Source organism: Salegentibacter chungangensis, assembly GCF_042678405.1.
Lineage (GTDB): Bacteria > Bacteroidota > Bacteroidia > Flavobacteriales > Flavobacteriaceae > Salegentibacter_A > Salegentibacter_A chungangensis.
This window is the reverse complement of record NZ_JBHTLI010000003.1, coordinates 169,662-227,332: the sequence shown is the minus strand read 5'-3', so window position 1 is coordinate 227,332 and position 57,671 is coordinate 169,662. Positions and strand designations below refer to the sequence as shown.

Genomic DNA, 57,671 nt, shown 5'->3' with positions numbered 1-57,671 from the left:
AGGCTATGTGGAGAACCTTCATAAAATGATGTTCGAGAAGCCGGGTAAGAAATATGATGTAGATCCTGCTGTGATTGAAGCGCTGGATAAACTATTGATCTTACACGCCGATCACGAACAAAACTGTTCTACTTCTACTGTAAGAATGGTTGGATCTTCTCACGCCGGTCTGTTTGCTTCACTTTCAGCAGGTGTTTCAGCCCTCTGGGGACCACTTCACGGTGGTGCTAACCAGGCGGTTATAGAAATGCTTGAAGGGATCAAGGAAGATGGTGGAGATACCAAGAAGTTTATGGAAAAAGCCAAGGATAAGGATGATCCTTTCCGTCTTATGGGCTTTGGACACAGAGTATATAAGAATTTCGACCCTCGTGCTAAGATCATCAAGAAATCTGCCGATGAGGTTCTTGGCCAGTTAGGTGTGGAAGACCCTGTTCTGGAGATCGCTAAAGGCCTTGAAAAAGAAGCTCTTGAAGACGATTACTTCGTAAAGCGTAAACTATATCCTAACGTAGATTTCTATTCAGGAATTATCTACAGAGCTTTAGGAATACCGGTGGAGATGTTCACTGTGATGTTCGCCTTAGGACGTCTTCCCGGATGGATCGCTCAATGGAGAGAGATGCGAATGAAGAAAGAGCCAATTGGTCGTCCGCGTCAGATTTATGTTGGTGAAAACCACAGGGAGTTCACAGATCTTGAAAAGAGATAAGAACAACCTTTATAATTGATAATTCTTAAAAAGCTTCATCACAGATGGAGCTTTTTTTATATTTGACAAAAATTTGCATAATGAAATTGCATATTGATAATGAAACTTCCCGGCTTAAGGCCGTGGTCCTGGGAACGGCTGAAAGCGTTGGAAAAGAGCCAAGGCTTGAGGATGCTTACGATCCTAAGTCTAAGGAACATATAAAAGCGGGGACCTATCCTAAGGAAGAGGATATGGTGAAAGAAATGGAGGCTGTGGCTGCCGTTTTGGAAAAATACAATGTGAAAGTATTTCGCCCAAAGCAGCTAAAGGATGTGAACCAGATATTTACCAGGGATATCGCTTTTGTGATCGAGGATAAATTCATCAAATCTAATATCCTTCCCGACAGGGAGCTTGAGATAGAAGCGATTAATCACGTGATAGAGCAAATTCCTGAAGAGAATGTGCTCAGGCTTCCGGAAGAAGCCCATATAGAAGGAGGAGATGTGATGCCTCACGGCGAATATATCCTGGTAGGAACCTACAGGGGTGATGATTATAAGGATTACATCACTGCCAGGACCAACATGCAGGCCGTGGAAGCCTTGCAGAAACTGTTTCCGAATAAAAAGGTTGTTTCCTTTAACCTGAGAAAGTCCAATACCGAGCCAAGGGACAATGCCCTTCACCTGGATTGCTGCTTTCAGCCGGTGGGGAAGGATAAAGCCATTATTTACAAAGGAGGATTCCTTGAAGAGAAGGAATACGAATGGCTGGTGAATCTCTTCGGAAAAGACAATGTCTTTGAAATTACCAGGGAAGAGATGTACAATATGAATTCCAACATCTTTTCTATTGCTGAAGATGTGGTGATTTCAGAAAAGAATTTTACACGTTTAAATAAATGGTTGAGAGAACAGGGTATTACCGTAGAAGAAGTGCCTTATGCTGAGATTGCCAAGCAGGAAGGCCTGTTGCGTTGTTCAACTTTACCATTAATAAGAGAATAAGATTATGGAACAGATCACAAATACAATATTGATGGTTAGACCGGTTGCATTCAGGATGAATGAGCAAACCGCTGTAAATAACTATTTCCAGGAAGACCTCAAGGATGAAGATGTGAATGAGAGAGCTCAGAAGGAATTTGACGACTTTGTGAGCAAACTAAGGAAAGTTGGTGTAAATGTAATTGTGGTTGATGATAAACCGGAAGACGATACACCAGATTCTATTTTCCCTAATAACTGGGTCTCTTTCCATCAAAACGGGAATATCGGGCTCTACCCGATGTTCGCTGTGAACAGAAGAAAAGAGCGCAGAATGGAATATTTTGCCCGATTGGAAGAAGAAGGCTTTAAGATCAAGAATGTAATTGATTATACCGGGGCAGAGGAGGACGATGTCTTTCTTGAAGGGACCGGTAGTTTGCTGTTGGATCGTGTGAACCGAAAAGCTTACTGTGCGCTTTCTCCACGGGCAGACGAAGATCTTTTAATTGAATTCTGTGAAGACTTTGAGTTCACTCCGGTAATTTTCAATGCGAACCAGGATGTAGACGGGAAAAGAAAAGCAATTTATCACACCAATGTGATGATGTGTCTTGCCGAAGATTTTGCAGTGATCTGTCTTGAAAGTATAGACAATGGTAAGGAACGCAAGAATGTCCTGAAGCATCTTAAAGAAGACGGGAAAGAGGTGATCAAGATCACCGAAGCACAGATGCACGAATTTGCCGGAAATATGCTTCAGGTGAAAGGAGCTTTCGATAAGAAATATCTTGTGATGAGCTCCAGGGCACATAAAAGTCTAACCGATGAGCAGGTAAAGAACATAGAAAAGCATTGCGAGATCTTAAGCAGCGATCTTGATGTGATAGAAACCTGTGGTGGTGGAAGTGCCCGCTGTATGATGGCAGAGGTGTTTCTTCCAAAAGCCTAATATTTCCTAAGCAACTGCATTAAAAAGATGATCATTATTCCGGCTGTGAAGAAAGCGAACGGAAGTGAGCCTATAATCAGGAACTTCTGCATTGCCTGCAGTACATCGCTGTCAGGTTTGATGTTCCCAAGGATTATTATGGCTTCCGAAAACACCAGGATCACCACAGCCCAAATCAGCCGGAATTTCCTTTTTGGGTTTTCATTCCCCCGGTCACTGAACATACTAAGTACATAGATAGCTGAATCTACCGAGGTCACCAGGAAACTCATCAACAGCATCATTGTAACAATATTGGTGATATTCGAAAGTGGAAGTTGCTCGAAAAAGACGAATATCGAGGTGAAAACATTCGAAAATTCACCATTGTAGGTACTCTGGCTTTCTACCATTTCAAAAGACATCGTTCCAAATACGCTGAACCAGAAAAAAGTACCGAGGGAAGGAATGAGCAGAACGCCTAAGATCATTTCCCTAATGGTTCTTCCCTTTGAGATCCTGGCAATAAAGACTCCGGTAAAAGGAGCCCAGGCCAGCCAGAAGGCCCAGTAATAGTAAGTCCAGTCGGTAAGAAATTCTTTTCCGGGGTTAAATTTTCCCAATGCAAGGCTTAGCGGGATAAAATCGATAATATAATGATAGGTGGCGTTGAAGAATCCCGAGAAAACTTCGGTAAGATCGGCCTGAAAGATCACAAATGCCAAAAGAAACAGGGTAGCGTAAATATTCCAGTTCGATATTCTTCTGATTCCTTTTTCCACTCCTGCCCAGGCCGATATAAAAGCGAACAGGCATATGATAAAAACCAGGAAGAGGGTCACGCTCACACTGCCGGCTTTTTCAGATAAAATATGACTCAAGCCACCTTCAATTTGGGTTGTTCCCAGCCCGATCGCGGCCACCAGTCCGAAGACCGTGGTAAGAATGGTCAGGAGATCGACTCCTTTTGGCAGAAGTCTTATCGCTTTTAACTGAGGTAAACTGGAACCTAAAAGGATATTGGTTTTCCTTACAAAGATGGAATAGGCTATAATGAGGGCGAATATTCCATAAAAGGCCCAGGCCGTAAAGCCCCATTGATAAAAAGTGTATTCCAGCGCGATTAAATCGGCGCTGTTTCCGGTTTCCAGGGGTGGATTGAGAAACATAAAAACCGGTTCCTGCACAGCACGAAGCAGAATTCCAGCTCCCATTCCCGCACTGTAGAGCATCGCGATCCAGGACATCCGGTCAAATTTTGGCGGCGCAGTCCCCAGTCTAATCCTTCCGTATTTTGAGACGGCGATCCCTATCAAAAATAAAACGCAAATCAGGCCGAGCCATAAATAAAAGGCTCCGAACCTTTCTCTTACCCATACGGAACCCTCTTCAATTAAACGATAAAAGACTTCGGTATAAGTGAAAATAAAAAGTGAAAAGAGTAAAAGGATCCCGGCTGCAAGATAGAAAAGCAGATTTCCGTATATGTGTGTACCCAGTTTCTTCAAACAGGAGTGTGGAGTTTGGTTCTTTTTTCGGTTGCTATCTTATTGAGCATTCCTTCAAATATAAAATAATGAAACGGATACATCGAATACCAGTAAAGTCTGCCCCAGATCCCTTTTGGTCTGAAGGTAGCTGTTTGGTGCAGGATGTTGTTTTCATCAATCTTAAATTCAAGCCAGGCTTCGCCGGGTACTTTCATCTCGGCAAAAAGAAGAAGGCGTTTTTGCTCTTTATCGGCCAGGAGCACCCGCCAGAAATCCAGGGCATCTCCGGGAGCGATTTTGGTGGGGTGGGTGCGGCCGCGCCTTAAGCCAACACCACCGAATAGTTTATCGATATATCCCCTTATTTTCCAGAGCCAGTTCCCGTAATACCATCCGTTAAGACCTCCAATAGCCCAAATCTTATCGAGTACGGCTTCTGGATCTTCCACCTTTACAGATTGTTCGTCTTTAAGGCAGCCATAGGTGGGCACCTGTATATACTTGTTCAGCTCTTTTCTAAACCGACCGCTGCTTAGGGAATCTTTCCAGGAAGAGATCACCTGGTTTTGCTCGATCTTATAAAAGGCCAGTTTTATGGCTTCGGAATAACTGATAGGTTTAATGCCCAGTATCTTCTCGAGGCGTCTGTCTTTCGTGGTTACCTCAATTTTCATACTATCTACCAGGTTTTGGGCCAGTTTGTAAGATGTGGAAGTGACAAAATAAAGCCAGTAGGATGACAGTTTGGGAGACATAACCGGAACGCTGATGATCCATAGCTTCAGCCCTCTGATCTTCGCATAGATCTCCATCATTTCCTGGTAGGTAAGGATATCGGGGCCGCCTACATCAAAAGATTTATTATAGCATTCCTCCTTGCCAATCACTCCCGTTAGAAACTGTATGATATCACGTATGGCAATAGGCTGGCACTTGGTGCGAACCCATTGCGGGGTGATCATTACCGGCAGCTTTTCACAAAGATCCCTGATGATCTCGAAGGAAGAACTCCCCGAGCCTACTATAATGGCAGCCCTGAGAACCGTTAAGTTGAAGCTTCCTTCGTAAAGGATCTCTTCGACTCGTTTTCTTGATTTCAGATGCTTCGAAAGCTCTTTCTGATTTATAATTCCGCTGAGGTAGATCACCTGTTTTACCGAGGTGCCTCCCATTATCAGGTTGAAATTTCTTGCAGCCTGTTCTTCCTGGGTGTCAAAGTCTTTGGTAGAGGCAGACATCGAGTGAATAAGGTAATACGCGACATCTATGTCTTTTATGGCTTCAGGTGTCTCATCCTCTTTCAGGAAATCCAGCTCTACGATGCTCACCTTGTCCAGCAATTCCTTGTTGGAACTGAACCTGTTTTTATTTCTTACGGCGCATACTACCTCGTGTCCCGATTCCACCAATTGTGGCAGTAATCTCATCCCTATATAGCCATTTGCGCCGGTAAGAAGTATTTTCATCTGATAAGATTTTGCTTTAAATTAGCCATTAAATTACTACCTTCCCTACAGATTAGTAAAACTTTATAAAATGAATAATACCCTGAAAGTTGTTCTCCTTATCCTTGGCCTTGGATTAATAGGTTACGGACTTTATACGCTCGTTACCCCTGAATTTGCTCTTGATGCCGGTCCGCTCCAGATCGAAGCCCAGGGGGATAATACTCAATCTTACGCAATGATCGCCTTCGGTCTTTTGGCTCTTATAGGAGGGCTTGCCTTTAGGAAGAGATAGTTATCTGAAAGCTACTCCCAGTACCGTCATTAACGAATGGCTTGCTTATTAGAGATCTTCGATCTTTGTTGGGGCATTATCGGTCTTGTAGTCCAGTACCTTTTTGAAATATTTATGGATGGCAGGGGTGTTGGCTTTTACCTTGATGTTGTAATGGTCTTTGTGAACCGAATATTCTTCAGCTTTTCCTTTGTACAGGTGAAGCTTGTAATAGGGGATAACCAGGGCATAAGTTTCCAAAAGAGACCTGAACATCACGATAATTCCCTTGGGCCTCATTTCAACATTACAGGTATTGGCATTGTTGTCCAGCACTAAAAGGTTGTGGATGTCTATACTGCAGGAGTTAATATGGAGTTTTGGAGAGCCCGAGCCGTTGATTTTCATCCGTTGAAGCAGGGTGAAAGGGGCGCCTACCTCTTTGTTGATTTTCTCTTTTATTGCCGGCCTGTTGTAGGAAATATTCAGTAGCATCTCTTTTTATTTTAAAGATAAGGATTTGCCCGTAAAGCCTTTAATTAAAAGGCTATTTTCTCTTATCTTTGCGGCTCCTTATTCAATTTTAAACTAAAAATTACAGGATATAATGAGCATTCAGGCAATCCTTTCCCAACACGCGAAAGAAGCAGTTAAAAAACTTTACGATACTGAGATCGAAACCATAGAGTTTCAGCCTACCCGTAAGGATTTTGAAGGTGATATTACCCTTGTGACTTTCCCGATGCTGAGGCAGGTGAAGACTAACCCGGTGAAATTAGGTGAAGATATCGGGAATTATCTCGTGGAAAATGTTGCTGAGGTTAGCCGTTTTAACGTGGTGAAAGGTTTTCTGAATATCGTGCTCAGCGATTCTTATTACCTTGATTTTTTCAATGGAATGAAGGACAGGGAAGATTTCGGGATAGTTCCTCCGGCATCTGATGCCAAGGGAATAATTGTCGAATATTCTTCGCCTAATACCAATAAGCCCCTGCATTTGGGACATATCAGGAACAATCTTTTGGGCTATTCGGTTGCCGAGATCCTGAAAGCTGCAGGGAATAAGGTGTACAAAACCCAGATCATCAACGATCGCGGGATCCATATCTGTAAATCTATGCTTGCCTGGAAACGTTTCGGGAATGGGGAGACTCCTCAGTCTGCTGGCGTAAAGGGCGATAAGCTTGTTGGGAATTATTACGTAAAATTCGATAAAGAATATAAGAAAGAGATCTCAGAGCTAATGGCTCAGGGAAAGACCGAAGAAGAAGCCAAGGCCCAGGCTCCTATCCTGGTGGAGGCGAAGGAGATGCTTAGAAAGTGGGAAGCCGGTGATCCGGAAGTGGTGGAGCTTTGGGAAATGATGAACCAGTGGGTTTATGATGGTTTTGAAAAGACCTATGATGCTCTGGGAGTGGATTTCGATAAGAATTATTATGAAAGCCAAACCTATCTTCTTGGGAAGGATGTGGTGACCCAGGGGCTGGAGAAAGGAATTTTCTATCGCAAGGAAGATGGAAGTGTTTGGATAGACCTTACCGACGAAGGCCTTGATGAGAAGATCGTTTTGAGAAGCGATGGGACTGCGGTATATATGACCCAGGATATTGGTACCGCCATTCAAAGAGTAAAGGATTTTGATATTAATGGAATGGTCTATACCGTGGGGAATGAGCAGGACTATCACTTCAAGGTGCTTTTCCTTATCCTGAAAAAACTTGGTTACGATTGGGCAGACTACCTGTATCATTTAAGCTACGGAATGGTAGACCTGCCGAGCGGGAAGATGAAAAGCCGTGAAGGGACCGTGGTAGATGCTGATGATCTAATTGTAGAAATGACCGAGACGGCACGTGCTATCTCTGAGGAACTAGGGAAGCTTGACGGATATTCAGATGAAGAAAAGGAGGAGCTTTACAGGATCATAGGTCTTGGAGCGCTGAAGTATTATATCCTTAAGGTAGATCCGAAAAAACGAATTCTGTTCAACCCCGAAGAGTCGGTAGACTTCCAGGGGAATACAGGTCCGTTCATCCAGTATACCTATGCCAGGATTCAGTCCATCATAAGAAAAGCCGATTTTGATTACAGCAAAGCTGTGGGAGAAGACTATGAATTTCACGAAAAGGAGAAGGAGTTGCTGAAGCAGCTGGAACTATTCCCGGAGACCGTTCAGCTGGCGGCAGAGAACCATAGCCCGGCACTTATTGCCAATTACGTTTACGATCTTGTAAAGGAGTTCAATTCTTTTTATCAGAACGTGACCATTCTGGGAGCAGATACCGAGACTGAAAAGATCTTCAGGGTGCAACTTTCCAAGGCAGTGGCCAGTGTGATAAAATCAGGTTTTGCCTTACTGGGAATTCAGGTTCCTGAGAGAATGTAACAGAAGATAGGATCCTGAAGGGGAGGTTAGGAAAGGTAAAACTTCCGCAGAAATAAAACTTTTCACTTCAGGCTCAAATCATTAAATTTGCAATTCCGCGGCAGGTTCCGCAGAAAAATTAAATCCAGAGGAAGAGATTATGTTTGATAATTTAAGCGATAAGTTAGATAATGCCTTACACGTCCTGAAGGGACACGGGCAGATTACAGAGGTGAACGTTGCCGAAACCTTAAAAGAAGTTCGCCGTGCGTTGGTAGATGCCGATGTTAACTATAAAATTGCCAAGGAATTCACCAATACCGTTAAGGAAAAGGCGCTGGGTCAGGACGTATTAACTGCGTTGAAACCCGGTCAGTTAATGGTGAAGCTGGTAAAAGATGAGCTGACGCAGTTAATGGGAGGAGAAGCTGAAGGGATCGATCTTTCAGGAAATCCTTCTGTGATCCTGATGTCAGGTCTTCAGGGTAGTGGTAAAACCACTTTCTCCGGTAAACTCGCTAATTATCTAAAAACTAAAAAGACCAAGAAGCCGCTTTTGGTTGCCTGTGATGTTTACAGGCCTGCGGCTATCAACCAGCTTCACGTAGTTGGAGAACAGGTTGGGGTTGAGGTATACAGTGACGAAGGAAACCAGGACCCCGTTGCTATTTCAAAAGCTGCTATTGCTCACGCCAAAGAGAATGGCCATAATGTGGTGATCATAGATACCGCGGGTCGTTTGGCGGTAGATGAAGCGATGATGACCGAGATCTCGAACATTCACCAGGCTATTGAGCCCCAGGAGACCTTGTTCGTGGTAGATTCGATGACTGGTCAGGATGCTGTGAATACCGCGAAGACCTTTAACGAAAGACTGGATTTTGACGGGGTGATCCTTACCAAACTGGATGGTGATACCCGTGGTGGTGCCGCTATTTCGATTAAATCGGTTGTAAACAAGCCCATTAAATTTATCGGTACAGGTGAGAAGATGGACGCGATGGACGTGTTCTATCCTTCCCGTATGGCCGACAGGATCCTCGGGATGGGGGACGTTGTGTCTCTTGTGGAACGTGCCCAGGAACAATATGATGAAGAAGAGGCGAGAAAACTTCAGAAGAAGATCGCTAAGAATAAATTCGGATTTGATGACTTTTTAAGTCAGCTTCAGCAGATCAAGAAAATGGGATCTATGAAAGATCTTATGGGAATGATCCCGGGAGCCGGAAAGATGATGAAGGATGTGGATATTGACGATGATGCCTTTAAACATATAGAAGCTATTATTCACTCTATGACTCCTGAGGAGCGAAGCAATCCGAAGCTGATCAATTCCAGCAGGAAGAAACGGATCGGGAAAGGTTCGGGAACTTCGGTGCAGGAAGTGAACCAGCTGCTCAAGCAATTCAATCAGATGGGAAAAATGATGAAGATGATGCAGGGCGGCGGTGGCCGAAAGATGATGCAGATGATGAAAGGAATGAAATAAGACATAAAATGACCACGGGGGGCGAGCTGCAAAGTTTTGCCCCTTTTATTTTAAACATACATAATGACAATTCTAGACGGGAAAAAAATAAGCAACGACATTAAGAACGAGATTGCTCAGGAAGTTGCTAAAATGAGAGAACGGGGAGAAAAAGTTCCTCACCTGGCAGCGATCATTGTTGGGAAAGACGGCGCCAGTATGACCTATGTGAACAGTAAGGTTAAGGCCTGTGAGCGTGTAGGTTTTGAATCTTCACTTTACAGGTTGCCAAATACCATTAGTGAACTGGAACTTCTTGATAAGATCGAAGAGCTTAACCAGAATGATGACATTGATGGTTTTATAGTGCAATTGCCGTTGCCTCCGCAAATTGATACCCAAAAAGTATTGAATGCCGTAGATCCCGATAAGGATGTAGATGGTTTTCATCCTACCAATTTCGGTAAGATGGCACTGGATATGACCACTTTTATTCCCGCGACACCATTTGGGATCTTAGAATTGTTGGAGCGTTATGATATTCCTACCAAAGGAAAGCATACGGTGGTGATAGGACGTAGTTATATAGTTGGAAGACCAATGAGTATCCTGATGGGAAGAAGTGGTTTCCCGGGGAATTCTACGGTTACCTTAACCCACGAATTCACTAAGAATATCACCCAGATCACCTCTCAGGCTGATATCATTATTATCGCTGTTGGAATTCCTGATTTTCTTAAGAAAGAAATGATCAAGGATGATGCGGTGATCATAGATGTTGGAATTACCCGTGTTCCGGATGAAGACAGCCCTAAAGGTTATGTTATAAAAGGAGATGTGGATTTTGATAATGTAAAGGACAGAGCCTCTTTTTTAACTCCTGTTCCCGGTGGGGTTGGCCCTATGACGGTATCTATGCTGCTAAAGAACACTTTGCTGGCAAGAGAACGCCATAGGATGGCCAATAAATAAATCACTCATTTTCTGCTTCTTCCAGCTTCCAGTCCAGGTAGCTGTGAAGATCAGATTCTATGAATCTTAAAGCGAAGGTGAGGATCGCAAAGTCATCTATATAACCTATTCCCGGAATAAAATCAGGCATTAGATCCAGCGGATTCAGAACATACAGCAATGAAAATCCTATGGAAGCTATGGTGAACCAAGGTACATTGGTATAGACTCCCCTGCGGTAATCTTTCAGCATACCGAACATAATTTTTCCTAATTCGGCATATTTTCTTAAGGTTCCGGAATTCAGGATCTTGTCGGTGATTTCCTCCTGGTTCTTGGCGGCGAGGTCAAGGTCTTCGTCCTTCACTTTTGCGACGCCGGACTTTAAATATTCCTCGTCAATTTCTTTTTTCTTTTTACTGAACATATAATTAGAATTTTAATTGTATTTATAATCTTTCTTCAGAATTCCCGTATTCCTTTTTGTAAATTTTCAGGATCAGTAGGAACAGGGATATTAATAAAGGGCCAAAAATCAGGCCAATAAAGCCAAATAAGGGCACTCCCACTATCACCCCAAATAATGTTATTAATGGATGCACGCTGGCCAGTTTTTCCAGGATATACAGGCGTATGAGGTTGTCTGTGACTCCTACCACGGTGAACCCATAGATAAGAATGGCCACACCTTCCCAGTTGTTGCCCTGTGCAAAGAGTAAGATGGCGACGGGGATAATTCCTATTGCAGTGCCAATAAAAGGAATCATAGAGCCTATTGCCGTGATCACGAACCAAAAGAACGGATCCGGAACACCCAATATTAAATAACCGATCAGGGCCACCACTCCCTGAAATAATGCCACAAGGGGAATTCCCAGGGCATTGGACTTTACCAACTCATCGCTTTCATCCCCAATGATCTCAAGGTTTTCCTTACCCAGTGGGATATAAGAGATAAGGGAGTTCTTCATTCCGTCCCGGCTAATAAGCATATAGTAAAGCATAAAATACATAATACCAATAGCGATAATGGCATTAAAGGTGCCACCTGCCAAATACTGTAAATTATTTGAGGTCCAGCTGGTGATAGCTGAGGTATTGATATATCCGCTCAGTTCGAAACCAAGATATTCTTCCGTGATATTTAGCTGTTCTTTTATGGCGCGAATAACCCTTTCAGAATTCGCTACGGCTCTTCCTATCTTGGAGCTTAGCATAAACACGATAAGGCTTACGGGGACCAGGATGCCAACAAAGGACCCCGACATTAACAGGCTTGCCGCTACGCTGGGATTCCAGCCTCTGTCGGTTAAAGATTTCATCCACCGCCTTAGCAGAACGTATAAAGTGATGGCGCCCAATACCCCTGAAAGGTATGGGATAATCTCTTTGAAAATTAAAACCGCTAAGAATAACAAGAGCAATAGCACAAAAATCTGTCGTACTAAAGCCGGTCTTAATCTGTTCATATAAGGGGTGTTGGTTGGTTTATTTTATTGTGCAAAAAGCTGGTCCATATTCCTGAAGGCCTTAAATTCCAGCGCATTTCCGCTGGGGTCCTTAAAGAACATAGTAGCCTGCTCTCCGGGCTGGCCTTCAAACCTTATATAAGGTTCTATAGTGAACTCCACTCCTTTAGATTTTAGCAGTTTTGAGAATTCCTGGAATACATCCCATTCCAGGACAACTCCAAAATGCGGAACGGGCACCTCTTTTCCGTCTACAGGATTGCTGTGTGATTTTTCGGTTTCTTCAGCGGGTTTATAATGGATCACCAGCTGGTGTCCAAAAAAATTGAAATCTACCCAATGGTCACTGCTTCTGCCTTCACCACATCCAAGAACTTCTCTGTAAAATTTTCTTGCATCCTCCAGATCGGAGACCGGAATGGCCAAATGGAATGGTTGTATTTTCATAAATTGATTAGCCTTTTTAATTTAATTAATAGCCGCGATCTTTAACTTTCAAACATTTACAGAGTACCTGTAAAGGCTTTGTGCTAAGTGAATTCAGCTATTTTCTAAAATTAAAAAGATATCCTAACATGTGCGGCAAGCAGAAGCCTAATAAACTGTTAAGATTTTTTGCGGCCTGAACGCCGCTTGGCAAAGCCCTTACTGCGTCCGGAGGGCTTCCTGGTGGTTGTTCTGTTAGAAATTCGCGAAGCTTCTTCAGTCTTGCTGGATTCATCGACCAATTTATTGATGGTCTTTAGTTCTTCTTCGGTAAGATCGCGCCACTGGCCTACGGGCATATCCAGCTGCACGTTCATTATCCGGATTCGCTTCAAAGCGGTCACTTCATAACCAAGGTATTCACACATTCGCCTAATCTGACGATTGAGCCCCTGTGTAAGCACTATCCTGAATTCAAATTTCCCCAGCTGTTCGATCTCGCATTTCCGGGTGACAGTATTCAGAATAGGCACGCCGTTTCCCATTCTTTTTATAAAATCGGGCGTGATAGGCCTGTTGACTGAAACTATGTATTCCTTTTCGTGATTATTTCGGGCCCTCAGGATCTTGTTGACAATATCTCCGTCATTGGTCAGAAAAATAAGCCCTTCGCTGGGTTTGTCAAGGCGGCCAATAGGGAATATCCTTTTCGGATAATTGATATAATCTATAATATTGTTCTTTTCCACCCTGGTATCTGTGGTGCAAACGATCCCCACAGGTTTGTTGAAAGCGAGGTAAACGTTTGGTTCTTTTCTCTCCTTGCCTGAAATCTCTTTCCCGTCAACCCTTACCTCATCTCCCGGAGCGATCTTGGTCCCCATTTCGGGTACCTCTCCGTTTATGGTTACCCTGCCCTGGTCGATTAGTTTATCGGCTTCCCGACGCGAGCAATAACCTGCTTCACTTAGAAATTTATTGATCCTGGTAAGTTTCGGTTCTGACATAAAAAGTAATTCTGCGGCAAAGATACAAGTTTTAAAACCGATGAAGAATAAAGTAAAATTTCAAAAAAATAATTTTCTCAGGCAACCTTTCGTAACTTTCAGTCGTCTATGTTAATAGAAGGCCTTTTTAAACAGGAATCAGGTGAAGGTAATTCAACTCTTTAAAAACGAAGCTAATCTCATAAAACGTGCGGGAGGGAATAATCGCGAAGCCCAGCGGCAGCTCTATGAGAAGCATTCTCCTAAAATGCTGAGCGTGTGCAGGCAGTACATCAAAGATCTGCAGCAGGCTGAAGAGGTGATGCTTAGCGGATTTTTAAAGGTTTTTAATCACCTGGATGACTTCAGAAATGACGGTAGTTTTGAAGGTTGGATAAGAAGAATAATGGTTAGAGAGTGTATCTCTTTCTTGCGAACCCGGAAAAATGTTGAATTCGGGGAAGAGGATATGACGGTTTACGGGGAGACTGTAGATAGCATTAATGAGGAGTTGAATGCAGAGCATATTCAGAAGCTCATAGACAGTTTGCCTGAAGGTTACAAAATGGTGTTTGTGTTATATGCCGTTGAGGGTTACAAGCATCAGGAAATAGCAAAAATGCTGAAGATCACTGAGGGAACTTCCAAATCTCAGTTATTTAAAGCGAGAAAGATGTTGCAGGAAAAACTGCGATTAGAAAATGTAACAGGTTATGGCACCAATTAGATTTGAAGAACAGATAAAAGAGCAGCTGGATAAAAGGCGTCTTGAGCCTTCTGCCGGAAGCTGGGATAAGCTGAGCTCAGAACTCGATAAGGCTGAAAGTAAGTCCTTTAATGGGCGCTGGTGGGCCGGGCTGGCCGCGGCCGTCACGGTTCTTCTGGTTATTGGGACTTTTGTTTTTAGACAAGCTGAAGTTTCATCTCCCGAAGTGGCTGATCAGCCGGCTGCAGAAGAGAAGTTTGAGAAGCCTGCTGAAAAAGCACAATTTCAGCCTGCAGAAGAACTGGCCTCTGAAGAAGCTGGCGCCGGTTCAGCAGGGAAGTTTGAAGAAACGCGGATTTCTGAAGAAAGCTTTGCCGAAACTAAAGCGAAAGAACCTGAAACTCGGCCGGTTAAAAAGACGGGAAAAAGCTCGCCTGTAGTTTTGGAAAGTATAGCAATGAGTCCTCCGGAAGAAGTTCAGGAGGAAGCAACTGCTTCAGAAAATACTTCAGAAGTTATAGCAGATGCTTCAGAAGAAAAAACAGTGAAGGTTACCGATGCCGAGGTAGATGCGTTACTTGCTTTGGCCTCAGAAAGGATAGAACCTGAGAATTTGTCTTCCGGAGAAAGAATTACTGCCGAAGCATTGCTTTCTGAAGTTGAAGCTGCTGGTGAAGAATCTACCAAAACCAAGGTTTTCCAGCTTCTTAAAGAAGGTTATCTTAAAGCAAAAACAAGCATTGTTCAGCGAAACGATTAATCATAAGAATTTTTAATCCATCATTTGCGATGGGGTCATTTATCAATCAAACTCCGGGAGCATAACCGGAACAAATCATCATTATGAAAGCAATTATTTTTTACATCAGTTTAGTCTTATTGAGTTTTAGTGCCGACCTGGCGCAGGCACAGGATAGTTTGAAAGTTTCTAAGGAAGATTACTATGAAAAGCAGAAAGAGAAGATCGTTAAAGATGAGCGGGAAGAGCTTAAAGTGGCTTTGGAGGAAATCAACCGGAAGCTGGAGAACGATCAGCTCTCTCCTTATGAAGCAGACAAGATGCGGGAGGAAGTGGCAGAAAAGCACGCCTTAAATATCAATAACAGGATCGCCATCCTCGAGAATGAACTGGAGCTGGAGAGAAGAAACAGGGAAAGGAACAATTATAAAGCTCTTGGAGGTAAAGGGAAGGTTCTGGATGTACATATTGAAAAAGAAGAGGAGAAATATGACAGGCGAACCTACAGCGATATTGTGCTCGCCGCAGGTTTCAACAATGCGCTAGCGGAAGGCCAGTCCCTTAATGATTCAGATTTTAAGATTGGGGGAAGCCGTTTCTTTGAGATAGGCTGGGCCTGGAAGACAAGAGTGTTTGAGAACTCCAACTGGTTACGGGTCAAGTATGGTTTTTCTTTTCAGTTTAACGGGCTGAAACCAACCAATAACAGGTATTTTGTAGAGGACGGGGATCAGACATTTCTGGAAGAATTCCCTCTCGATCTTAAAAAATCTAAATTCAGAACCGATAACCTGATATTTCCTGTGCATTTTGAATTAGGTCCATCTGTGAAAAATGAATCGGAGACGAGTATCAGGTATTCCACTTCGGGGAAATTCAAGATAGGTCTGGGAGGATATGCCGGGTTCAATATTGGAGAACGCCAGAAGCTTAAATACAGGGAAGACGGGGAAAAGGTGAAGGAAAAACTTAAAGGCGACTATAATACCAGTGATTTTGTTTACGGTCTTAGCGGTTACCTGGGCTGGGGCGGAGCAACCCTCTATGCGAAATATGACCTGAATCCGGTTTTTCAGGATAACCCTGTAGAGCTCCATAACATCTCCCTGGGACTGAGGTTTGATGTAGATTAAAGCTTATTGCGTTATTTACTTCATTTTGTTTTCATCAAGGCTTCAATTTGAAGCCTTTTTTCTTAATTTGAGCCGGGAAATAATTTCTTATTTTTACACACTTCAAATCTGAAAAAATACTAGCTCATTGATCTCAAAATCTACCATAGATAATGTATTTGAAACAGCCCGCGTAGAAGAGGTTATAGGCGATTTCGTGAATCTTAAGAAATCGGGTTCTAACCTGAAGGGACTAAGCCCCTTTAGCGATGAACGCACCCCGAGCTTTATGGTGTCTCCCGTTAAGCAGATCTGGAAGGATTTCAGTAGCGGAAAAGGAGGAAATGTGGTAGCCTTCCTGATGGAACACGAACACTTCAATTATCCCGAAGCTATTAGGTATCTCGCGAAAAAGTACGGGATAGAGATCGAAGAGACCCAGCAGTCAGACGAGCAGAAGCAGCAGGCGAATGAGCGGGAGAGTATGTATCTGGTATCAGAATTCGCCAGCAAGTATTTCCAGAAAGTAATGCACAAGACCGATCCCGGAAAAGCTATCGGGCTTAGTTATTTTAAGGAGCGTGGGTTCAGGAACGAAATCATTGAGAAATTTGATCTTGGATATTGTCTCGATGAATGGGATGGCTTTACCAAAGAAGCTCTTGCTGAAGGATACAAACTTGAGTACCTGGAAAAAACGGGGCTTAGTATCGTAAAGGGAGAAAAGCAGTTCGATCGATTTAAGGGCAGGGTAATGTTCCCTATTAAGTCTATGTCAGGTAGAGTGCTTGGTTTTGGAGGCAGGATCCTTACCAATAATAAAAAGACGGCTAAATACCTGAACTCCCCGGAGAGCGAGATCTATCACAAGAGCAAGGTGCTTTACGGGATCTATGATGCCAAGCAGGCAATTGCCAAAGAAGATAATTGTTACTTGGTTGAAGGCTATACTGATGTTATTCAGTTTCATCAAAGCGGAATAGAAAATGTGGTTTCCTCTTCCGGAACTGCGCTTACTCCGGAACAGATAAGGCTTATCAACAGGCTTACCAAGAACATCACCGTGCTTTTTGACGGAGATGCTGCCGGGCAAAGGGCATCCCTTAGAGGGATCGATCTTATTCTGGAGCAGGGAATGAATGTGAAGGTATGTACTTTCCCTGAAGGAGAAGACCCTGATAGTTTTGCCAAAAACCATTCAGATGAAGAGCTGAAAGAATTCCTGGAGGAAAACTCTATGGACTTCATTCGTTATAAGGCTTCGCTATTGATGGAGGAGGCCAAGAGCGACCCGGTGAAAAAGGCCGGACTCATAAGGGATATGGTGACCAGTATCTCTAAGATCCCGGACAATATTCAGCAGGAGATCTATCTGGGCGAATGTTCACGGATAATGGATATTTCCGAAAACGTTCTGTACTCAACACTGGCACAACTAAACGCCAAAGCCGGTAAATCTTCCCCTCAAAAATCGCCAAAAGAATCCTTTAAAGTTGTTAAGGATGAGGAGGTGAAGCCTAAGCAAAAGGTGGACGAGATCTACAAGTTTGAAAAGGCCATTATCAGGATTCTGCTTTTATACGGGAAAAGGGATGAGGAATTTGAAGACCTGGTATTAAAGGAAAATGAACACGGAGAACTTGTGCTGGAGCCTGAAAAGCAGGAGGCCAAGGTATTTGAAAAGATATTCCTTGACCTTCAGGAAGATGAGGTGGCGTTTGCCAACAAGTCTTTTCAGGATATTTACAATCATCTTATTACCCGCCTTAATAGTGATGAGGAGTTTGAGGTTAAAAATTTTATCAACGATCTGGACCCTCAGCTTTCTTCCGAGGTGACCGATATCTTAATGGAAGAAGAGCAGTATGTGCTTCACGACTGGGACAGAATGGATATTTTTGTAAAAGATAAAAGGGATTCCATCTCGAGACTGGTTAGCGAAACCATCCTGATGATGCGAAGGTTTCTGGTTTCCCAGAAGATCGAGGAGTTGAAAAAGAATGTGAAGGATACCCCGGAAGAGGATAATTCTTCAACCCTTCAGGATGTGATGGATTATCTCACACTAAACAAAGTCTTATCTAATAAGCTTAACCGGGTAATGTAAGTCCTATTTTAATTGGAGTAATCTTGCCTGCGTGATAAGGTCTGCCACATTATCTACATTCAGCTTTTTCAGAAGCCTTGTTTTGTATGTGCTCACGGTTTTTTCGTTTATAGATAAGGCTTCAGCAATATCTTTGTTCCTTTTACCCGAAGCGAGCAGGTTGAGTACTTCCGTTTCCCGAGTAGATAGTTTTTTGAATTTAGCTACCAGGTTCCTGCCCTGAGATATTCCGGAATTCAGCTTTTGGGTGATGTTTTTATTCAGGTAAATTCCGCCTCTTGCTACCTGGTAAATAGCAGATTCCAACTGGTCAGGTAACGCGGTCTTGGAGATGTATCCTGCTGCTCCGGCCTTGATGGCACTAAGCGCATACATTTCTTCAGGATGACAGCTATAAATAAGGATTTTGGTGCCAGGATGCTCCTGCTTGATCTTTCTTAGAGCATTGATCCCGTTTAGCTGAGGAAGGTCCAGTTCCATAATAAGTACATCCGGTTCCTTCTCGTTGAGCCGTGTATATAGGTCGTCACCATTAGTAACGCTGCCAGAAATTTCAAGCGCAGGGTTGTTTCGGAGAACCGACCCGATACCCTTGCTGATAATTGGATGATGATCTGCAATTAAAACTGAATACATAATAAGTGGTTGGTGTACAATTCCGTATCTGGCAGGGTGATACGTACTACTTACTTAAAAATAACAGATAAACCAGTTATATATCAGATAATTGCGGTTTTTTCGATAAAATGGTTATTTCTTAAGATGAAAGGGGATATCACAAACAGGAATTGGATGCATTTTGTGTTGATTGGCAGTATTTAAGCGCTTGTAGATACCGAAAACTTCGGCTTCCCTTCCTGAGAAATTTGCAAGGGTCTTGCCCGATTCATCCATATGCATAGCCCATTCCAGCTCATCGTAACTAGCGCCCAGCTGGTCTTCATCACTTCGGCTGTCACCAAAAAGCCCGTCGGTAGGAGGAGCGCTTTGGATATCTTCTGAGATATTAAGATATTTTCCGATTTCATAAACCTCGCTTTTCATAAGGTCGGCTATGGGGCTAAGGTCTACACCGCCATCTCCGTATTTGGTGTAAAATCCTACGCCAAAATCTTCCACTTTATTTCCGGTGCCTGCAACAAGATATTTATGCAAGCCGGCAAAATAATACAGGGTCGTCATTCGAAGCCGGGCCCTGGAATTCGCCAAGGTAAGATCTAAGGAGTCGCTGGCTTGGGTGACAGGCATCGACGATTTGAAATTCTCAAACACCGGGGTGAGGTCTACTTCAAGGTCAGAGACATTGGCAAAATTATGCTTAAGGGCTTCAATATGTTTTTCACCTCTTGTTACCTGGCCTCTTTCCTGGTGAATAGGCATCGACAGACATAAAGTGCGCAGACCGGTCTTGGCACAAAGGGTGGAAGTAACGGCTGAATCTATACCGCCGCTTATACCAATTACAAAGCCGTTCATATTTGCTTTTGTGGCGTAATCTTTAAGCCAGCTTACAATGTGGTCTACCACTTTTTCTGTCTGCATTATCTTGTGGGATTAAATTTGTAAATAATACCTTTGCACGCAAAACTACTACTTAAACATAATTAATAAAAGTAGCAGGCGTTAAAGGCATCATAAGAAACAGGATATGAGCAGAATAGTTTTTCTTTTTCTGATGGTTTTTACCATTATTTCCTGCGAAAGCGGGTCCAAGACCGAGAAAGAGATCGAAAAGGTGAAGGTGGATTTTGATGTGGTGAGGTTCGACAGGAAATTTGCCAAGGCGACTCCCGAATCACTGCCGGGCTTACAGCAGGAATACCCCTTTTTGTTTCCGAGGCAATATCCCGATAGTGTGTGGATTCAAAAACTGAATGACACCATTCAGCAGGAAATTAATACAGAAGTAGCTAAGACCTTCCCTGATTTTTCTGAGGAGACCGATGATCTTCATCAGTTGTTTCAGCACATCAAATATTACTTTCCTGAATTTGAAGCGCCAAAGGTTATTACGATTACTTCAGAAGTAGACTATAAGAATAAGGCCCTTTTAAGTAACGGTTATTTGTTTATTGCACTTGATACTTATTTAGGAGAAGATCATAAGTTCTATATCGGGATCCAGGAATTTCTGAAAAAGAACTTCAGGAAAGAACATATTGTGGTGGATGTAGCCGGGGAGTATGCTGAAAGATATGTCCCAAAGGCTGAAGGCCGTACCTTTTTGTCTCATATGGTCTATTATGGAAAACTGCTTTATCTTAAGGAATTATGGCTGCCTTTTAAATCTGATGCAGAGAAAATGGGCTATACCCGGGAAGAACTGGAATGGGCGCAAGCCAATGAAGAGCAAATGTGGAGGTATTTTGTGGAAAATGAAATGATCTTTGATACCGATTCTGAGCTTTATTCACGTTTTCTATATCCTGCGCCTTTTTCGAAATTTTACCTTGTGTTGGACAGTGAGTCTCCGGACAGGGTGGGGCAGTATGTAGGCTGGAAAATGGTTTCTGCCTATATGAAGAAAAATGATGTTTCCATCAAGAAAATGCTGGAAACCGATGCTGAGACGATCTTTAATAACGCTAATTATAAACCCAAAAAATAATGTCTGAATACAAGAAATCTGAGATAAATATAGAGGTGGTAACCGATGAGAACAGGGTTCCTGAAGAAATTAACTGGAGTGCTGAAGACGGAAATATTTATAAGGAAGATGCAAAAGCCTTAATGCTTTCGGTTTGGGATAGCAAGGCCCAGGAAACCTTAAGAATTGACCTGTGGACCAAAGATATGCCGGTAGATGAGATGAAGAAATTCTTTCATCAGACCCTGGTTTCTATGAGTGATACTTTTTACCGTGCTACCCAGGACGAAAAGATGACCGCTACGATGAAGGATTTTTGCGATTACTTCGCGGAGAAACTTGAGATCACAAAAAAATAATTGGAGAAGCTTCTCTTCATATATAATGCGCGCTCAGGTAAGCGAAATACTTACCTGGACGCTCTTCATAAGATATTCAGCCCGGGAAATTACCCCTGCAGGCTTTGCGAGATCACTTATGGGAATTTTGGAGAAAGAAAAGAATGGAAACAATTCCGGAATTCTTCAGCCATTAAAATGGAATTTTTTCATAAAGATGAATTTGAGAAAAGCTATGCTTCCAAATTCGGGTATAAATTTGAATATCCCATAATCCTTTCCGAAGATCAGAATGGCTTGGAGGTTTTTATTTCTGCAGAAGAATTGGAAGAAATAAAAAGGCCAAAGGATCTGATAAGGTTAATTGAAGTGCGAAGAGCTTCAGGCAGGGGTTAGGCTCTCATTGATATTATCAATATAGTCCAGGATCTCTTCCTGTCCCATTCCGGTATTGGCAGAACTAATAAAGAACTCCGGCATTTCAGCCCAGTACTCCAGCATCTCCTGCTGATAGTTATTGATGTTTTGTTCCAGCGCTTTCGGTTTTAGCTTGTCGGCTTTGGTGAAGATGATGCAGAAGGGGATCTCGTGTTCTCCCATCCACTGCATAAACTCCATATCTATCTTTTGAGGCTTGTGCCTGCTGTCTATAAGCACAAAGGCGCAGATCAACTGCTTTCGTTTCTCGAAATAAGCTGTGATGAATTTCTGAAAAGTACGTTTGGTAGACTTGGAGACCTTGGCATAGCCGTAGCCCGGCAGGTCTACCAGATGCCAGTTGTTGTTGATCAAAAAATGATTGATAAGCTGGGTTTTTCCCGGTTTTGCAGAAGTCTTGGCCAGGGTCTTTCTTCCGGTGAGCATATTTATAAGAGAAGATTTACCTACATTGCTCCTTCCAATGAATGCGTATTCCGGGAGTTTGCTGTCCGGGCATTTATCAACCTTGCTGTTGCTTATAACAAAATCGGCGGTCTTTATTTTCATATAAAGATCTTTAGAAGTTGCGTTTCTGCATCCAGTCGTAAAGGATCTCGTTAAAAAGATCGGGATGCTCCATCATAGCGGCGTGCCCGCATTTATCGATCCAGAAAAGATCGGCATCGGGTAATAGTCGTTTGAAATCTTCAGCTACTTCCGGCGGAGTCACATCATCATTCTTACCCCAGATGATACAGGTGGGGGTTTTCATTTTTGGAAGATCCTTTGCCATATTATGTCTTATGGCGCTTTTGGCGATGGCAAGGGTTTTTACAAGCTTGTTCCTGTCGCTCACGGTTTCGTATACTTCGTCTACGATCTCTTTGGTAGCCACCTCAGGGTCATAGAATACGTTCTGGGCTTTTTTCTTGATGAATTCGTAATCTCCCCTTCTAGGGTAGCTTTCACCCATCGCGTTTTCATAAAGTCCTGAACTACCTGTAATAACAAGACCTTTTACAATTTCAGGATATAATTTTGTAGCCAGCAAAGCGATATGTCCTCCAAGTGAATTCCCCAGAAGGATCACGTCGTCGTAACCTTTAAAGTCTATAAATTCTTTCAGGTATTTGGCAAAAGTGCCTACACTGGTCTTCAAAAGAGACATTGAATATAATGGCAGCTCGGGGATGAGCACTTTGTAACCTTTTGGGGGAAAGAAATCTACCACACCATCAAAGTTACTGAGGCCTCCCATTAGGCCGTGCAAAATAACTATTGGAGTTCCTTCTCCTTTTTCCAAGTACGTGAACTTTCCCTCTTGCCTTAAATTATTTTTCATTGATACCCTTTGCGGTTAGCAATCGCAAATATAGCGAATTCGTTACAAGTATAATCATTTTTGAGTAATCGCAAAGCCTTTTGGTTAAAGCTTTCCTATGTGATTTTATTGGATTTGTTGATGAAAATCATTCATAATTTCCCACTAAAATCAAAGCCTTGAAATATAGAGTTGTAGCTCTACTGAGAAGGGTTTCAGTTACATAGAAAGCAGAAACTTATCAACAAAGTGGTAAAAAGTGGTAAATTGTGGTAATATTTTCAATATATTTGACTTAATTAAAAAAGAGGTGGTAAATCTTATTGGAACATACGAGTGTAAAGTTGATGCCAAGGGTCGTTTAATGGTTCCTTCGGCGTTGAAGAAGCAGCTTGCGCCTATGTTGCAGGGAGGATTTGTGCTTAAACGATCGGTTTTTCAGCCTTGTCTTGAACTGTATCCTATGGAAGAATGGGATGCGTTAATGAAGAAAGTTAACGGCCTTAACCGCTTCAAAAAGAAGAATAACGATTTTATCAGGCGATTTACAGCCGGGGTTAAAACCGTTGAGGTTGATGCCAACGGCAGATTGCTGATCCCTAAAGACCTTGTGGCTTTTGCGGGCATCAGTAAGGAAATAGTGCTCTCTTCGGCTATTAATATAATTGAAGTGTGGGACAAGGATAAATATGAAAATGCCATTGATGAAGCTTCTGATGATTTTGCAGATCTGGCAGAAGAGGTGATGGGAAATGACGATTTAGATGGAATATCATAATCCGGTATTATTAAAAGAATCTGTAGACGGTCTTAATATAAAGGAAGGCGGGGTTTATGTTGATGTCACCTTTGGTGGTGGCGGGCATTCCCGTGAGATCCTGAAAAGGCTTGGACCTGAAGGAAAGCTGTATGCTTTCGATCAGGATAAGGATGCGCTTGAGAATAAAATCGAAGATCCGAGGTTCACGCTTATCAACGAGAATTTTCGTTTTGTTAAAAGGTTTCTGAGGTTTTACGGGGTTCGTAAGGTTGACGGAATTCTTGGTGATTTTGGGGTTTCCTCTCATCAGTTCAATGAAGCTGAAAGAGGTTTTTCTACCCGTTTTGATGCGAAGCTGGATATGAGAATGGATCAGGGTGGAAGCCTAAGTGCCTATGAGGTGGTCAACGAGTATGATGAAGAGAAGTTGAAGAAAATGTTCTACGATTATGCCGATCTCAAGAATGCACCAAAACTGGCCAGGATTATTGTTGAAGAACGCCAGAATGCGCCTATAGAGAGCAGCGAGCAGCTGAATGAATTGCTGAAACCGGTGCTTTTTAAGGGTAAGGAGAATAAGATTTTAGCCCAGATCTATCAGGCTATTCGTATAGAGGTGAACCAGGAGATCGAGGTTTTGAAGGAATTCCTTCTGCAAACCGAAGAGCTGGTGGTGAAAGGTGGGAGAATAAGTCTTATCTCATACCATTCTTTGGAGGACAGGCTGGTAAAAAGATATATAAGAAGCGGAAAATTTGAAGGAGAGGCGGAGAAGGATTTCTTCGGAAATATTTCGGTTCCGTTTAAAAAGCTTGGAGGGCTAATAGTTCCTTCGGCTGAAGAAATAAAAGAGAACAACAGGGCAAGAAGTGCCAAGCTGCGCGTAGCAGTGAAATTGTAATTATATGAAGCAAGGCTTTTACAATTTACTTCGGGCTAATTTTTTGATTAGCAGGGACGCCGTTAATAACTGGCGGTTTATTGTTTTCTGTACCCTGCTGGCCATTATTATGATCGCCAGTTCTCATAGTGCGGAGCGTAAAGTGCACAGGATTGCACAATTGCACGAAGAGGTTCGTGAGTTGCGAAGTGAGTTTGTAGACAGGAGGTCTGCCTTAATGCAGATCAAAATGGAGTCTACCTTAAAGAGAAAACTAAAGTCCAGAGGGATCATTCCTTCTGAGAATCCTCCATATAAAATTAAAGTGAATATAAGCGAGTAGATGGCTACGACCGAAAAGAACATATTGAACCGTTTGTACTTTGTGGGTGCATTGTTGTTCCTGTTCGCTATGGCGGTTGGGGTGAAGCTTATCGATATTCAGTTTGTGGACGGGGAGCACTATAAGCAGCTTGCTGAAGAGCGTACATACCGAAACTTTAAAATTCCTGCTAACCGCGGGAATCTTTATGATGTGAACGGAAGTCTTCTGGCAACATCAGTTCCTAAATACGATATAAGATTCGATGCCGTTACCGTTTCAGATAAAGATTTTGAAGCGAATATTTCGGCGCTGGCAAAAGAACTGTCTGATATGTTCGGAAGGTCGGCCGGATATTATTCTCAAAAATTAAGAACTGCGAGGGCTCACGGGCAGCGTTATCTTCTTATCGCCCAAAATCTGGGTTATTCAGAGTATATGAAGGTGAAAAATTTTCCAATGTTCGAGCTGGGAGCTTATAAAGGTGGTCTTATCGTGGAGCAACGAACCGTTCGTGAGCATCCGCTCGGCAAGATGGGAGAGAGAACGGTTGGTTATGAGCGAAAGGACGAGAACGGATATTTTACCCGCGTTGGTTTGGAAGGCGCTTTTAGTTCTTACCTGAGAGGAACTGACGGTCACAGGCTGAAACAAAAGATAGCGAAAGGGCAGTGGAAGCCTATTAGTGATAATAACGAGGTAGAGCCCAAGGATGGATATGATGTGATCTCTACCATTGATGTTAATATCCAGGATATCGCGCATCACGCATTATTGAGTCAGCTGGAATATTTTGAGGCTGACCACGGAACCGTGGTGGTAATGGAGACCGAGACAGGAGAGATCAAAGCGATGTCAAACCTTGGCCGTACCGATGAAGGAACTTATTTCGAAAAAAGGAACTATGCTGTATATGAGTCTCACGAGCCGGGTTCAACCTTTAAGCTGATGGCTATGGTGGCCGCATTGGAAGATAATGTGGTAGATACCAGTCAGGTTGTTGATACGGAGAACGGGGTGGTGAAGTTCTATGGCCGTTCGGTGAGGGATTCCCGCCGCGGGGGCTACGGGAAGATCTCTGCTGCAAGAGCATTCGAGCTTTCTTCCAATACTGCATTTACGAAAATGATCACCCAGGGTTATAAGGACGATCCGTCCAAATTTGTTGACCGTCTTTATGATATGGGGCTGAATAAAAAAATTGGGCTTGAAATAAAAGGAGAAGGCAGCCCGAGAATTACGCATCCTGATGATAAGAATTGGAATGGCCTTAGTTTGCCCTGGATGGCATTCGGTTACGGGGTGTCAATGACTCCTTTGCAAACCCTCACTTTCTATAATGCTATCGCCAACGATGGTGAGATGGTGAAGCCTAGATTTATTAAAGAAGTTAAGGAATGGGATAAAACCATTCTTAAGCGGGAAAAGCAGGTAATGAACCCTTCGGTTTGTTCTCCTGAAACGGCAAGAAAAGTAAGGGATATGATGAAGCACACCGTGGAACGGGGAACTGCTGAGAATATTTACACCCCAAACTTTTCTATGGCTGGTAAAACGGGGACCTGCCAAACCGAATACTGGATAGAATCGGGGCGCTATATTGCGTCTTTTGCGGGTTATTTCCCGGCTGAAAACCCGAAATATTCCTGTATAGTGGTAATTCACAAGCCAAACACAAGAAAGGGGTATTACGGAAATATAGTGGCGGCACCGGTGTTTAAGCAGATCGCCCAAAAGATATATACCGATACTCCTATTATGGATGAGCTGCCTTCACTTGAAGTGCAGAATGATAAGGTCTCAAAGGATTTTGATAAGTATTATACCCTCCTTCAAAAAGATAAGGTGCTAATGCCAGATGTGGTAGGGATGCCGGCTATGGATGCGGTTTCTCTTTTGGAGAACCTGGGCCTTCGGGTGGAGATCAACGGAGACGGAGTGGTCAGAAGTCAGTCGGTTGCGGCAGGAAGAAAAATTGATGATAAACAAAGAGTAAATCTAAAATTGAGTTGATAGTCCTAAAAGACATATTATACAGAGTGAAGCTGGAGACCGTTGTGGGAAATACTTCGGTAGCCGTGAATAACATCAGGTTCGATTCCCGGGAAGTGGAGTTGAATGATGTTTTTGTGGCTATTAGGGGAACTGCGTCTGACGGACATGAATTTATAAAAACAGCGGTCGATAAAGGAGCGCTGGTGGTGGTTTGTGAAGAACTGCCCGAGGTGCAGGTAAATGGGGTTACTTATGTTCAGGTTGCCGATACCAAGAAGGCCCTTGCTTTTATGGCGGCCAATTACTTCGATAATCCCTCAGAAAAGCTGAAGCTAGTAGGAGTTACCGGTACCAATGGGAAAACTACCATTGCCACGCTTTTATATGATCTTTTTACGAAGGCCGGTTATAAGGTAGGTCTGCTTTCAACGGTAAAGGTAATGGTGGGGAATGATGCTTTTGAAGCTATTCGAACCACACCAGATTCGGTGACGATAAATTCTTATCTGAAACAGATGAATGATGCCGGGGTGGAATTCTGCTTTATGGAAGTGAGTTCCCACGGGATAGATCAGCACCGTACAACTGCACTTCAGTTTGCGGGAGGGATCTTTACCAATCTTTCTCACGACCATTTGGACTATCACAAAGATTTTGCGGAATACCGTGATGTTAAGAAACGTTTTTTTGATGAGTTGCCGGCTTCGGCATTCGCCCTTGTGAATGTGGACGATAAGAATGGCCTGGTAATGCTTCAGAATACAAAAGCGAAAAAATATACTTACGCCCTTAAATCTTATGCAGATTATAAGGCCCAGATCCTGGAAAACCAGTTTACCGGATTATTGCTGAAGGTGAACGACCAGGAAGTCTGGTCCAAGCTGATCGGGAACTTCAACGCTTATAATATACTGGCGATCTATGCCGCTGCAGAACTTTTAGGTCTGGAAACCTTAGAAAGCCTGAAGCTTATTAGTGAGCTTAATTCGGTTAACGGAAGGTTTCAGTATGTGATCTCGCCAAATGAAAAGATCACTGCCATTGTGGATTATGCCCATACTCCCGATGCACTAAAAAATGTACTGGAAACAATCAACAGTATCAGGACCAATAATGAAAAACTGATCACGGTTGTTGGATGCGGCGGAGACAGGGATACCACCAAGAGGCCAAAGATGGGGCATATCGCTTCGGCTTTAAGCACCAAGGTGATCTTTACCAGCGATAATCCGCGAACCGAAGATCCCGATGCGATTATTGAAGATGTGGAAGCCGGGGTGCAGCCTCAGAATTTTAAAAAAGTAATGTCGGTCACGAACAGGAAACAGGCAATCAAGACCGCCTGCCAGCTGGCCGAAGCTAATGATATTATCCTTATTGCCGGGAAAGGTCACGAAACCTACCAGGAAATAAACGGAGAACGATTTGATTTTGATGATCTCAAGATCGTAAACGAATTTTTGAAACAATTAAACAAGTAGCCAACAGCTAGAAAGTATGCTTTATTATTTATTTCAGTTTTTAGAAGCAGAATATCAGTTCCCCGGAGCTCAGTTGTTTGAGTATCTGTCCTTCCGGTCGGCTATGGCTATTATTTTGTCACTTCTTATCTCTACTATTTATGGTAAGAAGATCATCAATTACCTGCTTGCGAAGCAGGTTGGTGAAAGCGTAAGAGAACTTGGATTAAAGGGGCAGTCAGAAAAGGCGGGTACACCGACAATGGGAGGGGTTATCATTATCATTTCGACCCTTATCCCGGTGTTGCTGTTTGCGAAGCTTGAAAATATTTATGTTATCGTGCTCATAGTAACCACGCTTTGGATGGGGGCTATCGGGTTTTTGGATGACTACATCAAGACCTTCAAAAAGGATAAGGAGGGACTCCAGGGAAAATTCAAAGTGATCGCTCAGGTTGGTCTTGGGCTTATCGTTGGCTGTACAATGTATTTTCATCCCGGGATTACGGTGAAGGAAGAAGCAAGTAAGGCAAAGCAGGAAGTCCTTGCGCCGGGTGAGTTGCGTGAAATGGGGCCGGAGCTGAAGACGACCACTACCACCATACCTTTTGTAAAAAACAACGAATTCGATTATGCCAGCCTTATCACCTGGATCGATAAAGACCTTAAGGATTATGCCTGGCTGATCTTTATCCCGATCGTGATATTCATAGTAACCGCAGTCTCAAATGGGGCTAATCTTACCGACGGGATAGATGGTCTTGCGGCGGGGTCTTCCGCTATAATTGTCCTGACACTGGGGCTGTTTGCCTGGGTGTCTGGTAACATTATTTTCTCAGATTATCTGAACATAATGTATATCCCAAGATCCGGGGAGATGACCATTTTTATTACGGCTTTTGCAGGTGCCCTCGTGGGATTCCTTTGGTATAACACTTTCCCGGCCCAGGTTTTTATGGGAGATACAGGGAGCCTTACCATAGGAGGGATTATCGCTGTACTGGCCATAGCAACACGAAAAGAACTACTGATTCCGATCTTATGCGGAATCTTTTTGATAGAGAACTTGTCGGTGGTACTCCAGGTAGCCTGGTTTAAGATCACCAAGAGAAAATACGGGGTAGGCCGCAGGATTTTCCTGATGTCTCCTTTGCATCACCATTATCAGAAAAAGGGCTATCACGAAAGCAAGATCGTGGTAAGGTTCTGGATCGTGGCGATATTTCTTGCAATCGTGACCATAATCACCCTTAAGGTGAGATAAAATATCACGGCCGTGGCAAAGAAAAGAATAGTAATACTGGGAGGAGGAGAAAGTGGTGTAGGGACTGCTATTCTGGCCAAAAAAGAAGGCTATAAAGTATTTGTTTCCGATAAGGGAAAGATAAAAGATAAGTACAAGGAAGTTCTTGAACATATTGAGGTTGAATGGGAGGAGCAACAGCACACCGAGGCTGAGATCCTGAAAGCAGAAGTGGTGATGAAGAGTCCCGGGATTCCCGAGACCGTTCCAATTGTCAGGAAGCTCGTTGCAAAAGGGATTCCCGTGATCTCCGAAATTGAATTCGCTTCGGCGTTCACTTCGGCTAAGATCATTGGGGTGACCGGCAGTAACGGGAAGACCACCACTACCAAGTTCATCTATCATATCCTGAAAAGCGCGAATATCAACGCAGGAATGGCAGGAAATGTAGGGGATAGTTTTGCAAAGCAGGTGGCCGAAACCAAGGTAGACTGGTATGTGCTGGAGCTCAGTAGTTTTCAGCTGGACGGGATTGTGGATTTCAGACCGGATATTGCGGTTTTGACCAGTATCACTCCCGATCATCTGGACCGATATGAAAACAGTTTCGATAAATACAGAGCGTCGAAATTCAGAATAATAATGAATCAAACAGCATCAGATCATTTTATATATGATGCCGATGATGAAAATATAACAGACTGGATAAAAGAAAATACTGTACAACCCAGGCAACTGCCGTATTCGCTTCAGGAGAAGCAGAAAGACGGCGCTTATTTAAAAGAAGAGAATATTGTAGTAAAAATAAATAACACAGAGTTTAATATGCCAACATCAGATTTAACCCTTCAGGGGAAACACAACACTAAAAACGCAATGGCTGCGGCCACCGTGGCTCAGTTGTTACGAATCAGGAAAGAAACGATTCGTGAGAGCATGGAGAATTTTCAGGGAGTGGAACACCGACTTGAAAAAGTGTTGAAGATCAATAACGTTCAGTACATAAATGATTCTAAGGCAACCAATGTGAATGCCACATATTATGCTTTGGAAAGTATGGAGAATGAGACGGTGTGGATCGTTGGCGGTGTCGATAAAGGGAATGTTTATGATGACCTTTTGCCTTTGGTGAACGAGAAGGTGAAAGCCATTATCTGCCTTGGCGTTGATAACCAAAAGATCCTGAACTCGTTCGGGAACTGTGTAGACGCAATTGTTGAAACCCAGTCTATGGGTGAAGCTGTGAAAATGGCTTACAGGCTTGCTGAAAAAGGAGACGCGGTTTTATTATCGCCGGCCTGTGCAAGTTTCGACCTATTTGAGAATTACGAAGACCGCGGCCGTCAGTTCAAAGAGGCGGTTAGGAATCTTTAGAATATAAAAAACAGAGTAAAGACAGGAATCAGTTAACGCAAATGAGCAATATCTTTTCAAATCTTAAGGGAGATAAAGTGATCTGGGCTACCGCCGGTTTGTTGGCAATATTTTCTTTTTTGCCGGTGTACAGTGCCAGTAGCAACATTGCCTATTTGTATGGAGACGGAAGTACTTTCAAATACCTGATCGTACATTTCTTCCATCTTTTGCTCGGGTTTTGCCTGTTGTTTGCGGTGCATAAAATTCCGTATCACTACTTCCGGGGCTTGTCTATTTTGATGCTGCCGGTAGTGGTTGTGCTGCTGATCTATACTATGGCTCAGGGCACGGTAATAGACGGGGCTTACGCCAGCCGGTGGATAAAAATTCCGGTCCTGGGCGTTACGTTCCAGTCATCTACGCTCGCATCGGTGGTGTTGATGGTTTATGTGGCCCGGTATATGTCTAAACTCACCGATAAAAAAATATCGTTTAAAGAAACAATTTTACCGCTCTGGCTGCCTGTGGGTGCGGTATTAATACTAATTTTGCCGGCCAATTTTTCCACAACGGCCATCATTTTCGCTATGGTGCTGGTGTTGATGTTCTTAGGAGGATATCCGCTGAAATACCTGGCAGCTATCCTTGGTGCAGGACTGGTTGTACTGTCCATTTTTGTGCTTACCGCAAAAGCATTCCCGGGATTATTGCCTAACAGGGTAGATACCTGGGCGAGCAGGATCCAGAATTTTGCGAATGATGAAGATACCGAAGCCGATTACCAGATAGAAAAGGCCAAGATCGCTATAGCCCGTGGAGGGGTTGCAGGTACCGGGATTGGTAAGAGTGTGCAGAGGAATTTTCTCCCTCAGTCTTCTTCCGACTTTATCTATGCGATAATCGTGGAAGAGATGGGGTTGATTGGAGCTTTTGGAGTAATGCTGGCCTATTTGATGCTTTTGTTCCGGATAATAATTGTTGCCACCAAGGCGAACACGGTTTTCGGCAAACTGGTGGTGATGGGAGTGGGAATTCCTATAGTCTTCCAGGCATTGGTGAATATGGCGGTGGCCGTAGAGCTTTTTCCGGTAACGGGGCAAACGCTTCCACTAATAAGTAGTGGTGGTTCCTCGATCTGGATGACTTGTATGGCGCTGGGAATTATACTTAGCGTAAGTGCCAAAAGAGAAGAGATAAAGGAAACTGAACAAAGAGAATTAGAAGGCGAAGAAGAGAATCCGCTGGATATATTAAGCGAAGCCATATGAGCAGAGAAATACGCGTCATATTATCGGGAGGAGGAACCGGGGGGCATATCTACCCGGCAATCTCTATCGCCAACGAGATAAAACTGCGTTATCCCGATTCGAAGATCCTGTTCGTGGGTGCTAAAGACCGGATGGAGATGGAGAAAGTGCCGGAAGCCGGTTACGAGATCCAAGGTCTTTGGATAAGCGGAATCCAGCGCAAATTGACTATGAAAAATCTGATGTTCCCATTCAAATTGTTGAGCAGTCTTGGGAAATCAAGGAAGATCATAAAGAATTTTATGCCGGATGTGGTTATAGGAACAGGAGGTTTTGCCAGCGGCCCTTTATTGAAGGTGGCGGCATCGCAGGGTATTCCAACCCTTATCCAGGAGCAGAATTCCTATCCCGGGATCACCAACAGGATCCTGGCAAAAAGAGCCGATAAGATCTGTGCAGCCTATGAAGAAGTGAACAGGTTCTTTCCTAAGGAAAAAACCGTCATTACAGGGAACCCTGTGAGACAGGACTTGCTGAGCGTAGATAAAAAAAGGGAAGAAGCCCTGAGCTTTTTCGGGTTAAATGGAAATAAAAAGACCGTTTTGGTCCTGGGCGGAAGCCTGGGTGCACGGAGGATCAACCAATTGATCGAGGTCTATGCCGAAAGATTTGAAAAGGAAGAAATTCAGCTTATCTGGCAAACCGGGAAGCTGTATTATGATGAATATAAAAAGTATAATGGCAAGTTCGTGCAGACCCACGAGTTTCTGAACCGGATGGACCTTGCTTATGCCGCGGCCGATGTGATCATTTCACGGGCCGGCGCGGGAAGTGTTTCAGAGTTATGTGTGGTAGGGAAGCCTGTAGTGTTCATTCCGTCGCCAAATGTGGCAGAAGACCATCAGGCTAAGAATGCACTTGCGGTTACCAGGAAAGATGCGGCAATCACCCTTACGGAAGATGAACTTGCTGAAAAATTTGAAGACAGGTTCTTCGGGTTGCTGAATTCAGAAAGCAGGCAAAGAGAACTTGGAGAAAATATAAAGAAATTGGCTCTGCCTCACGCGACCTCGAATATTGTTGATGAGGTGGAAAAACTGATCATAAAAAACGAATCAAATAAGAGATCTTGAATAATATAGATCACATAGAGAATATTTATTTCATCGGTATCGGCGGTATCGGGATGAGCGCCCTTGCGAGATTTTTTAAATCTCAGGGCAAGAATGTTGCCGGGTACGATAAAACAGCAACCGAGCTCACCAAAGCCCTGGTTGCTGAAGATATTCCTGTGATCTACAGAGATGCTGTGGATGCCGTTCCGGGGGAATTTCTTGAAGACAAAGAGTCCCTTATAGTTTACACCCCGGCCGTTCCAAAAGATCACCATCAGTTCGAATTCTTTATGAACCAGGACTATGTAGTGATAAAACGCGCTGCCTTACTTGGTCTGGTTACCAGAGACAGGTTTACACTTGCAGTAGCGGGAACCCACGGGAAGACCACAACAACGGCTATCCTTGCACATTTGCTTAAAGAATCCAATGCCGAGGTTACGGCATTTCTTGGTGGAATAAGTGAGGAGCTTAACAGCAACCTTATGCTCAATGGTGATAAGGTGGTGGTAGTGGAAGCCGATGAGTTCGACAGGTCTTTCCTTCATCTTTCCCCTAATATTGCGGCAATCACTTCTATGGATGCTGATCACCTGGATATCTATGGAGTTGAGGAGCATCTGCAAGCCTCTTTCAGGTCGTTTGCAGGACTTGTTCCTAAAGACGGAAAGCTTTTTGTAAAGAACGGATTGCCGCTCGATGGAATTACCATCGGGATAGAAGACGATTCCGATTTTACAGCGGTCAATATCAAAGTAGAAAATGGGGCGTACAGGTTTGACCTGGAAACGCCCAATGAAGTTATAAAGGATCTACAGTTTTATCTACCCGGCAAACACAATTTGCTTAATGCTATAACAGCCCTGGCAATGGCTATAACTTTCGGCTCCCCAACCGAAGACATTGCGAGGGCTTTATATAGTTTTAAAGGGGTAAAACGCAGGTTCACTTACAAGATAAAATCGGAGAATTTTGTGCTGATCGATGATTATGCACATCATCCCGCCGAAATAGCCGCGGTGTACCAGGCCGTAAGGGAGATGCATCCCGGCAAGAAAGTGCTGGCCATTTTTCAGCCGCACTTATACAGCAGGACAAGGGATTTCAGCGATGAATTTGCAGCAAATCTCAGCAAGTTTGAAGAGGTGGTTCTGCTGGATATATACCCGGCCAGGGAAAAGCCTATTCAGGGTATTACCTCTGAATGGCTATTGGAAAAGATCGACAATGAGAAAAAAGCACTTTTGGCAAAGGAAGAATTGTATGATAAAATAAAGCATTCTTCGGCTGAGGTTGTAGTGCTGATGGGTGCCGGAGACATTGGAGTGGAAGCTGAGAAACTAACAAAAAAGTTTGCTGATGAAAGCTAAAATGCCTTACATAAAGCTGGTTTTTGTGTTGCTGCTTGCAGCCTTCCTTTTTGGTTTTGCTGAAAACAGGCATAAAGGCCGGAATATCAAAGAAGTAGGGGTGCAGTTCACAGAGAGTGAAAATCTGTATGTCACTGAGCAAGCGGTTAATAAATTGTTAATACAAAATAATCAGGCAGTTACGAGTATAGTTAAAGAAACTTTAGATTTGAATAGGGTAGAATCTATTTTGAATAATCACGATATGATAGAGAACGCCGAAGTGTATCTTACTCTGGACGGAAAACTAAGAGCTAAGGTAAGCCAGCGTAAACCTATTGCCAGGGTAGTGGGAGGTTCTTCCTTTTATCTGGATAGGAATGGAAAAGTAATGCCCCTGTCACCAAATTATTCTGCCCGGGTACCGTTATTATTTGGGTTCAGTGAATCTAATGTTACTGAAGTATATCCGATCACGAAATATATCAGGAATGATGAGTTTTTGACAAGGCATATTACGGCTGTTCGGAGACTGAATAACGGGAGATTCGAATTGGAGTTAAGAAAGCTGGATTTCAGTGTATATTTTGGGGAGGCTGAAGATATCGACCTGAAATTCAACAATTTTAAGGCTTTCTATAAAAAAGCATTAAAAGACGAAAAATTAAATACCTACAGAAAAGTGAACCTACAATTTGGGAACCAGGTTGTGTGCACTAAAAAATAAGTTATGGAGCAAAACGACATTGCAGTAGGATTAGATATAGGTACCACCAAGATCGTGGCTATGATAGGCCGCAAGAATGAATACGGAAAGGTGGAGATTGTCGGTATCGGAAAATCTAAAAGTCTGGGGGTACACCGCGGAGTGGTGAACAACATTACCCAGACCATACAGAGCATCCAGCAGGCAATCCAGGAAGCCGAAGCCGATTCAGGCCTGAAGATAAAAGACGTGGTGGTAGGTATTGCAGGTCAGCATATAAGAAGTTTACAACACAGTGATTATATAACCAGACCGAATCCTGAAGAAGTAATAGACGCCGAAGATATTGAAACCCTTTGCAACCAGGTGCATAAGCTGGTAATGCTTCCGGGGGAGGAGATCATTCACGTCCTGCCTCAGGAATTCAAGGTAGACGGCCAGGCCGAGATCAAGGAACCTATCGGGATGTACGGTGGCAGGCTGGAAGCCAACTTCCACGTAGTGGTAGGCCAGGTTTCCTCTATTCGTAACATCGGGAGATGTGTGAAGAGTGCCGGGCTGGAACTTTCAGCTGTGACGCTTGAGCCGCTTGCTTCGGCCAACGCGGTCTTAAGCCAGGAAGAAAAAGAGGCCGGGGTGGCGCTTATCGATATAGGTGGCGGTACTACAGATCTTGCCATTTTCAAAGACGGGATCATCAGGCATACGGCTGTGATTCCTTTTGGAGGTAATGTGATCACCGAGGATATTAAAGAAGGTTGTTCGATCATTGAAAAACAGGCAGAATTGCTGAAGATCAAATTCGGATCGGCCTGGCCGGGAGAGAACAAGGATAACGAGATCGTTTCCATTCCCGGACTTAGGGGAAGAGAACCTAAAGAGATCACCCTTAAGAACCTTTCAAAGATTATCCACGCGAGAGTGGTGGAGATCATTGAGCAGGTTTATCTCGAGATCAAGAACTATGGTCACGAGGAACAAAAAAAGAAACTTATTGCCGGAATGGTGCTTACCGGAGGTGGAGCGCAGCTGAAACATTTGAAACAGCTGGCAGAATACATCACCGGAATGGATACCAGAATTGGGTATCCTAACGAGCATCTGGCAGGGAATAATGATACCGAGACCACAAGCCCTGTTTACGCAACGGCGGTTGGTCTGGTAATGAACAGTCTTGAACAGGGAAGCAGGAAGTCCAGAGAGGAAGCCCTTCTTAAAAAAGAAGAAGAGCACCCGGAAGAAGAGCTTACGCCTGAAGAGGCCGAAATTAAGGAAGAGGCCCAGTCTTCAGAAAAAGCCGCTAAAAAGAGCATTTTCGACAAATGGGCAGAGAAGTTTAAAGATTTTTTAGATAACGCAGAGTAATACAAGATAGAACCAGTAAAATTGAATTTATGAGCAGTACAGAATTCGGAGACATTTCATTCGATTTACCGAAAAACCAATCGAACGTCATCAAAGTTATTGGTGTTGGTGGAGGTGGTAGTAATGCCATTAACCACATGTTCCAGTTAGGAATTAAAGGAGTGGATTTCGTGGTGTGTAACACCGATTCCCAGGCACTGGAGAACAGTCCTGTTCCTAATAAGATCCAGTTAGGGGTAAGCCTTACCGAAGGTTTAGGAGCCGGAGCCAATCCTCAGATCGGGGAACAGGCCGCGGTGGAAAGCTTCGACGAAATTAAGAACATGCTTGATGTGAATACCAAGATGGTGTTTATCACCGCAGGTATGGGTGGTGGAACCGGAACCGGAGCCGCTCCCGTTATCGCCAAGCAGGCAAAGGAAATGGATATCCTTACCGTAGGTATTGTAACCATTCCTTTCCAGTTCGAAGGTAAGATGAGAAATGAGCAGGCCCAGATAGGGGTTGAGAATCTTCGTAACCACGTAGATTCACTTATTGTGATCAACAATAACAAGCTACGTGAGGTCTACGGAAACCTCGGATTTAAAGCCGGGTTCTCTAAAGCCGATGAGGTTCTTGCCACAGCTTCCCGTGGTATTGCCGAGGTAATTACCCATCACTATACTCAGAACATTGACCTTCGTGATGCGAAGACCGTGTTGAGCAATAGTGGTACTGCAATAATGGGTTCTGCCAACGCTTCAGGTGCCAGCCGTGCTACCGATGCCATTATGAAAGCTCTTGACTCTCCGCTATTGAACGATAATAAAATTACCGGTGCTCAAAATGTATTACTGCTTATAGTTTCTGGTTCAGAGGAGATCACGATTGATGAAATTGGTGAAATTAACGATCACATTCAGGCGGAAGCCGGTCACAGTGCCAACATCATTATGGGGGTAGGTGAAGATGAAGCTCTTGAAGGTGCGATCTCTGTAACGATTATCGCTACGGGGTTTAACGTTGAGCAGCAGAATGAGATCACCAATACCGAAACCAAGAAGATCATTCATACGCTTGAAGACGAACAAAAAGCCGAGCAGGATCTTACTCCGAAGAAAACAGGTTCTTATCCCAACCTTCCTAATCAGAAGACAGAAGAAGAGCCGAAGCCGGAGCCTAAGGAAGAGCCTAAACAAAGCAAGATTGTACATACCCTTGATGATGCTGTTGAAGAGGTGGATGAAGTGGGGAACATCAATAAAAAGGAAGATGCTTTACATACCCCGCCTTCAGCAATGAATATGGAGGTAGATTATGAAGAAGTGAATCCTGATGATTTTATCATTAACGATACTTCTGAAGAGGTAAATAATATGGAAGTGAATGAGCCTGAAGAGGTGAATGCTGAGAATGATGATCAGTTTATGTTTACTTTCGATTTTCCCTTAAATCAGCAAAAGGAACAACAGCAGCAGGCTCAACAGGAGAACAGATCTTCTGAGCCTAAACAGACTCAGCAAAGGGAAGAGACTCCAAAAGCTGAAACCAACCAGAAACCGGAAGCTATCGAGGTTAATGAGCCTGTAGAGATCATTCCTGTAACCGAGAGCTCGGCTAAAGGAGTGAAGCGTTACAGCCTGGATGATTATATGGAATTTGAGCAGAAAATGGACAGCTCAAAACCAGAGAAGAAAGAAGAACCTAAAGATGAAACAGTAGCTTTTGAAAAAAGAACCGTGAGTCCAAAGCCGGAATCTGATAAGGCTTCAGATAATGAAGATCCTTTCAATAGCCCTATATCAGATGTTCTTATTGAGCGTGCTGCAGAACGCAGAAAGAAGATGAAGGAGTTTAATTATAAATTCAGAAGCAATGCTGCGCAGATAGATGAGATCGAAAAGCAGCCTGCCTACAAGCGTGCAGGGGTAGATCTTGACCAGTCTAATCCAGGAGAGAATAAATTATCCCGCACCAGCGTAAGCAAGGACGACGATGATGATCTTCATTTTAGAAGTAACAACTCCTTTCTGCACGATAATGTAGATTAGGAAGAGAGTTTAATCCAATAAAAAAGGTGCCAGATGGCACCTTTTTTTGTTTAATCGCTTAATGTTATTGGTGGTTTTCCTGTTCGATGACATCGGTATCTTTTCGGCGTTTAATAAGGGAGATCCCGGCAAAGAAAAATACAACTCCAATTATTGTGAGTGCCCAGGGGCTAAGCATAAGTCCTATGCTTCCAAAGATCCCTAATACTCCCATTACGAGGGCAATTGCCCCGCCAATGGTCATAATCATTCCTAAAACTTTAATCATAACATATTAGTTTTGGTTAGATGATAAAGTTATATAAAGAATCCATACTCCCTGCAGGATTAACATTTCATAAAGAATATAAGGGTCTGAGATTTGGAGGTTTATGGACATAAAAAAGCCTTTTCTCTCTGATGTTTCCCGGGATTTCCGGGATCTGAGAAAAGGCTTGTTTTAGCTGAAAATTGTGATATGAATTCAGCCGAAATTGGCTGAATTTTAATTCCAGTAGATCATAAAGTACTTGATCTTGGCGTCGTCCGGGATCTGAGAAGCCCTGATCTTGGTCTCGGTATCATACCTAAGGCTCGATGGGAGCTCTTTTTTATCTATGGTGATATAGGCATTGATCTCATCAAGAAAGACCACCGCAGCACTTAAGGTATTTTCTATCCTGGAGATGTTATAATTCTCCACAATGTCCTTAAAAGTGCTTTTAGTGCTCAGGCCTGCCTTGGTTTCAAAGCGGGGATCCATTATCCTGATGTTCCCTATCGTACTTGTAGAGTCGAATTCCTGCAGCGGCTCAAGGATCATTAAGGTTTTTCCGCCTTTCTCAAAAACCTTGATCTCGTCTACAGATCTGAATTGCTGCGCCCCACTGGTTTGTCTCACAATAGAGTCATCTGGGAATATGGAATCTAACTGGTTGATCTTTATTTCTTTTTTAAGAGGTCCCACCTGCGTGGCGGTGATCAGGAACGGATCATCTTCGTCACTGGTGCAGGAAAATAAAAAAACGGAAACCAATAAAGTTAAAAGAAACTTGTTTTTCATGATGTGAATTTTGCTATTTGATTAGTTTGTTTAAAACGCCCATTACTCCTCTTATAAAGGTGGCACTGGTTAATACTTTTATAATTGCTTTTTCTGTTGAGTTCTTGTTGGCCTTTCTTCTTCGGGGGCTTGCCTTTTCCAGTTCTCTTCGTTCTTCTTCTGCCTTTTTTCTTGCCTTTTCCTCATCGGCCTTTTCAATCTTTTTGGTCAGGAGCTCATAGGCGCTTTCCCTGTCTATCTCTTCATTGTATTTTCGGCACAGCTCTGAAGAAGCTATGAGCTCTTCGAGTTCCTTAGAACTTAAGATATCCATCCGGCTCATTGGGGCCCTTAACATCGTGGCCGCCAGTGGTGCCGGTCTTCCTTTTTCATCTAAAGCCGAAACAAGGGCCTCACCAGTACCTAACGTGGTAATGAGGTTTTTGGTATCGTAAAATTGCGAGATCGGGTAATTTTCTGCCGCCAGTTTTATGGCTTTTCGGTCTTTGGCTGTAAATGCCCGTAAAGCGTGCTGAATTTTAAGTCCCAGCTGCCCCAGCACCTCTGAAGGTACATCAGTAGGGTCCTGGGTGACGAAATACAGCCCGACTCCTTTAGACCTTATAAGTTTTACGATGCTTTCTATTTGTTCCATCAGGGCATCTGAAGCTTCCTTAAAAATAAGATGTGCTTCATCAATAAATAAGACCAGTTCGGGTTTGTCACTGTCACCTTTTTCAGGAAAGGTATTATAGATCTCTGCCAGCAGGCTGAGCATAAAGGTTGAAAACAGTTTTGGTTTATCCTGGATATCGGTAAGCCTCAGGATATTTATAAATCCGCGACCGTCTTTATCTTTTCGTTTCAGGTCCTGCACCTCAAAAGATCGTTCTCCAAAGAAAAGATCTGCTCCCTGTTGTTCCAGGCTTACTATCTTTCTTAGGATCGCTCCCGTAGAAGCCGAAGAAATGCGGCCGTATTCTTTTTCAAACTCTTCCCTGCCTTCATCTGTTGCATATTGCAATACCTTTTTAAGGTCCTTCAGGTCCAGCAGGGGTAAATGATGGTCATCGCAATATTTAAAGATGATAGACAAGATCCCGGCCTGGGTGTCTGATACGTCTAAAATCCTTGAGAGTAATACCGGCCCGAATTCACTTACGGTTGCCCGTAACCATACCCCGTTCTGTTCCGAAAGACTAAGGAATTCCACGGGAAAAGATCTCGGTTCAAACGGGATCCCGATCTTTTTATGCCGGTCGTCTATAAAACTATTGCCTTCAGAAGCTTTGGCGATTCCGCTAAGGTCTCCCTTCACATCCATAAGCAGGACCGGAACCCCTTTTTCTGAAAGGTTCTCGGCAATGATCTGAAGCGTTTTTGATTTTCCCGTTCCGGTAGCACCGGCAATAAGGCCGTGCCTGTTCAGGGTCTTTAATGGAAGTTTAACCCCGGCATCGGCAAAGACTTCACCATCCAGCATCGCGGCGCCTAAATGAATATAATCTCCCTTGGGTTGATACCCGGAAGAAATATGTTCGGTAAACGCCGTGTCTTTAGCCAAAACTGAAATTTTTATAAAAATAAGAATTCACTGCCGATTGCAGGGATTTATTTTTTGCTTATGAATATGGTGGATTATTTCACTGCGGGGCGAAGCAGCTGAATGGTCCCGTTTTCAGCATTCATTTCGGCTTCTATCCCGTTAGGGATGGTCACGTTGTTATCAATATGGCCTATCATAGCTCCCGAATAAGCCGGTATATCCAGGGGTTTGATGTAGTGATCTATTACTTCCTCCATAGTCAGCGATCCGTAACCACTGCCTCCGGGATCACAGTCGGTACATTTTCCGAATATAAAACCGCTAATCTGGTCAAATACTCCGGCGAGGTAGAGCTGTGACATCATCCGGTCTACAGCATAGATCTTTTCACCCACATCTTCTATGTAGAGGATCTTACCGTTCCAGTCTTGCGGAAAATATTCAGATCCCATTATTCCTGTCATTACGGAAAGATTTCCACCAAGCAGACGGCCTTTTACAACTCCGGGTGTGATGGTCCTTATCCGGTCTTTGGTTTGTGTAAGCTCATCTCCTTTGTCTGATGGATTCTCGAATTTGAGCTCCTGTTTCTCGAACAGCAGGTTTTTCAGGTGGCTTGTACTGAAGCTGTTCCAGGTAGAAACCGCTACCGGGCCGTGAAAGGTCACCAGTCCTGTCTTTTTGAAGATGGCCAGGTGTAAGGCGGTAATGTCGCTGTAGCCGATAAATATCTTAGGATTAGTTTTAATAGCTTCATAATCGAGTTTGTCAAGGATCCTGGCAGACCCCGATCCGCCTCTAAGGGCAATGACCGCCTTTATTTCAGGATCACGGAACATGGTGTTAAGCTCTTCAGCCCGCTCCTCGTCGGTACCGGCAAGGTGCCCGTAGCGGTTTTTGGTGTTTTTTCCGAATTTTACCTTGAGGCCCATAGCTTCAAAAGATTCCCTGGCTATTTCATAAGGTTCTGTTTCAAAGATGGCGCTGGCCGGGCTCACGATCCCGATGGTGTCCCCCTGGCTTAAGGATTCGGGGATAATGATATCTTCGTCAGAATTGAAATTTTGAAGGAATTCAGGCGTGCCTGCAAAAGAGGATAAAGGGAAGGCAAGGCTCCCGATTCCAACATTCTGTATAAATTTTCTTCTTTCCATATGATGCTTTAATATCTGTTGAGGTTCTTGTTAGTAATTATCGCGAATGATCTTCAGGATATTTTCCATTCCGTCCTTTAAGGCTGAAGTAGGGATGGTGTAATTACTGTTCATAAAGCTAAAGATCAAAATTTTTCCCGATTTAGTCTTTAATAATCCACTTAAACTATGATTGTTGCTCAGTGTTCCGGTCTTGGCAAAAATGTAGGGAACATCGGCTTTGTAATAATTTTCTAAGGTTCCCGATTTTCCTCCTGTGGCCATCATCCCGAATAATCTCTCCTGTGGGACTTCTTTTTTGATCTTTTCGAGCAACTTCACCATTGTTCTCGGGGTGAATAGGTTATAGCGGGAAAGACCTGAGCCGTCTACCCAAACCGGTTTGTCCGGCAGGTCTTTAAGATGGTTTTCCTTCATATAATCTATGGCGATACGGGTCTTTAGCGTATCTGACACCTTTCCGGCCGCCATTAAGAGGATCTGCTCTGCAATAAAATTATCGCTTTTTTCCAGCATTCTCTTATAAAGGCTGTCGGTTGGGATGCTGTATAAGGTTTGATCGAGTGCTATTCCCGTAGGTATTTTTGAAATGATCTGAATATCCTTATGAATGCTGTCTTCTATTAAGCTAACCAGCAATTCGTCTGAAGTCTTAAAAGGCACACTTCTGCTGAATTCTTCTTCTTTGTTATGATTAGATATTTTAAAGGAGTTCTTTGAGATGGCTCTTCTCACTCCCGGAGCAGTTTCGGTGTCTTCCGGCAGTACGATGGAATCTCTGAATAGTTCCGGTCTTATTTCAGGAATTTCACCTGATCTTTTAAAACTAAAATCAACCCGGTTGCCGTAGATGGGCATTGCCGACCTTTCCACAGAATAATAGGCGTTATAATCGTCCCAGGACCAGCCGGGGCCGAAATATTTCTCATTGTATACCGGCTTGAGATAGTACAGGTCTTCTTTCGCATTAGCTAAAAATTCGATCACCCCGGACTCTGGCAGGTCCGGATTGAGAAACGAAGGGTCACCTGTACCCTTAAAGATAAGACTGTCGTTCACTTTAGTAAATTTCAGAGCCGGCACCGAATCTCCCAGGATCTTAAGTCCCGTATAGAAAGTGAATAATTTGGTGTTAGAGGCGGGGGTAAAATACTTACCTGAATTATACTCATAGAGCATTTTGTTTGTTTCCGGGTCATAAACCGCAAGGCCGGCAAAGCCCTGCTGAAAAACAGGGGAGGCCTCCAGGCTCGCGTCAATTTGATTGTTGGTCCTTTTAAGGCTGGAGCAGGAGGTGAGGATAAAAATTAATAGGAGGGATCCAGTTAAAATTCCCGGTTTATGCTGAAGAAGTCTTTTTTTGATATTCATTAAAAAATTAAATTAATATAAATAGATAATTAAACTTTTTGTGAAAGAATTGATGGTAAATGTATAAAATTATGTAGCTAATGCGAATTTGTATATATTTAATATTAGTTTATAACTTCATTAACACCTAAGGAATGAGAAAAAAAATTACGTTTTTAGCCTTACTGGCTATTTTTCAGGCGGCAAATCTTTTTGCCCAGGAAATTACAGTTAGCGGGACGGTAACATCCGCTAAAGACAACACGACTTTACCAGGGGTAAATGTTCTTATTAAAAGCACCAACCAGGGAACGGTTACTGATATGGATGGAAACTATTCCATTGAAGTAGATGAAACAGCTACCCTGGTATTTTCATCAGTTGGGTTCGAGACAAGAGAGGTTGATGTGGCAGGACAGACTGTTATTAACATCAGCCTTCAGGAAGATCTTGAAAGCCTGGACGAGGTAGTGGTTACTGCCCTCGGGATTTCCAGAGAAAAGAAATCATTGGGTTATGCAACTCAGGAGGTTCAGGGGGAAGATCTAAACCTTACCAATGAACAGAATGTTCTGGGATCTCTCTCCGGGCGTGTGGCCGGAGTACAGGTCACCGGCTCTTCGGGTGCCAGTATGGGGGGGACCCAGAAGATCAAGATCCGTGGGGTGAACTCCATTGGAGCTGGCGATCAGCCTCTGATAGTTGTTGACGGGACACCCATATCCAACGCCAATTTTTCCGGCAGCGACGGGGCAGATTACGGGAACCTTGGGCAGGATATCAATCCTGCAGATATTGAATCGGTTAACGTATTGAAGGGCCCGGCTGCTTCGGCATTATATGGAATTCGCGGGCAGTATGGTGTGATAATGATCACCACAAAAAAGGGAGAGAAAGGAGTTAAGGATGTCAGGGTTCAGCTGAACTCTTCATTCTCTATTGAGAGAGCCGGGAACTTTCTGCCAAAACAGAATATGTATGGTGGTGGTTCCAGTCAGGAATTCAGAACCCTTTCCAATGGAGATCCATACGTAGATATGAGCGTGGATGAGAGTTGGGGACCTAAAATGGACGGAACTCCTGTGAGACAGGTCTTCAGTTTTTATCCTCAGGACCCTACTTATGGACAGTTAACTCCGTTTGTTGCTCATCCTGATAACATTGAAGATTATTATGAAACAGGGTACAACCTGAATAACGGAGTGAATGTTTCCGGAGGAAATGAAAATACTACTTACAGGATCAGTCTCAACGATACCAGAATTGAGGGGGTAGAGCCTAATACGCATTTAGACAGGAACAATTTGGGTGTGAATGCAAGCCTGGACATCACCGACGAGCTTACAGTGTCTACCAATATCAACTATGCGCGAAACGACGCGCAGCGCCCGGGACAGGGCTCCGAATACGGGGTTGCTTACTTTAATCAATGGTTCCAGCGTAACCTTGATATGAACCGGCTTAAAGATTATCAGTATGATGACGGGACCTTTTTACACTGGAATCTTCGCAGGCCAGATTCCGAAACCGGGGAAATAACTAATTTCCGACCCCTGTACTGGAATAACCCTTATTTTGAAGCTTACGAAAATACCTCCAACGACAGTCGGGACAGATTGTTTGGTGATGTGAGTCTTAAGTATCAGCTTTTTCCTGAACTGGAAATTAGTGGAGCTATAAGAACCGACATGTATACCCAGAATATTGAAAGCAGAACCGCTTTTGGCGGGAAAAGTTTACCGGGATATTTCGTTGGAAAATTCCAGAATAAAGAAATGAACTACGAGCTTATTGCCCAGTACAGCAAGAAATTCGAAGATTTTTCAGTAAACGGAACGTTAGGGGGGAATATCTTTAACCGTAAATACTCCTACTTGTCTATGCAAACAGTGGGAGGGCTTTCGGCACCGGGCTTCTATAATATTGAGGCGTCCATAGACAGACCGGAGAATACTTCTTATAAACTGAATAAGCAGATAAGAAGTGCTTTTGCAATGCTGTCTCTTGGGTACCTTGACACTTATTTCATTGATGCCTCAATCAGGAACGATAACTCCTCTGCCTTGCCGGAGGACAATAACTCATACTGGTATCCTTCGGTATCAGGAAGTATGATCTTTAGTGAGTTGATGGACTGGGATCCCTTGTCTTTTGGTAAGATAAGAGCCAGTTATGCAAAGGCCGGGTCAGACCTGAGCCCATACCAGACCAAAGAAGCTTTCGGGGTAGGAACCGTTTACGGAAATACGAACACTTTGTTTGTTCCTGATAACCTGAACAATCCTGATATTCAACCTTCATTTGCCCATTCTTATGAGGCAGGACTGGATCTGAGGTTCTTTAAAAGTCGGTTGGGAATAGATTTCACTTACTACGAACAGAAAAACAAGAATCAGATCATTAGTCTTGATGTTTCAGGAGCAAGTGGATATGAATCCAGTACCATTAATGCAGGCTTGATCCAGAACAAAGGGATTGAGCTTAGCCTTACCGGTAAACCCGTTAAAACAGATAATTTTACCTGGGATGTGATCTTTAACATAAACAGGAACCGTAGTGAAGTTGTAGAACTTGCTCCGGGAATAGATGTTTATACCTATGGTTCCACTACCTATTCAAGTGTTACAAGTTATCTTAACTCTTATGAGGGTGAACCTTTTGGTAGTCTTGTAGGCCAGGCTTATCAACGGGATGAAGCAACAGGGGAGATTCTGTTAGGTGAAGACAATATGCCTTTATATACCGATGCGACTCATAATTTTGGAAGCGTACTTCCTGATTTTACGGGCGGTTTCCAGAATACCTTCAAATACGGTAATTTCTCTCTTGCTGCAATGATAGACTTCCAGGGCGGAGGACAGTTCTTTAGCCGTTCTAAAATGCTGGGAGTGAGAACAGGGCAGGATCCTATTACCGTGGCAATTAATGACCGTGGCGCAAATGTGAGAGACCCACTGGAAGAAGGTGGAGGGGTGAAGGTTACCGGGATTTCTGCCGAAACCGGAGAGCCTGTGGAAGCCTATGTAGATGCCCGTTCTTACTATCGCAATGTGGTAGGCAGAAGAATTTACGAGGAATGGTTGTTCGATGCTTCCTATATAAAACTGAGAGAGGTAAGGTTAGGCTATACCTTTGGAAAAAACCTGCTGAATAACCTGCCTTTTGATGCTGTGAATCTTGCTCTTATTGCGAGAAATCCTGCAATGATCTGGCAGGAAGCTCCTGATGGGATTGATCCTTCCGAGATTTCCAGAGGTGGACAATCAATTAGCTGGTATGAATCAGGACAGTTGGCAAGCGTAAGATCTTACGGGTTAAACCTAAACATCACATTTTAAAGAATAGAGAAATGAAAAAGACTTATATAATTATATTATCGATCTGCCTGGCTTTTACGGGCTGTGACAATTTTGATGAAGATATTAATGTAAACCCAAACCTGCCAAGTGAAGCATCCGGGACTCAGCTTATCGCAAATGCCCAGCTTTTCTTGCCCGGCCTTAGCTCTTCGCCCTATGGGGAATTCCTTGCGCAATATCTGGCAGAAACCCAGTATGTGGGGTCATCGCTTTACCCCCAGGAAAGCTCCAGTTTTTATGGGTATTATGAAGGTCCCTTAAAGAATCTTCAAACAGTGATTGAATCTGAAGATCTTAACGGGAATGATGGGCCTGTGCCTAACCAGTTGGCGGTAGCCAGGATTCTAAGGGCTTATTTCTATTGGAATATCACAGACAGATGGGGAGATGTTCCGTATACCGAAGCTTTGATGGGGTCAGATAATTTTACCCCTGCCTACGACACTCAGGAATTTATCTATAATGATTTGTTTGAAGAGTTGAAAGAAGCAACCGATATGATGGTTGCCGGGTCTATCGAGAATGATATTGTGTATGGTGGCGATATGTCTAAATGGAGAAAATTTGCTAATTCCATCCGTCTTATAATGGCCCTTCGACTATCTGAAGTGGATGCTTCCAAAGCTGAGGCAGAATTCAATGCAGCGCTGAATGATGGGGTATTTACTTCCAATGACGATAACCTTGTCTTTAGACATCTGGCTGATGCCAATAATCAAAATTACTGGTATACTGAGGTGGTAGACAGAAACAGGGAATGGTGGGCCTTAACCGAAAACCTGGTGGAAGAAATGAAGCCGGTGAATGATCCGCGACTTCCTGTCTACGGGGACCCTGCAAGAGCGAATGAAGAATTTGTAGGTTTGAAGTACGGAGAGGAAGATAATATTGGAACAGAAGAATTTTCACTTCTGGGCTCCGATATTATAGCCCAGGATGCTCCTGTATACCTGATGACCTATGCAGAGTTGCTATTTGCCAGGGCAGAAGCCGCGGCAAGAGGATGGACCGATGAAGATGCAGCAGCCAATTATAATATGGCTGTGGAACAATCTATCCTGCAATGGACTGGTAGTTCTGAAGGAATAGATGATTTTCTGGCTCAACAGGAAATTGCTTTCGATCCTGATAATGCCATCGAGAAGATCTCTAACCAGAGATGGGTGCATTTGTATATGTTCGGGTATGAAGCCTGGTCAGAATGGCGAAGAACAGGATTTCCAAATGATCTTGTTTCACCGAATGGTGTAGATGTTCCAACCCGTTTAAGTTATCCCGATAATGAAGCCTTTAATAATACAGCAAATTATGAAGAAGCTGTGCAAAGGCAATTTGGAGGAGAGGACAGCATTTATGGCCAAGTATGGTGGGATCAGTAAAAATAATTTGTTTACTTAGGGCCGGCTCAATGCCGGCCTTTTTAATTTAATATTCAGATGAAAAGAATTCTAATTCTCTTATTGGTGTTAAGCGGTTGCGCTTCACCGAAAATTATTGACAAGCCAGTCGTGTTTAATGAAGCGCGGAAGGAGCTCAGTCTTCAGTATATGAAGGACCGCTATGGAGTCCAAAAGGAAGAACCTCAGATAGAGCCTAAGATGATCGTGCTGCACTGGACCGCGATCCCCGATTTTGAAAGTTCCTACAATGCTTTCAAAGACCCGGAATTACCTGGTCACCGCGATGAGATAGCCGGCGCGGGAAGCCTGAATGTCTCGGCACATTTTCTGGTAGACAGAGATGGTAAGATCTACAGGCTGATGCCCGAGACCACTATGGCCAGGCACGTGATCGGGCTTAATCACGCTGCGATTGGGGTGGAGAATGTCGGAGGCACCAAGGACACTCCAATGACCGAGGCGCAGGTAAAGGCAAATATCAGGCTGGTAAAATACCTGGATAAGAAATATGATATAGATTACCTTCTTGGTCATTATGAGTATACCAATTTTGAAGGGCACGAGCTCTGGCTTGAAAAAGATGAAGGCTACAGGACCGAAAAGACCGATCCCGGAGAAGAGTTTATGACAAAGGTGAGAAAGGCCGTTAAAAATCTTAACTTTAAACCGGTTCCTCAAAAACAATAAAAAATGCGAAAGATCATACCATTCAGATTACTGATAATCCTCTTCGTTTTGGCGGGGATGAATATAAATGCACAGAATTCAGGTTTTACCGAAAAACTTTGGAAAAGCTACGATCAGTATAAAAATGAAAAGATAGAGATCAGAAGGTTCAAGCACAAAGATCTTGTTCCGCTGCTTGATGAATTCAGCGGTCATCCTCAATTTGAGATCAATAAGGTTGGAGAATCCATAGAAGGGAGAAGCCTAAACCTTATCAGTATAGGAAACGGGGATACAGATGTTTTTCTCTGGTCACAGATGCACGGCGACGAGTCTACCGCCACAATGGCCATTCTTGATATCCTGAATTTCTTTGATTCCGAAGACTTTAAAGAGGAGAAGAAAGTGATGCTGGATCAACTGCGCATTCACTTCCTGCCAATGCTCAATCCGGATGGCGCTGAGGTCTTTGAGCGCCGAAATGCTCTTGGTGTAGATGTGAACAGGGATGCTTTGCGTTTACAGTCGCCGGAAAGCAGGACGCTGAAACGTGTAAGAGATAGTCTTGATGCCGATTTCGGCTTCAACCTGCACGATCAGAGCCGTTATTACAATGCTGAGCGTACCGAAAAACCCGCTACCATTTCTTTCCTGGCACCTGCCTTTAATTATGAGAAGGACATCAATGATGTTCGCGGGAGATCGATGAAGCTGATCGTTGAGATGAACAAAGTGCTTCAGAAATATGCGCCGGGCCAGGTTGGGCGGTATAATGACGATTTTGAGCCACGGGCTTTTGGAGATAATATTCAGAAATGGGGCACGAGCACGGTGCTTATAGAATCGGGAGGTTTTCCCGGGGACAGGGAAAAACAGGAAATACGAAAGCTTAATTTTATAGCGATTCTTTCAGCTTTAAATTCTATAGCCACCGGAGATTATGAAAATGCAAGTCTTGCCGAATATGAAACCATCCCGAATAATGACAGGCAGTTATTCGATCTGAAGCTGGAGGGGGTTACTTACGAACTCAAGGGTAAACCTTATATCCTGGACCTTGCCATTAACCTGAACGAACAGGATATTGATGAGAATACCGACTTCTTTTATGTGGGTCGGGTAGTAGATCAGGGAGACCTTTCTACCGGGTATGCTTACGAGAGCTTTGACGCTTCGGGTTATACACTTGATTTTGGAAAGGTCTATCCTGAGGTCCTGGAAGATGTCTCAGATTTAAGCGATCTGGATTTCACAGAACTTTTAAGCAGGGGTGTCGGATACATTCGGCTTGAAGAACTACCGGAAGATCATAGTTTTACCGGTTATCCTGTAAACCTGGTTTCGGAAGATTTCAGTCTTAATAAGGAGCTGTTGCCCGGAAGAAACGCTACCTTCTTTCTTAAGAAGAACGGCGAGACAGCATATGTGGTAATGAACGGCTTTCTTTTTAAACCTGGAGAGGCTGCAGAACAGGTGGAAAACGGATTGATCTTTCACTAATTCCGTTACAGATAATCATTTGCGTTGAGGCGATCTAAAAGTTAGATATTCCGTATCTTTGCACGCTATGATTACAGAAGAGACACAGGCGTTGGTTGACAGGGGTATTATGCTTCCTTTGATGGAAGAATTTTATACCATCCAGGGAGAAGGCTTCCATAAAGGTACGGCCGCATATTTTATAAGAATAGGGGGGTGTGATGTAGGTTGTCACTGGTGTGATGTTAAGGAAAGCTGGGATGCAGGTCTGCACCCGCCAACTCATATAGGGGAAATCGTTGAAAATGCGGTTTCTTACAGCGATACTGTTGTGGTGACGGGAGGAGAGCCGCTTACCTGGGATATGACCGAGCTTACGAAAAGCCTGAAGGCAAAAGGATGTAATATTCATATTGAAACTTCAGGGGCTTATAAACTTACGGGTATCTGGGACTGGATCTGCCTTTCTCCGAAAAAGATCAAGCTGCCCACCGAAGAGATTTATCCTTTGGCGAATGAACTGAAGGTGATCGTTTTTAACAAGCACGATCTGAAGTTCGCTGAAGAGCAGGCCGCAAAGGTAGGGGAGAATTGTATCCTGTACCTGCAGCCGGAATGGAGTAACCGGGAAAAGATGATCCCGCTTATTGTAGACTATGTGATGAAAAACCCGAAATGGAAGGTCTCACTGCAAACGCATAAATACCTGAATATCCCATAATAAAAAACGCCCCTCGAAAGGGGCGTTTTTAGTTGGATCTTATCTTGTTTATTTTACAGTCTTAAACGGAACTTTTACATAGCGGTCGTCCCAGCCTATTAAAAGATTTGCTCCGCTTCCGTCTTCGGCTCTTTCAAAAGCCATAGATAAAGCCTCTATGGTATTGGAGGTTTCTCTTACAGGAACATTGATCCTTACTACGTCTTCTTCTTCAGAATATTCGTAAGCACCCCAGGTATGGGTTTTCTTGTTAAGGATAATGGTCCACTCCTTTTCCTTCGGAATAGTATAAAGGGTGTAATTTCCGGCGTTAATTGTAGCGTCGGCAACTTTCATATCCTGGTAGAGGGTAAGTTCGGTCGCTTCATTGGCTCCCGTTCTCCAAATTTCTCCATAAGGCACCAGTTTCCCGAAAATTTCGCGATCCCTCTTTTGAGGTCGGCTGTAGATTATCCTGGCAACAGGCTGATTGTCCTGGTTGCGATATAAAACAAGATCCATCGGGCTGGCATCCAGTTTTGCAAAATTCGGGGAACGGGCCGGCTCTTCCTGAGCGTAGGCCTCGTTAACTCCCATAAGGGTCATTAGACTTAAGGCTGCAATAATTATTCGTTTCATTGTTTTGAGTTTTTTATTCCACTAAATATAAGGCTTAAAGGTAGTTTACGCAATATAGAACAAGTGTTAAAAAAATACTTATATCCTGTTAAATGCTTGAAAGATTTACAATTGAAAACTTTCAGCTCCTGAAAATCAGTATTTTTCTTTCTTTCAGATTCTAAATTATTTATTGTTGTTTTTGAATGTAAGTGAATGTTTGTTTTTAGTTTTTAAAAAGTAAGCTAGTGCGCATATTTGTATTGAATTAATAAAGCAAATGATATGTGTGGAATTTTAGCAGTAATCGGAGAACGATTAAGTAAAGAGAAGATCAGCGGGTTGTCCAAGAGAATGTCGCACCGTGGTCCCGATGAAAGTGACGTACACGTAACTGAACAGGGTTATGTTTTGAGTCACGAAAGACTTTCGATTGTAGATCTTGAAACAGGGAAGCAGCCTATACAGGGAACTTCAACCGCCTGGATGATCCATAATGGTGAGATCTATAACCATCAGTCTCTTCGCGAAAATGAGCTGAAATCCCACGAATTCAGAACCACTGGAGATTCTGAAGTGATCGTTCATTTGTATGAAGAATATGGTTATGATTTTCTGGATAAACTGGATGGGGTGTTTTCTTTTGTTGTGGTAGATGGTAAAGATTTTATTGCGGCAAGGGACCCAATTGGCGTTAAGCCGCTTTATTACGGAACCGACGAGGACGGAACTATCTGGTTTGCCAGTGAGATGAAGGCGCTTGCAGGTGAGTGTGCCAGCTTTGCGCCTTTTCCTCCGGGACATTATTACACGCCGCAAACCGGGTTTGTGGAATATTACACGCCGGACTGGTTCGATTATAAAAAAGCAACAAAAGCGCTTGACCTTTCAAAGATCAGGGAAGATCTTATTGCGGCGACCAAAAAGCGTCTGATGGCCGATGTGCCGCTAGGAGTATTGTTAAGCGGTGGGCTGGATTCATCCCTGACTTCCAGCATTGCCTCAAGGTTAATGGCTGAACGCGGGCAGAAGCTGCACTCCTTCTCCATTGGTCTTGATGAAACAGCACCAGATCTTATCGCGGCCAGAAAGGTCGCTCAATTTCTGGGAACCGAACATACCGAACTGTATTTCACGGTGGAAGAAGGGATAGAGATCATAAAGAAACTGATCTGGCACCTGGAGACTTATGATGTGACTTCGGTGAGGGCAAGTACTCCTATGTATTTCCTTTCCAAAGGGATTGTAGACAAAGGGATTAAAGTGGTGCTTTCCGGAGAAGGAGCCGATGAGATCTTCGGGGGCTACCTGTATTTTAAAAATGCCCCTACGGCTGAAGACTTTCAGAAAGAAACCATCAGAAGGGTGCAGAGGCTGGCTACGGCAGACTGCCTGAGAGCCGATAAATCTACGATGGCTCACGGGCTGGAAGCAAGGGTGCCTTTCCTGGATAAGGCCTTTTTGAAAACAGCAATGGAAACCGTGCCGGAAGCGAAATTGCCGAAAACCTATGACGGGGTAGAGAAGTATATCTTAAGGAAGGCTTTTGATACTCCCGAGCAGCCATTCTTACCGGACGAGGTGTTATGGAGGCAGAAGGAGCAGTTTAGTGACGGGGTTGGGTATTCCTGGATAGATGAACTCATTGCGCACGCTTCGGCTCGTATAAGCGACGCGCAAATGGCCTCAGCGGCTTCCAGATTCCCGTTCAACACTCCTGCTACCAAAGAAGCGTATTTCTACAGGGAGATCTTTGAGGAACACTTCCCTCAGGAGAGTGCGGCAAGAACCGTAAAAAGATGGATCCCGAAATGGCAGGAAGACCTTGATCCAAGTGGAAGAGCTAACACTTCTCACGTAGCTTCCACAGCTAAAAAAGAGCTGGAAAAATTAGCCGAAGTATAGTATATAAATTGTGTGGTTTGTAAGCCCCGTAGTGACCTGAAATTTAAAGGCTTCACTTCGGGGCTTTTTTTCACAATTTGTTAATAACTTCAAGGCTTTAGTTGTGGCTTTTAGGGGCTAAAAATATGCGATTTGTTATATTTGTTCGTTATTCAAAATAGACGAATTTAATTAGCAATTATATGAGCGAAGAAGCCAAGAAACATAATTATTCGGCAGAAAGTATACAGGCCCTTGAGGGGATGGAGCATGTGCGCATGCGACCTTCGATGTATATTGGCGATACCGGTGTAAGAGGACTGCACCATTTAGTGTATGAAGTTGTTGATAACTCTATTGATGAGGCCCTTGCAGGCCACTGTGACAGAATAAAAGTTACAATTAATGAAGATGATTCCATTACTGTTGAAGATAATGGTAGGGGGATTCCTATAGACCTTCACAAGAAAGAAGGTGTTTCAGCACTGGAGGTGGTAATGACCAAGATCGGTGCCGGAGGTAAATTCGATAAAGATTCATATAAAGTTTCCGGAGGTCTTCACGGGGTAGGAGTTAGTTGTGTTAACGCGCTCTCTTCGCATTTAAAGGCTACTGTTTACCGTGACAATCAGATCTGGGAACAGGAGTATGAGATAGGGAAACCTCTTTACCCGGTAAAACCGGTTGGGGAAACCGAACTGAACGGAACCCTGGTTACCTTTAAGCCTGATGCAAGCATTTTTCAGCAAACCACGGAGTATAATTATGATACCCTGGCCAGCAGGATGCGTGAACTTGCCTTTTTGAACAAAGGGATCAAGATCAGTCTTACCGATAAAAGAAACAAAGACGAAAAAGGAGAATTTATCTCTGAAACCTTCCATTCTGAAGAAGGGTTGAAGGAATTTATAAAATTTTTAGACGGTAACCGTGAGCCTATTATCGCCGAGGTTATCTCTATGGAAGGAGAGAAGAACGAAATTCCTGTTGAGGTAGCGATGGTCTATAACACCTCGTTTAACGAAAATCTTCACTCTTACGTAAACAATATTAACACCCACGAAGGAGGTACTCACCTTTCCGGATTCAGAAGAGGTCTCACCACCACGCTTAAAAAGTATGCCGATGCTTCGGGAATGCTGGATAAGCTGAAATTCGAGATCAGCGGGGATGATTTCCGTGAAGGATTGACCGCGATCATTTCGGTGAAGGTAGCCGAGCCTCAGTTCGAAGGGCAAACGAAAACCAAGCTGGGTAACCGAGAGGTGACTTCAGCCGTTTCTCAGGCGGTTTCTGAAATGCTTGAGAACTATCTTGAAGAAAACCCGAATGATGCCAAGACTATTATTCAGAAGGTGATCCTTGCGGCGCAGGCCAGGAACGCGGCTAAAAAGGCCCGTGAAATGGTTCAGCGTAAGACCGCGATGAGTATCGGGGGGCTTCCCGGGAAATTATCAGACTGCTCTAACCAGGACCCGACAAAAAGTGAAGTGTTCCTTGTAGAGGGGGACTCGGCGGGTGGTACGGCCAAACAGGGTCGTGACCGTAATTTCCAGGCTATTCTTCCGCTAAGGGGTAAGATCCTGAACGTGGAGAAAGCGATGACGCATCGTGTTTTTGATAACGAAGAGATCAAGAACATCTACACTGCCCTTGGGGTGACCATTGGTACTGAAGATGACAGCAAGGCGCTGAACCTTGATAAGCTGAGATATCACAAGATCGTGATTATGTGTGATGCCGACGTGGATGGTAGCCACATTGAAACACTTATCCTTACTTTCTTCTTTAGGTATATGAAAGAACTTATTGAAGGAGGACACATTTATATTGCAACTCCGCCATTATACCTTGTTAAAAAAGGTAGCAAGAAACGTTATGCCTGGAGTGAGGAAGAGCGTGACGAAATTGCCGAAAGTTATAGCGGAGGAGTGCAGATCCAGAGATATAAAGGTCTTGGGGAAATGAATGCCGAGCAGCTTTGGGATACCACAATGGATCCGGAAAGGCGTAAACTTCGCCAGGTAACCATCGATAACAGTAGTGAGGCCGACAGGATCTTCTCTATGCTGATGGGAGATGAGGTGCCGCCACGTAGGGAATTCATTGAAAAAAATGCCAAATACGCCAATATCGACGCCTAATTGTCGTTATACATATTAGTAAAGAGAAACCCGCGATCTTCGTGGGTTTTTCTTTTAAAAGAAGATAAATAAGGCTATGCTTTTTTTATTATTTTTACTCAACTAATAAAATCTACTAAACGTGAAAAGATATTTAATCTCACTGTTAACCCTACTAATGTTTGTTGTTTCAAATTCATACGCTCAAAAGTCTACAAGTTTTGAGGGCTTTGTTACAGATATGAAGACGATTGCCGGGAACTTTGCTTCTCCGGCTTCTAATGGAGCGGCATACCAGGCGAGTGCGGGATGGTTCAGTTCTGCGGCTCCTCTTGAAACCTGGGATGTAAGATTTTCTGTTCACGGAAATGCGCTTTTTGTTCCCACAAGTGAAAAATCCTTTACTATTTCTAAAGGGGAATTAGGTTTTTTAAGTATAGAAGATGCTGATAATGCTAAGCTGCCTACTGCTTTTGGCTCTTCTACCGATGTTTATTTTACCGGCCGTCTTGAAGGTGAATTTAATGGCCAAAATGTAAGTCAGGATGTAAGATTCAAAGCTTTAGATGGAATTAACAAAGGTTTTGTTCCTCACGCTTTTGTGCAGGCCTCTGTTGGGTTGCCATATGGTACCGAATTAACGGTACGTGCAATGCCAGAGGTGACTATTGATGATGTGCAAGCCAGTACGTTTGGTGCGGGCCTTAAGCATAATTTGAGTCAGTATTTCAGCCGTAATGAGCCGGAGAATCTTCAGCTGGCAGCCGGCATTTCTTATAGTAAATTCAATGTAAAGTATGCTTTTGAGCCTATCCCGATTGAAAATTACCTTGTAATGGATCTTATTGACGTAGATGCTAATTTATGGATGGGAGAGTTTATTGCGTCTAAGCAATATGGAGGATTTGAAATATTCGGAGCTCTTGGAGCTACAAGCTCAGATTTTAAATATGTAATGGGAGGTTCTGGTGATTTTCTTGATAATGTGAATGTGGAACTGGAAGATCTTGGCGATACCGAAATTCAGTTTAAAGGAGATATTGGGTTTAATATGTATTTCAATAATTTAAGGGTAAGCACGATGGCTACTGCCGGAAAATTCTTCAACCTTAACCTTGGGATCCATTACACCTTGTAAGCTCCAGACATTTAACCATTCATTATTATTAATGCTTTAAGAGAATTTGTATTTTCGCAGATACTAATCGATAATTAAAACATTACATAATGAAAGTTACTATAGTAGGAGCTGGAGCCGTGGGTGCCAGCTGTGCCGAATATGTGGCCATTAAAAATTTCGCTTCAGAAGTCGTTCTTTTAGATATTAAAGAAGGGGTTGCTGAAGGGAAAGCGATGGACCTTATGCAAACCGCTACTCTTAACGGATTTGATACAAAGATCACCGGAAGTACCAACGATTATTCCAAGACCGCAGGTAGTGATATCGCGGTAATCACCAGTGGTATCCCGAGAAAACCGGGAATGACCCGTGAGGAATTGATAGGGATCAACGCCGGGATCGTGAAAGAGGTTTCTTCAAACCTTATCAAGCACTCTCCTGATGTAACTCTTATCGTGGTAAGTAATCCTATGGATACCATGACTTACCTTGTTCATAAAACCACCAAGCTTCCAAAGAACAGGATCATTGGAATGGGAGGAGCTTTAGACAGCGCCCGTTTCAAGTACAGGTTAAGTGAGGCTCTTGGTTGCCCTCCGTCT

53 protein-coding genes (2 of these 53 cut by a window edge) are annotated in these 57,671 nt (G+C 43.5%); 36 read left to right on the top strand and 17 right to left on the bottom strand.

Annotated features, from left to right (window positions below; genetic code table 11):
- From ACFQ3Q_RS13565 to ctlX, 3 genes are all read left to right on the top strand, one after another.
- Window positions 1–712, top strand: the 3' portion of a protein-coding gene (locus ACFQ3Q_RS13565; protein ID WP_380746741.1) for a citrate synthase. The gene continues 572 nt to the left of window position 1, outside the view; only the last 712 of its 1,284 coding nucleotides appear in the window; its start codon lies off the left edge, out of view; its stop codon occupies window positions 710–712.
- 80 nt (window positions 713–792) lie between these two features.
- On the top strand, window positions 793–1,704 hold the full coding sequence (locus ACFQ3Q_RS13560; protein WP_380746739.1) for a dimethylarginine dimethylaminohydrolase family protein: 912 nt from the start codon (window positions 793–795) through the stop codon (window positions 1,702–1,704).
- A 4-nt stretch (window positions 1,705–1,708) separates the two neighbouring features.
- Window positions 1,709–2,635, top strand: a complete 927-nt coding sequence (gene ctlX / locus ACFQ3Q_RS13555; RefSeq protein ID WP_380746738.1) for a citrulline utilization hydrolase CtlX — start codon at window positions 1,709–1,711, stop codon at window positions 2,633–2,635.
- Here the strand turns inward: ctlX and ACFQ3Q_RS13550 are convergent.
- Both ACFQ3Q_RS13550 and ACFQ3Q_RS13545 read right to left on the bottom strand, forming a co-directional pair.
- The gene (locus ACFQ3Q_RS13550; RefSeq protein WP_380746737.1) at window positions 2,632–4,122 is read right to left on the bottom strand and encodes a BCCT family transporter; all 1,491 of its coding nucleotides are present in this window, start codon (window positions 4,120–4,122) and stop codon (window positions 2,632–2,634) included. The genes ctlX and ACFQ3Q_RS13550 overlap by 4 nt on opposite strands.
- Window positions 4,119–5,570 carry an SDR family oxidoreductase gene (locus ACFQ3Q_RS13545; protein ID WP_380746736.1) on the bottom strand — a complete coding sequence of 484 codons (1,452 nt, stop codon included), beginning with the start codon at window positions 5,568–5,570 and terminating at the stop codon, window positions 4,119–4,121. Before ACFQ3Q_RS13545 ends, ACFQ3Q_RS13550 begins: the two co-directional genes overlap by 4 nt.
- Before the next feature lie 70 nt (window positions 5,571–5,640).
- Between ACFQ3Q_RS13545 and ACFQ3Q_RS13540 the strand changes: the two genes are divergently transcribed.
- On the top strand, window positions 5,641–5,844 hold the full coding sequence (locus ACFQ3Q_RS13540; RefSeq protein WP_380746735.1) for a hypothetical protein: 204 nt from the start codon (window positions 5,641–5,643) through the stop codon (window positions 5,842–5,844).
- Window positions 5,845–5,892: 48 nt separating this feature from the next.
- Here ACFQ3Q_RS13540 and ACFQ3Q_RS13535 read toward each other — a convergent pair whose 3' ends face one another.
- A complete protein-coding gene (locus tag ACFQ3Q_RS13535) occupies window positions 5,893–6,318 on the bottom strand; it encodes a hypothetical protein (protein WP_380746733.1) in 426 nt (141 codons plus the stop codon).
- Window positions 6,319–6,430: 112 nt separating this feature from the next.
- Here ACFQ3Q_RS13535 and argS point away from each other — a divergent pair, with 112 nt between their 5' ends.
- From argS to ACFQ3Q_RS13520, 3 genes are all read left to right on the top strand, one after another.
- Window positions 6,431–8,209 carry an arginine--tRNA ligase gene (argS, locus tag ACFQ3Q_RS13530; RefSeq protein WP_380746731.1) on the top strand — a complete coding sequence of 593 codons (1,779 nt, stop codon included), beginning with the start codon at window positions 6,431–6,433 and terminating at the stop codon, window positions 8,207–8,209.
- 139 nt (window positions 8,210–8,348) lie between these two features.
- The gene (gene ffh, locus ACFQ3Q_RS13525) at window positions 8,349–9,677 is read left to right on the top strand and encodes a signal recognition particle protein (RefSeq protein ID WP_380746729.1); all 1,329 of its coding nucleotides are present in this window, start codon (window positions 8,349–8,351) and stop codon (window positions 9,675–9,677) included.
- 63 nt (window positions 9,678–9,740) lie between these two features.
- On the top strand, window positions 9,741–10,628 hold the full coding sequence (locus tag ACFQ3Q_RS13520) for a bifunctional 5,10-methylenetetrahydrofolate dehydrogenase/5,10-methenyltetrahydrofolate cyclohydrolase (protein ID WP_380746727.1): 888 nt from the start codon (window positions 9,741–9,743) through the stop codon (window positions 10,626–10,628).
- 1 nt (window position 10,629) lies between these two features.
- Here the strand turns inward: ACFQ3Q_RS13520 and ACFQ3Q_RS13515 are convergent, their stop codons facing one another.
- The 4 genes from ACFQ3Q_RS13515 to rluF all read right to left on the bottom strand — a co-directional run bounded on the left by ACFQ3Q_RS13515 (window position 10,630) and on the right by rluF (window position 13,509).
- Entirely contained in the window at window positions 10,630–11,034 is a 405-nt protein-coding gene (locus ACFQ3Q_RS13515; protein WP_380746725.1) for a YkvA family protein, read from the bottom strand.
- 22 nt (window positions 11,035–11,056) lie between these two features.
- A complete protein-coding gene (locus ACFQ3Q_RS13510) occupies window positions 11,057–12,076 on the bottom strand; it encodes an AI-2E family transporter (protein ID WP_380746723.1) in 1,020 nt (339 codons plus the stop codon).
- A 24-nt stretch (window positions 12,077–12,100) separates the two neighbouring features.
- A complete protein-coding gene (locus ACFQ3Q_RS13505) occupies window positions 12,101–12,523 on the bottom strand; it encodes a VOC family protein (RefSeq protein WP_380746721.1) in 423 nt (140 codons plus the stop codon).
- Window positions 12,524–12,681: 158 nt separating this feature from the next.
- Complete coding sequence (gene rluF, locus ACFQ3Q_RS13500; RefSeq protein ID WP_380746719.1) at window positions 12,682–13,509, bottom strand: 23S rRNA pseudouridine(2604) synthase RluF; 828 nt, start codon at window positions 13,507–13,509, stop codon at window positions 12,682–12,684.
- Window positions 13,510–13,651: 142 nt separating this feature from the next.
- Here rluF and ACFQ3Q_RS13495 point away from each other — a divergent pair, with 142 nt between their 5' ends.
- The 4 genes from ACFQ3Q_RS13495 (at window position 13,652) to dnaG (ending at window position 18,152) form a co-directional block, all read left to right on the top strand.
- A complete protein-coding gene (locus tag ACFQ3Q_RS13495) occupies window positions 13,652–14,215 on the top strand; it encodes an RNA polymerase sigma factor (RefSeq protein ID WP_380746717.1) in 564 nt (187 codons plus the stop codon).
- Window positions 14,202–14,954, top strand: coding sequence for a hypothetical protein (locus tag ACFQ3Q_RS13490; RefSeq protein WP_380746715.1), 753 nt, complete (start codon window positions 14,202–14,204; stop codon window positions 14,952–14,954). The genes ACFQ3Q_RS13495 and ACFQ3Q_RS13490 overlap by 14 nt, the downstream gene beginning before the upstream one ends.
- A gap of 83 nt (window positions 14,955–15,037) precedes the next feature.
- Entirely contained in the window at window positions 15,038–16,066 is a 1,029-nt protein-coding gene (locus tag ACFQ3Q_RS13485) for a hypothetical protein (protein ID WP_380746713.1), read from the top strand.
- 127 nt (window positions 16,067–16,193) lie between these two features.
- Window positions 16,194–18,152, top strand: a complete 1,959-nt coding sequence (dnaG, locus tag ACFQ3Q_RS13480) for a DNA primase (RefSeq protein ID WP_380746711.1) — start codon at window positions 16,194–16,196, stop codon at window positions 18,150–18,152.
- 3 nt (window positions 18,153–18,155) lie between these two features.
- Here the strand turns inward: dnaG and ACFQ3Q_RS13475 are convergent, their stop codons facing one another.
- The gene (locus ACFQ3Q_RS13475) at window positions 18,156–18,788 is read right to left on the bottom strand and encodes a response regulator (RefSeq protein WP_380746709.1); all 633 of its coding nucleotides are present in this window, start codon (window positions 18,786–18,788) and stop codon (window positions 18,156–18,158) included.
- A gap of 114 nt (window positions 18,789–18,902) precedes the next feature.
- Window positions 18,903–19,694 carry an NAD(+) synthase gene (gene nadE, locus ACFQ3Q_RS13470; RefSeq protein WP_380746707.1) on the bottom strand — a complete coding sequence of 264 codons (792 nt, stop codon included), beginning with the start codon at window positions 19,692–19,694 and terminating at the stop codon, window positions 18,903–18,905.
- 106 nt (window positions 19,695–19,800) lie between these two features.
- On the opposite strand from nadE, the gene gldB reads away from it, so the two are divergent.
- From gldB to ACFQ3Q_RS13455, 3 genes are read left to right on the top strand one after another with little or no spacing between them, the layout of a single operon-like run.
- Window positions 19,801–20,760 carry a gliding motility lipoprotein GldB gene (gldB, locus tag ACFQ3Q_RS13465; protein WP_380746705.1) on the top strand — a complete coding sequence of 320 codons (960 nt, stop codon included), beginning with the start codon at window positions 19,801–19,803 and terminating at the stop codon, window positions 20,758–20,760.
- Window positions 20,760–21,098: a gliding motility protein GldC gene (gene gldC / locus ACFQ3Q_RS13460; RefSeq protein ID WP_380746703.1), complete on the top strand. Its 339-nt coding sequence runs from the start codon at window positions 20,760–20,762 to the stop codon at window positions 21,096–21,098. Before gldB ends, gldC begins: the two co-directional genes overlap by 1 nt.
- On the top strand, window positions 21,099–21,473 hold the full coding sequence (locus tag ACFQ3Q_RS13455; protein WP_380746701.1) for a GTPase: 375 nt from the start codon (window positions 21,099–21,101) through the stop codon (window positions 21,471–21,473).
- Here ACFQ3Q_RS13455 and yihA read toward each other — a convergent pair.
- On the bottom strand, window positions 21,459–22,064 hold the full coding sequence (gene yihA / locus ACFQ3Q_RS13450; RefSeq protein ID WP_380746699.1) for a ribosome biogenesis GTP-binding protein YihA/YsxC: 606 nt from the start codon (window positions 22,062–22,064) through the stop codon (window positions 21,459–21,461). The two genes, ACFQ3Q_RS13455 and yihA, sit on opposite strands and share 15 nt — an antisense overlap.
- A gap of 10 nt (window positions 22,065–22,074) precedes the next feature.
- Window positions 22,075–22,839, bottom strand: a complete 765-nt coding sequence (locus ACFQ3Q_RS13445; protein WP_380746697.1) for an alpha/beta fold hydrolase — start codon at window positions 22,837–22,839, stop codon at window positions 22,075–22,077.
- Window positions 22,840–23,128: 289 nt separating this feature from the next.
- Between ACFQ3Q_RS13445 and mraZ the strand changes: the two genes are divergently transcribed.
- From mraZ to ftsZ, 13 genes are read left to right on the top strand one after another with little or no spacing between them, the layout of a single operon-like run.
- Window positions 23,129–23,596, top strand: coding sequence for a division/cell wall cluster transcriptional repressor MraZ (mraZ, locus tag ACFQ3Q_RS13440; protein WP_380746695.1), 468 nt, complete (start codon window positions 23,129–23,131; stop codon window positions 23,594–23,596).
- Window positions 23,583–24,479, top strand: a complete 897-nt coding sequence (gene rsmH / locus ACFQ3Q_RS13435) for a 16S rRNA (cytosine(1402)-N(4))-methyltransferase RsmH (protein ID WP_380746693.1) — start codon at window positions 23,583–23,585, stop codon at window positions 24,477–24,479. Before mraZ ends, rsmH begins: the two co-directional genes overlap by 14 nt.
- Window positions 24,480–24,483: 4 nt before the next feature.
- Window positions 24,484–24,801 carry an FtsL-like putative cell division protein gene (locus tag ACFQ3Q_RS13430; protein ID WP_380746691.1) on the top strand — a complete coding sequence of 106 codons (318 nt, stop codon included), beginning with the start codon at window positions 24,484–24,486 and terminating at the stop codon, window positions 24,799–24,801.
- Window positions 24,802–26,793, top strand: coding sequence for a penicillin-binding protein (locus ACFQ3Q_RS13425; protein WP_380746689.1), 1,992 nt, complete (start codon window positions 24,802–24,804; stop codon window positions 26,791–26,793).
- The gene (locus ACFQ3Q_RS13420; protein ID WP_380746688.1) at window positions 26,790–28,256 is read left to right on the top strand and encodes a UDP-N-acetylmuramoyl-L-alanyl-D-glutamate--2,6-diaminopimelate ligase; all 1,467 of its coding nucleotides are present in this window, start codon (window positions 26,790–26,792) and stop codon (window positions 28,254–28,256) included. The genes ACFQ3Q_RS13425 and ACFQ3Q_RS13420 overlap by 4 nt, the downstream gene beginning before the upstream one ends.
- A gap of 16 nt (window positions 28,257–28,272) precedes the next feature.
- The gene (gene mraY, locus ACFQ3Q_RS13415) at window positions 28,273–29,499 is read left to right on the top strand and encodes a phospho-N-acetylmuramoyl-pentapeptide-transferase (RefSeq protein WP_380746686.1); all 1,227 of its coding nucleotides are present in this window, start codon (window positions 28,273–28,275) and stop codon (window positions 29,497–29,499) included.
- 12 nt (window positions 29,500–29,511) lie between these two features.
- The gene (murD, locus tag ACFQ3Q_RS13410; RefSeq protein ID WP_380746684.1) at window positions 29,512–30,852 is read left to right on the top strand and encodes a UDP-N-acetylmuramoyl-L-alanine--D-glutamate ligase; all 1,341 of its coding nucleotides are present in this window, start codon (window positions 29,512–29,514) and stop codon (window positions 30,850–30,852) included.
- A 41-nt stretch (window positions 30,853–30,893) separates the two neighbouring features.
- Complete coding sequence (locus ACFQ3Q_RS13405) at window positions 30,894–32,102, top strand: FtsW/RodA/SpoVE family cell cycle protein (RefSeq protein ID WP_380746682.1); 1,209 nt, start codon at window positions 30,894–30,896, stop codon at window positions 32,100–32,102.
- Window positions 32,099–33,214 (top strand): undecaprenyldiphospho-muramoylpentapeptide beta-N-acetylglucosaminyltransferase, encoded by a 1,116-nt coding sequence (gene murG / locus ACFQ3Q_RS13400; protein ID WP_380746680.1) that lies wholly within the window; start codon window positions 32,099–32,101, stop codon window positions 33,212–33,214. The genes ACFQ3Q_RS13405 and murG overlap by 4 nt, the downstream gene beginning before the upstream one ends.
- Window positions 33,211–34,566, top strand: coding sequence for a UDP-N-acetylmuramate--L-alanine ligase (gene murC / locus ACFQ3Q_RS13395; RefSeq protein ID WP_380746678.1), 1,356 nt, complete (start codon window positions 33,211–33,213; stop codon window positions 34,564–34,566). The genes murG and murC overlap by 4 nt, the downstream gene beginning before the upstream one ends.
- Window positions 34,556–35,272 carry a cell division protein FtsQ/DivIB gene (locus ACFQ3Q_RS13390; protein ID WP_380746676.1) on the top strand — a complete coding sequence of 239 codons (717 nt, stop codon included), beginning with the start codon at window positions 34,556–34,558 and terminating at the stop codon, window positions 35,270–35,272. The genes murC and ACFQ3Q_RS13390 overlap by 11 nt, the downstream gene beginning before the upstream one ends.
- A gap of 3 nt (window positions 35,273–35,275) precedes the next feature.
- Window positions 35,276–36,616 (top strand): cell division protein FtsA, encoded by a 1,341-nt coding sequence (gene ftsA, locus ACFQ3Q_RS13385; protein WP_380746674.1) that lies wholly within the window; start codon window positions 35,276–35,278, stop codon window positions 36,614–36,616.
- Between the two features lie 29 nt (window positions 36,617–36,645).
- Window positions 36,646–38,649 (top strand): cell division protein FtsZ, encoded by a 2,004-nt coding sequence (gene ftsZ, locus ACFQ3Q_RS13380; RefSeq protein ID WP_380746672.1) that lies wholly within the window; start codon window positions 36,646–36,648, stop codon window positions 38,647–38,649.
- 64 nt (window positions 38,650–38,713) lie between these two features.
- On the opposite strand, the gene ACFQ3Q_RS13375 is transcribed toward ftsZ, so the two are convergent.
- The 5 genes from ACFQ3Q_RS13375 to dacB all read right to left on the bottom strand — a co-directional run bounded on the left by ACFQ3Q_RS13375 (window position 38,714) and on the right by dacB (window position 43,741).
- Complete coding sequence (locus ACFQ3Q_RS13375) at window positions 38,714–38,917, bottom strand: hypothetical protein (protein WP_380746670.1); 204 nt, start codon at window positions 38,915–38,917, stop codon at window positions 38,714–38,716.
- 216 nt (window positions 38,918–39,133) lie between these two features.
- Window positions 39,134–39,691 carry a hypothetical protein gene (locus ACFQ3Q_RS13370; RefSeq protein WP_380746668.1) on the bottom strand — a complete coding sequence of 186 codons (558 nt, stop codon included), beginning with the start codon at window positions 39,689–39,691 and terminating at the stop codon, window positions 39,134–39,136.
- Window positions 39,692–39,704: 13 nt separating this feature from the next.
- Window positions 39,705–41,234, bottom strand: coding sequence for a helicase HerA-like domain-containing protein (locus ACFQ3Q_RS13365; protein ID WP_380746666.1), 1,530 nt, complete (start codon window positions 41,232–41,234; stop codon window positions 39,705–39,707).
- 74 nt (window positions 41,235–41,308) lie between these two features.
- The gene (locus ACFQ3Q_RS13360; RefSeq protein WP_380746664.1) at window positions 41,309–42,370 is read right to left on the bottom strand and encodes a S66 peptidase family protein; all 1,062 of its coding nucleotides are present in this window, start codon (window positions 42,368–42,370) and stop codon (window positions 41,309–41,311) included.
- Between the two features lie 30 nt (window positions 42,371–42,400).
- Window positions 42,401–43,741: a D-alanyl-D-alanine carboxypeptidase/D-alanyl-D-alanine endopeptidase gene (dacB, locus tag ACFQ3Q_RS13355; protein WP_380746662.1), complete on the bottom strand. Its 1,341-nt coding sequence runs from the start codon at window positions 43,739–43,741 to the stop codon at window positions 42,401–42,403.
- Between the two features lie 134 nt (window positions 43,742–43,875).
- On the opposite strand from dacB, the gene ACFQ3Q_RS13350 reads away from it, so the two are divergent.
- The 5 genes from ACFQ3Q_RS13350 (at window position 43,876) to ACFQ3Q_RS13330 (ending at window position 51,345) form a co-directional block, all read left to right on the top strand.
- On the top strand, window positions 43,876–47,058 hold the full coding sequence (locus tag ACFQ3Q_RS13350) for a SusC/RagA family TonB-linked outer membrane protein (RefSeq protein WP_380746660.1): 3,183 nt from the start codon (window positions 43,876–43,878) through the stop codon (window positions 47,056–47,058).
- 11 nt (window positions 47,059–47,069) lie between these two features.
- On the top strand, window positions 47,070–48,458 hold the full coding sequence (locus ACFQ3Q_RS13345; protein WP_380746658.1) for a SusD/RagB family nutrient-binding outer membrane lipoprotein: 1,389 nt from the start codon (window positions 47,070–47,072) through the stop codon (window positions 48,456–48,458).
- A 57-nt stretch (window positions 48,459–48,515) separates the two neighbouring features.
- Window positions 48,516–49,166, top strand: a complete 651-nt coding sequence (locus ACFQ3Q_RS13340) for an N-acetylmuramoyl-L-alanine amidase (RefSeq protein ID WP_380746656.1) — start codon at window positions 48,516–48,518, stop codon at window positions 49,164–49,166.
- 3 nt (window positions 49,167–49,169) lie between these two features.
- A complete protein-coding gene (locus ACFQ3Q_RS13335; RefSeq protein WP_380746654.1) occupies window positions 49,170–50,645 on the top strand; it encodes a M14 family zinc carboxypeptidase in 1,476 nt (491 codons plus the stop codon).
- A 67-nt stretch (window positions 50,646–50,712) separates the two neighbouring features.
- A complete protein-coding gene (locus ACFQ3Q_RS13330) occupies window positions 50,713–51,345 on the top strand; it encodes a 7-carboxy-7-deazaguanine synthase QueE (protein ID WP_380746652.1) in 633 nt (210 codons plus the stop codon).
- Between the two features lie 48 nt (window positions 51,346–51,393).
- Here ACFQ3Q_RS13330 and ACFQ3Q_RS13325 read toward each other — a convergent pair whose 3' ends face one another.
- Complete coding sequence (locus ACFQ3Q_RS13325) at window positions 51,394–51,963, bottom strand: DUF2911 domain-containing protein (RefSeq protein WP_380746650.1); 570 nt, start codon at window positions 51,961–51,963, stop codon at window positions 51,394–51,396.
- A gap of 264 nt (window positions 51,964–52,227) precedes the next feature.
- Between ACFQ3Q_RS13325 and asnB the strand changes: the two genes are divergently transcribed.
- From asnB to mdh, 4 genes are all read left to right on the top strand, one after another.
- Window positions 52,228–53,847 (top strand): asparagine synthase B, encoded by a 1,620-nt coding sequence (asnB, locus tag ACFQ3Q_RS13320; RefSeq protein WP_380746648.1) that lies wholly within the window; start codon window positions 52,228–52,230, stop codon window positions 53,845–53,847.
- A 182-nt stretch (window positions 53,848–54,029) separates the two neighbouring features.
- Window positions 54,030–55,970, top strand: coding sequence for a DNA topoisomerase (ATP-hydrolyzing) subunit B (gene gyrB / locus ACFQ3Q_RS13315; RefSeq protein WP_380746646.1), 1,941 nt, complete (start codon window positions 54,030–54,032; stop codon window positions 55,968–55,970).
- Between the two features lie 121 nt (window positions 55,971–56,091).
- A complete protein-coding gene (locus ACFQ3Q_RS13310) occupies window positions 56,092–57,087 on the top strand; it encodes a DUF6588 family protein (protein ID WP_380746644.1) in 996 nt (331 codons plus the stop codon).
- Between the two features lie 89 nt (window positions 57,088–57,176).
- On the top strand, window positions 57,177–57,671 hold the 5' portion of the coding sequence (gene mdh, locus ACFQ3Q_RS13305) for a malate dehydrogenase (RefSeq protein ID WP_380746642.1). 432 nt of this gene lie beyond the right edge of the window; 495 of the gene's 927 nt are visible here — the first part of the coding sequence; its start codon is at window positions 57,177–57,179; its stop codon lies beyond the right edge, outside the window.

Bases quoted from the DNA above. Each gene is read 5' to 3' on its own strand.
- ACFQ3Q_RS13560 (WP_380746739.1), top strand. From the start codon at position 793: ATGAAATTGCATATTGATAATGAAACTTCCCGGCTTAAGGCCGTGGTC.
- ctlX (WP_380746738.1), top strand. From the start codon at position 1,709: ATGGAACAGATCACAAATACAATATTGATGGTTAGACCGGTTGCATTC.
- ACFQ3Q_RS13545 (WP_380746736.1), bottom strand. From the start codon at position 5,570: ATGAAAATACTTCTTACCGGCGCAAATGGCTATATAGGGATGAGATTA.
- ACFQ3Q_RS13540 (WP_380746735.1), top strand. From the start codon at position 5,641: ATGAATAATACCCTGAAAGTTGTTCTCCTTATCCTTGGCCTTGGATTA.
- ACFQ3Q_RS13535 (WP_380746733.1), bottom strand. From the start codon at position 6,318: ATGCTACTGAATATTTCCTACAACAGGCCGGCAATAAAAGAGAAAATC.
- argS (WP_380746731.1), top strand. From the start codon at position 6,431: ATGAGCATTCAGGCAATCCTTTCCCAACACGCGAAAGAAGCAGTTAAA.
- ffh (WP_380746729.1), top strand. From the start codon at position 8,349: ATGTTTGATAATTTAAGCGATAAGTTAGATAATGCCTTACACGTCCTG.
- ACFQ3Q_RS13520 (WP_380746727.1), top strand. From the start codon at position 9,741: ATGACAATTCTAGACGGGAAAAAAATAAGCAACGACATTAAGAACGAG.
- ACFQ3Q_RS13515 (WP_380746725.1), bottom strand. From the start codon at position 11,034: ATGTTCAGTAAAAAGAAAAAAGAAATTGACGAGGAATATTTAAAGTCC.
- ACFQ3Q_RS13510 (WP_380746723.1), bottom strand. From the start codon at position 12,076: ATGAACAGATTAAGACCGGCTTTAGTACGACAGATTTTTGTGCTATTG.
- ACFQ3Q_RS13505 (WP_380746721.1), bottom strand. From the start codon at position 12,523: ATGAAAATACAACCATTCCATTTGGCCATTCCGGTCTCCGATCTGGAG.
- rluF (WP_380746719.1), bottom strand. From the start codon at position 13,509: ATGTCAGAACCGAAACTTACCAGGATCAATAAATTTCTAAGTGAAGCA.
- ACFQ3Q_RS13490 (WP_380746715.1), top strand. From the start codon at position 14,202: ATGGCACCAATTAGATTTGAAGAACAGATAAAAGAGCAGCTGGATAAA.
- ACFQ3Q_RS13485 (WP_380746713.1), top strand. From the start codon at position 15,038: ATGAAAGCAATTATTTTTTACATCAGTTTAGTCTTATTGAGTTTTAGT.
- ACFQ3Q_RS13475 (WP_380746709.1), bottom strand. From the start codon at position 18,788: ATGTATTCAGTTTTAATTGCAGATCATCATCCAATTATCAGCAAGGGT.
- nadE (WP_380746707.1), bottom strand. From the start codon at position 19,694: ATGCAGACAGAAAAAGTGGTAGACCACATTGTAAGCTGGCTTAAAGAT.
- gldB (WP_380746705.1), top strand. From the start codon at position 19,801: ATGAGCAGAATAGTTTTTCTTTTTCTGATGGTTTTTACCATTATTTCC.
- gldC (WP_380746703.1), top strand. From the start codon at position 20,760: ATGTCTGAATACAAGAAATCTGAGATAAATATAGAGGTGGTAACCGAT.
- yihA (WP_380746699.1), bottom strand. From the start codon at position 22,064: ATGAAAATAAAGACCGCCGATTTTGTTATAAGCAACAGCAAGGTTGAT.
- ACFQ3Q_RS13445 (WP_380746697.1), bottom strand. From the start codon at position 22,839: ATGAAAAATAATTTAAGGCAAGAGGGAAAGTTCACGTACTTGGAAAAA.
- rsmH (WP_380746693.1), top strand. From the start codon at position 23,583: ATGGAATATCATAATCCGGTATTATTAAAAGAATCTGTAGACGGTCTT.
- ACFQ3Q_RS13430 (WP_380746691.1), top strand. From the start codon at position 24,484: ATGAAGCAAGGCTTTTACAATTTACTTCGGGCTAATTTTTTGATTAGC.
- ACFQ3Q_RS13425 (WP_380746689.1), top strand. From the start codon at position 24,802: ATGGCTACGACCGAAAAGAACATATTGAACCGTTTGTACTTTGTGGGT.
- mraY (WP_380746686.1), top strand. From the start codon at position 28,273: ATGCTTTATTATTTATTTCAGTTTTTAGAAGCAGAATATCAGTTCCCC.
- ACFQ3Q_RS13405 (WP_380746682.1), top strand. From the start codon at position 30,894: ATGAGCAATATCTTTTCAAATCTTAAGGGAGATAAAGTGATCTGGGCT.
- murG (WP_380746680.1), top strand. From the start codon at position 32,099: ATGAGCAGAGAAATACGCGTCATATTATCGGGAGGAGGAACCGGGGGG.
- ACFQ3Q_RS13390 (WP_380746676.1), top strand. From the start codon at position 34,556: ATGAAAGCTAAAATGCCTTACATAAAGCTGGTTTTTGTGTTGCTGCTT.
- ftsA (WP_380746674.1), top strand. From the start codon at position 35,276: ATGGAGCAAAACGACATTGCAGTAGGATTAGATATAGGTACCACCAAG.
- ftsZ (WP_380746672.1), top strand. From the start codon at position 36,646: ATGAGCAGTACAGAATTCGGAGACATTTCATTCGATTTACCGAAAAAC.
- ACFQ3Q_RS13375 (WP_380746670.1), bottom strand. From the start codon at position 38,917: ATGATTAAAGTTTTAGGAATGATTATGACCATTGGCGGGGCAATTGCC.
- ACFQ3Q_RS13370 (WP_380746668.1), bottom strand. From the start codon at position 39,691: ATGAAAAACAAGTTTCTTTTAACTTTATTGGTTTCCGTTTTTTTATTT.
- ACFQ3Q_RS13360 (WP_380746664.1), bottom strand. From the start codon at position 42,370: ATGGAAAGAAGAAAATTTATACAGAATGTTGGAATCGGGAGCCTTGCC.
- dacB (WP_380746662.1), bottom strand. From the start codon at position 43,741: ATGAATATCAAAAAAAGACTTCTTCAGCATAAACCGGGAATTTTAACT.
- ACFQ3Q_RS13350 (WP_380746660.1), top strand. From the start codon at position 43,876: ATGAGAAAAAAAATTACGTTTTTAGCCTTACTGGCTATTTTTCAGGCG.
- ACFQ3Q_RS13345 (WP_380746658.1), top strand. From the start codon at position 47,070: ATGAAAAAGACTTATATAATTATATTATCGATCTGCCTGGCTTTTACG.
- ACFQ3Q_RS13340 (WP_380746656.1), top strand. From the start codon at position 48,516: ATGAAAAGAATTCTAATTCTCTTATTGGTGTTAAGCGGTTGCGCTTCA.
- ACFQ3Q_RS13335 (WP_380746654.1), top strand. From the start codon at position 49,170: ATGCGAAAGATCATACCATTCAGATTACTGATAATCCTCTTCGTTTTG.
- ACFQ3Q_RS13330 (WP_380746652.1), top strand. From the start codon at position 50,713: ATGATTACAGAAGAGACACAGGCGTTGGTTGACAGGGGTATTATGCTT.
- ACFQ3Q_RS13325 (WP_380746650.1), bottom strand. From the start codon at position 51,963: ATGAAACGAATAATTATTGCAGCCTTAAGTCTAATGACCCTTATGGGA.
- asnB (WP_380746648.1), top strand. From the start codon at position 52,228: ATGTGTGGAATTTTAGCAGTAATCGGAGAACGATTAAGTAAAGAGAAG.
- gyrB (WP_380746646.1), top strand. From the start codon at position 54,030: ATGAGCGAAGAAGCCAAGAAACATAATTATTCGGCAGAAAGTATACAG.